The sequence below is a fragment of the Carnobacterium sp. CP1 genome (genome assembly GCF_001483965.1).
In the GTDB taxonomy this organism is placed as follows: Bacteria; Bacillota; Bacilli; order Lactobacillales; family Carnobacteriaceae; genus Carnobacterium_A; species Carnobacterium_A antarcticum.
The window spans coordinates 2,544,216-2,601,886 of sequence record NZ_CP010796.1 but is presented as its reverse complement, the minus strand read 5'-3'; the positions used below and the strand labels follow the sequence as shown (position 1 = coordinate 2,601,886).

At 37.1% G+C, this 57,671-nt stretch carries 51 protein-coding genes and 2 pseudogenes (2 of these 53 cut by a window edge); 10 read left to right on the top strand and 43 right to left on the bottom strand.

The features are described from left to right. The 6 genes and pseudogenes from NY10_RS12860 to yjbM all read right to left on the bottom strand — a co-directional run. Positions 1-82: the 5' portion of a ComEC/Rec2 family competence protein gene (locus tag NY10_RS12860; protein ID WP_231726748.1), read on the bottom strand. The gene continues 125 nt to the left of window position 1, outside the view; only the first 82 of its 207 coding nucleotides appear in the window; its start codon is at positions 80-82; its stop codon lies off the left edge, out of view. Beyond that, positions 82-831, bottom strand: coding sequence for an MBL fold metallo-hydrolase (locus tag NY10_RS12280; protein ID WP_231726747.1), 750 nt, complete (start codon positions 829-831; stop codon positions 82-84). The genes NY10_RS12860 and NY10_RS12280 overlap by 1 nt, the downstream gene beginning before the upstream one ends. Before the next feature lie 162 nt (positions 832-993). Continuing rightward, a pseudogene (mgtE, locus tag NY10_RS12275) lies at positions 994-2,365 on the bottom strand (magnesium transporter). 16 nt (positions 2,366-2,381) lie between these two features. Then, positions 2,382-3,293, bottom strand: a complete 912-nt coding sequence (locus NY10_RS12270) for an RluA family pseudouridine synthase (RefSeq protein WP_058918090.1) — start codon at positions 3,291-3,293, stop codon at positions 2,382-2,384. Continuing rightward, positions 3,283-4,094 (bottom strand): annotated as a pseudogene (locus tag NY10_RS12265) (NAD kinase). Before NY10_RS12265 ends, NY10_RS12270 begins: the two are co-directional and overlap by 11 nt. A 35-nt stretch (positions 4,095-4,129) precedes the next feature. Next, entirely contained in the window at positions 4,130-4,792 is a 663-nt protein-coding gene (yjbM, locus tag NY10_RS12260) for a GTP diphosphokinase (protein ID WP_058918088.1), read from the bottom strand. Positions 4,793-4,992: 200 nt separating this feature from the next. Here yjbM and NY10_RS12255 point away from each other — a divergent pair, with 200 nt between their 5' ends. Together NY10_RS12255 and NY10_RS12250 are read left to right on the top strand one after the other, a co-directional pair. Continuing rightward, positions 4,993-5,589: a CYTH domain-containing protein gene (locus NY10_RS12255; protein ID WP_058918087.1), complete on the top strand. Its 597-nt coding sequence runs from the start codon at positions 4,993-4,995 to the stop codon at positions 5,587-5,589. A gap of 155 nt (positions 5,590-5,744) precedes the next feature. Beyond that, positions 5,745-6,431 (top strand): DsbA family protein, encoded by a 687-nt coding sequence (locus NY10_RS12250; RefSeq protein ID WP_058918086.1) that lies wholly within the window; start codon positions 5,745-5,747, stop codon positions 6,429-6,431. A 118-nt stretch (positions 6,432-6,549) separates the two neighbouring features. On the opposite strand, the gene pepF is transcribed toward NY10_RS12250, so the two are convergent. From pepF to opp3b, 8 genes are all read right to left on the bottom strand, one after another. Further along, the gene (pepF, locus tag NY10_RS12245; RefSeq protein ID WP_058918085.1) at positions 6,550-8,370 is read right to left on the bottom strand and encodes an oligoendopeptidase F; all 1,821 of its coding nucleotides are present in this window, start codon (positions 8,368-8,370) and stop codon (positions 6,550-6,552) included. A 254-nt stretch (positions 8,371-8,624) separates the two neighbouring features. Then, the gene (locus tag NY10_RS12240) at positions 8,625-9,824 is read right to left on the bottom strand and encodes a competence protein CoiA (RefSeq protein WP_201089529.1); all 1,200 of its coding nucleotides are present in this window, start codon (positions 9,822-9,824) and stop codon (positions 8,625-8,627) included. Between the two features lie 122 nt (positions 9,825-9,946). After that, positions 9,947-10,612, bottom strand: coding sequence for an adaptor protein MecA (locus NY10_RS12235; protein WP_058918082.1), 666 nt, complete (start codon positions 10,610-10,612; stop codon positions 9,947-9,949). A 315-nt stretch (positions 10,613-10,927) separates the two neighbouring features. Beyond that, positions 10,928-11,326: a transcriptional regulator SpxA gene (spxA, locus tag NY10_RS12230; RefSeq protein ID WP_058918081.1), complete on the bottom strand. Its 399-nt coding sequence runs from the start codon at positions 11,324-11,326 to the stop codon at positions 10,928-10,930. Between the two features lie 355 nt (positions 11,327-11,681). Next, complete coding sequence (locus NY10_RS12225; protein WP_058918080.1) at positions 11,682-12,623, bottom strand: ABC transporter ATP-binding protein; 942 nt, start codon at positions 12,621-12,623, stop codon at positions 11,682-11,684. A 2-nt stretch (positions 12,624-12,625) separates the two neighbouring features. Further along, on the bottom strand, positions 12,626-13,720 hold the full coding sequence (locus tag NY10_RS12220; RefSeq protein WP_058918079.1) for an ABC transporter ATP-binding protein: 1,095 nt from the start codon (positions 13,718-13,720) through the stop codon (positions 12,626-12,628). Positions 13,721-13,734: 14 nt separating this feature from the next. Beyond that, the gene (opp3C, locus tag NY10_RS12215) at positions 13,735-14,727 is read right to left on the bottom strand and encodes an oligopeptide ABC transporter permease (protein ID WP_156413299.1); all 993 of its coding nucleotides are present in this window, start codon (positions 14,725-14,727) and stop codon (positions 13,735-13,737) included. Between the two features lie 56 nt (positions 14,728-14,783). Further along, entirely contained in the window at positions 14,784-15,731 is a 948-nt protein-coding gene (gene opp3b, locus NY10_RS12210; protein WP_058918077.1) for an oligopeptide ABC transporter permease, read from the bottom strand. A 258-nt stretch (positions 15,732-15,989) separates the two neighbouring features. Between opp3b and NY10_RS12205 the strand changes: the two genes are divergently transcribed. The 3 genes from NY10_RS12205 (at position 15,990) to NY10_RS12195 (ending at position 18,926) form a co-directional block, all read left to right on the top strand. Further along, a complete protein-coding gene (locus NY10_RS12205) occupies positions 15,990-16,358 on the top strand; it encodes a DUF3899 domain-containing protein (RefSeq protein WP_058918076.1) in 369 nt (122 codons plus the stop codon). A gap of 91 nt (positions 16,359-16,449) precedes the next feature. Beyond that, the gene (gene trpS, locus NY10_RS12200; RefSeq protein WP_058918075.1) at positions 16,450-17,454 is read left to right on the top strand and encodes a tryptophan--tRNA ligase; all 1,005 of its coding nucleotides are present in this window, start codon (positions 16,450-16,452) and stop codon (positions 17,452-17,454) included. Positions 17,455-17,594: 140 nt separating this feature from the next. Further along, on the top strand, positions 17,595-18,926 hold the full coding sequence (locus tag NY10_RS12195; protein WP_156413298.1) for an ISL3 family transposase: 1,332 nt from the start codon (positions 17,595-17,597) through the stop codon (positions 18,924-18,926). 137 nt (positions 18,927-19,063) lie between these two features. On the opposite strand, the gene lplA is transcribed toward NY10_RS12195, so the two are convergent. The 6 genes from lplA to NY10_RS12165 form a co-directional block, all read right to left on the bottom strand. Beyond that, the gene (gene lplA, locus NY10_RS12190) at positions 19,064-20,083 is read right to left on the bottom strand and encodes a lipoate--protein ligase (protein WP_058920172.1); all 1,020 of its coding nucleotides are present in this window, start codon (positions 20,081-20,083) and stop codon (positions 19,064-19,066) included. A gap of 69 nt (positions 20,084-20,152) precedes the next feature. Continuing rightward, the gene (locus NY10_RS12185; protein ID WP_058920337.1) at positions 20,153-20,899 is read right to left on the bottom strand and encodes an MBL fold metallo-hydrolase; all 747 of its coding nucleotides are present in this window, start codon (positions 20,897-20,899) and stop codon (positions 20,153-20,155) included. A gap of 121 nt (positions 20,900-21,020) precedes the next feature. Next, positions 21,021-22,424, bottom strand: coding sequence for a protoporphyrinogen oxidase (gene hemG, locus NY10_RS12180; RefSeq protein ID WP_058920171.1), 1,404 nt, complete (start codon positions 22,422-22,424; stop codon positions 21,021-21,023). 97 nt (positions 22,425-22,521) lie between these two features. Beyond that, positions 22,522-23,604: a M42 family metallopeptidase gene (locus tag NY10_RS12175; RefSeq protein WP_058920336.1), complete on the bottom strand. Its 1,083-nt coding sequence runs from the start codon at positions 23,602-23,604 to the stop codon at positions 22,522-22,524. Positions 23,605-23,763: 159 nt separating this feature from the next. Then, positions 23,764-25,428 (bottom strand): peptide ABC transporter substrate-binding protein, encoded by a 1,665-nt coding sequence (locus NY10_RS12170; RefSeq protein WP_376821411.1) that lies wholly within the window; start codon positions 25,426-25,428, stop codon positions 23,764-23,766. A 192-nt stretch (positions 25,429-25,620) separates the two neighbouring features. Beyond that, on the bottom strand, positions 25,621-27,306 hold the full coding sequence (locus NY10_RS12165; protein WP_058920170.1) for a peptide ABC transporter substrate-binding protein: 1,686 nt from the start codon (positions 27,304-27,306) through the stop codon (positions 25,621-25,623). Between the two features lie 352 nt (positions 27,307-27,658). Between NY10_RS12165 and NY10_RS12160 the strand changes: the two genes are divergently transcribed. Further along, a complete protein-coding gene (locus NY10_RS12160; protein WP_156413272.1) occupies positions 27,659-28,978 on the top strand; it encodes an ISL3 family transposase in 1,320 nt (439 codons plus the stop codon). 188 nt (positions 28,979-29,166) lie between these two features. Here NY10_RS12160 and rplT read toward each other — a convergent pair whose 3' ends face one another. From rplT to pepA, 16 genes are all read right to left on the bottom strand, one after another. Continuing rightward, complete coding sequence (rplT, locus tag NY10_RS12155) at positions 29,167-29,526, bottom strand: 50S ribosomal protein L20 (RefSeq protein ID WP_058918074.1); 360 nt, start codon at positions 29,524-29,526, stop codon at positions 29,167-29,169. Positions 29,527-29,627: 101 nt separating this feature from the next. Continuing rightward, positions 29,628-29,828: a 50S ribosomal protein L35 gene (gene rpmI / locus NY10_RS12150; RefSeq protein ID WP_058918073.1), complete on the bottom strand. Its 201-nt coding sequence runs from the start codon at positions 29,826-29,828 to the stop codon at positions 29,628-29,630. A gap of 25 nt (positions 29,829-29,853) precedes the next feature. Then, positions 29,854-30,375, bottom strand: a complete 522-nt coding sequence (gene infC, locus NY10_RS12145; RefSeq protein ID WP_058918072.1) for a translation initiation factor IF-3 — start codon at positions 30,373-30,375, stop codon at positions 29,854-29,856. A gap of 216 nt (positions 30,376-30,591) precedes the next feature. Then, the gene (gene thrS / locus NY10_RS12140; RefSeq protein ID WP_058918071.1) at positions 30,592-32,529 is read right to left on the bottom strand and encodes a threonine--tRNA ligase; all 1,938 of its coding nucleotides are present in this window, start codon (positions 32,527-32,529) and stop codon (positions 30,592-30,594) included. A gap of 428 nt (positions 32,530-32,957) precedes the next feature. After that, positions 32,958-33,884 (bottom strand): primosomal protein DnaI, encoded by a 927-nt coding sequence (gene dnaI / locus NY10_RS12135; protein WP_058920169.1) that lies wholly within the window; start codon positions 33,882-33,884, stop codon positions 32,958-32,960. A 2-nt stretch (positions 33,885-33,886) separates the two neighbouring features. Beyond that, positions 33,887-35,323: a replication initiation and membrane attachment family protein gene (locus tag NY10_RS12130; protein ID WP_058918070.1), complete on the bottom strand. Its 1,437-nt coding sequence runs from the start codon at positions 35,321-35,323 to the stop codon at positions 33,887-33,889. A 25-nt stretch (positions 35,324-35,348) separates the two neighbouring features. Next, a complete protein-coding gene (gene nrdR, locus NY10_RS12125; RefSeq protein WP_058918069.1) occupies positions 35,349-35,816 on the bottom strand; it encodes a transcriptional regulator NrdR in 468 nt (155 codons plus the stop codon). A 187-nt stretch (positions 35,817-36,003) separates the two neighbouring features. After that, on the bottom strand, positions 36,004-36,618 hold the full coding sequence (gene coaE / locus NY10_RS12120) for a dephospho-CoA kinase (RefSeq protein WP_058920176.1): 615 nt from the start codon (positions 36,616-36,618) through the stop codon (positions 36,004-36,006). Positions 36,619-36,662: 44 nt separating this feature from the next. Continuing rightward, complete coding sequence (gene mutM / locus NY10_RS12115; RefSeq protein ID WP_058918068.1) at positions 36,663-37,487, bottom strand: DNA-formamidopyrimidine glycosylase; 825 nt, start codon at positions 37,485-37,487, stop codon at positions 36,663-36,665. A 33-nt stretch (positions 37,488-37,520) separates the two neighbouring features. After that, on the bottom strand, positions 37,521-40,181 hold the full coding sequence (gene polA / locus NY10_RS12110; protein WP_058920168.1) for a DNA polymerase I: 2,661 nt from the start codon (positions 40,179-40,181) through the stop codon (positions 37,521-37,523). Positions 40,182-40,386: 205 nt separating this feature from the next. Further along, positions 40,387-41,715, bottom strand: a complete 1,329-nt coding sequence (murC, locus tag NY10_RS12105) for a UDP-N-acetylmuramate--L-alanine ligase (protein WP_058920167.1) — start codon at positions 41,713-41,715, stop codon at positions 40,387-40,389. Between the two features lie 520 nt (positions 41,716-42,235). Beyond that, positions 42,236-45,211, bottom strand: a complete 2,976-nt coding sequence (locus tag NY10_RS12100; RefSeq protein ID WP_058920166.1) for a DNA translocase FtsK — start codon at positions 45,209-45,211, stop codon at positions 42,236-42,238. A 157-nt stretch (positions 45,212-45,368) separates the two neighbouring features. Then, a complete protein-coding gene (gene ytpR, locus NY10_RS12095) occupies positions 45,369-45,980 on the bottom strand; it encodes a YtpR family tRNA-binding protein (protein WP_058920334.1) in 612 nt (203 codons plus the stop codon). Between the two features lie 12 nt (positions 45,981-45,992). Next, a complete protein-coding gene (locus NY10_RS12090) occupies positions 45,993-46,454 on the bottom strand; it encodes a universal stress protein (RefSeq protein ID WP_058918062.1) in 462 nt (153 codons plus the stop codon). 47 nt (positions 46,455-46,501) lie between these two features. After that, positions 46,502-46,813, bottom strand: coding sequence for a thioredoxin family protein (locus NY10_RS12085; protein ID WP_058920165.1), 312 nt, complete (start codon positions 46,811-46,813; stop codon positions 46,502-46,504). A gap of 21 nt (positions 46,814-46,834) precedes the next feature. Next, positions 46,835-47,914, bottom strand: a complete 1,080-nt coding sequence (gene pepA / locus NY10_RS12080; protein WP_058920164.1) for a glutamyl aminopeptidase — start codon at positions 47,912-47,914, stop codon at positions 46,835-46,837. Between the two features lie 174 nt (positions 47,915-48,088). Here pepA and NY10_RS12075 point away from each other — a divergent pair, with 174 nt between their 5' ends. Then, positions 48,089-48,427 (top strand): PepSY domain-containing protein, encoded by a 339-nt coding sequence (locus tag NY10_RS12075; protein ID WP_058920163.1) that lies wholly within the window; start codon positions 48,089-48,091, stop codon positions 48,425-48,427. Between the two features lie 52 nt (positions 48,428-48,479). On the opposite strand, the gene trmB is transcribed toward NY10_RS12075, so the two are convergent. The 6 genes from trmB to NY10_RS12045 form a co-directional block, all read right to left on the bottom strand. Next, positions 48,480-49,127 carry a tRNA (guanosine(46)-N7)-methyltransferase TrmB gene (trmB, locus tag NY10_RS12070; protein WP_058920162.1) on the bottom strand — a complete coding sequence of 216 codons (648 nt, stop codon included), beginning with the start codon at positions 49,125-49,127 and terminating at the stop codon, positions 48,480-48,482. Between the two features lie 80 nt (positions 49,128-49,207). Further along, positions 49,208-50,005 carry a phosphotransferase family protein gene (locus NY10_RS12065; RefSeq protein WP_058920161.1) on the bottom strand — a complete coding sequence of 266 codons (798 nt, stop codon included), beginning with the start codon at positions 50,003-50,005 and terminating at the stop codon, positions 49,208-49,210. Positions 50,006-50,256: 251 nt separating this feature from the next. Continuing rightward, the gene (locus tag NY10_RS12060; protein WP_082664251.1) at positions 50,257-51,705 is read right to left on the bottom strand and encodes an MDR family MFS transporter; all 1,449 of its coding nucleotides are present in this window, start codon (positions 51,703-51,705) and stop codon (positions 50,257-50,259) included. 86 nt (positions 51,706-51,791) lie between these two features. After that, positions 51,792-52,652, bottom strand: a complete 861-nt coding sequence (dat, locus tag NY10_RS12055) for a D-amino-acid transaminase (RefSeq protein WP_058920160.1) — start codon at positions 52,650-52,652, stop codon at positions 51,792-51,794. A gap of 110 nt (positions 52,653-52,762) precedes the next feature. Next, the gene (locus NY10_RS12050; protein ID WP_058920159.1) at positions 52,763-53,992 is read right to left on the bottom strand and encodes an ABC transporter permease; all 1,230 of its coding nucleotides are present in this window, start codon (positions 53,990-53,992) and stop codon (positions 52,763-52,765) included. After that, a complete protein-coding gene (locus NY10_RS12045; RefSeq protein WP_058920158.1) occupies positions 53,989-54,729 on the bottom strand; it encodes an ABC transporter ATP-binding protein in 741 nt (246 codons plus the stop codon). The genes NY10_RS12050 and NY10_RS12045 overlap by 4 nt, the downstream gene beginning before the upstream one ends. A gap of 217 nt (positions 54,730-54,946) precedes the next feature. On the opposite strand from NY10_RS12045, the gene NY10_RS12040 reads away from it, so the two are divergent. The 3 genes from NY10_RS12040 to NY10_RS12030 all read left to right on the top strand — a co-directional run bounded on the left by NY10_RS12040 (position 54,947) and on the right by NY10_RS12030 (position 56,945). Further along, positions 54,947-55,375 carry an HIT family protein gene (locus NY10_RS12040; protein ID WP_058920157.1) on the top strand — a complete coding sequence of 143 codons (429 nt, stop codon included), beginning with the start codon at positions 54,947-54,949 and terminating at the stop codon, positions 55,373-55,375. A gap of 2 nt (positions 55,376-55,377) precedes the next feature. Then, positions 55,378-55,734, top strand: a complete 357-nt coding sequence (locus NY10_RS12035) for a YtxH domain-containing protein (protein ID WP_058920156.1) — start codon at positions 55,378-55,380, stop codon at positions 55,732-55,734. 224 nt (positions 55,735-55,958) lie between these two features. Next, complete coding sequence (locus NY10_RS12030) at positions 55,959-56,945, top strand: peptidylprolyl isomerase (protein ID WP_058920155.1); 987 nt, start codon at positions 55,959-55,961, stop codon at positions 56,943-56,945. Between the two features lie 196 nt (positions 56,946-57,141). Here the strand turns inward: NY10_RS12030 and NY10_RS12025 are convergent, their stop codons facing one another. Then, on the bottom strand, positions 57,142-57,671 hold the 3' portion of the coding sequence (locus NY10_RS12025) for a 3'-5' exoribonuclease YhaM family protein (protein ID WP_058920154.1). It continues 433 nt past the right edge of the window; only the last 530 of its 963 coding nucleotides appear in the window; its start codon lies beyond the right edge, outside the window — the gene reads right to left on this strand; its stop codon occupies positions 57,142-57,144.

Below are 57,671 nucleotides of genomic sequence, written 5' to 3'. Positions count from 1 at the left end.
CTTTATTAGGATGACCGTAACTATTAGTGAGCCCAGCTGAATAAATACTGAATCCTGGCTGAATCGCTTCGAATCCACTCATCACTTGAACTCTCTTTGGATCCATGGTGCCCCATCAAAAGAAGCGTCGATTTCAGCTCTGCGGCCGCTGTCGATAATCGCTTCCTCTACTCTGCTGGAAGCATCTCCACTGAGCATTGCGCTAAAATCACCCATGGTCATTTTTATAACAATGGAATCATCATTGGGATTGCTTCTCGGATCAACTGTTGGATTTAACACTTCAAGTAGAAAGGGCCCTATTTGATGGTTTTCTCCACTTTTAGGTTCAGCATATTGGGCATTGCTCTGAGCTAGAGCATCCAAGATACGTTCATAGATCTTACTCGTCGAGTCGTATCCGTTCATCCACACTTCTTGGACGTTATAGTATTGTAAAATCAAATCGCCATAACCGATATGGTCTGAGTCATTATGCGTAAAAATCAACAAGTCGATTTTGCCGCCGGTACCAATATACTGGTCTAAATACGATAATATTTTTTTGTCTTTGTCTTCATAACGACCTGTGTCAATTAAAATGTTTGTTCCATCTTCAGATTGGATCAACGTTGCGGAACCTTGGCCTACATCTAAAAATCGAAACTGTCCAGCTTGAACTTCTTGTTCTTTAAGTTCTTTCTTTTCATTTGACCAACCCATTTCTTCTTGAAAGAAAGCTGTTACCTCTTCTTTAAACTGAAGAATACGTTCATTAATAGAGTAGTCGGGATTTTCGCTTCTTCCTAAAGTCAAGCCGATGGTAAATGAAAAAAGAATAATCAATCCCATTATCCCAAATTGAGTCCGTTGTTTTTTTTTGTTTTTTTGTTAATTTTTTTGGTTTCTTTCGATACGCCACTTTTTTTCAATCCTTTACTGTTAAAAGACAACTTTCTAAAAATAGAAAGTTTGTCTTTTGGTTCTGTATTTTCAAACTATTGGACACCATTATTATCCTGTTTGGACAAAAAACGACATAAAGTAAGCCGCGATGTTAAAATAAATCAAAACACTGGTTAAATCGCTCAGTGTTGAGATAAAAGGACCACTGGCAACAGCAGGGTCAAACCCTATCCGATCCATTAAAATAGGAATAAAGCTTCCAGCTAAATTAGCTACTATGATAGCAAAAAACATGGCTATTCCGACAACAAATCCTAAAATAAAATTTTGTTTCCAAATACCAATCACAATAAAATAGTTACTCCTGTCGTTAAACCCGTCACGATTCCGGTTAAAACCTCGCTCAGAATCAAACTTCCAAACCCTTTACTTTTATCATCGTTATCTGCTAGTTTTCTTACAGCAACAGCTAAAGACTGTGTCCCAGCGTTACCGGCGGTTCCTGTAATCAAAGAGATGAAGACTGCTAAAATACTCGCTTCGCTTACCAACACTTCATAACGGCTAATCAAAGTCGCTGTTCCCATCCCTAAAAATAATAGCGTAATCAACCAAGGCAATCGTTTAGACGCGGCAACAAAAGGATTTTCCGATTGTTCTCCAACATCTACCCCAGCTAAACCAGAGTAATCACTTTCAGCTTCTTCATCAATGACATCAATAATATCATCAACCGTAATGATCCCTAAAAGATACTCATCATTATCGATGACCGGAACTGCTAAAAAGTTATAATCCGAATAGTCTTAGCGACATCATTTTGGTCGTCGGTCACATTTACTGAGACTGGACGATCCCCCATGACTTCTGAAACCAATTCATCGTCGTCATGTGTAATCAATTCTCTAAGCGAAATAACACCCACTAACCTTTCAGCCGGGTCGACAACGTAAATATAATAAATCGTTTCTGCTTCCGCTGCTTTGCTTTTTAAAATAGCCATGGCTGAACGAATGGTCTGGTGAGCTTCAACGGAGACATACTCAGTTGTCATGATCGCTCCAGCTGTTTCATCTTCATAATGAAGCAATTCTTTAATCTCATTTGCACTGTCTTCGGTCATCAAATTCAAATAATTACGCAAATCCGGTTTGTCTAGTTGCTTTAAAACATCCACAGCATTATCGGTATACATTTCACTCAACATATCGGCTGCATATTGTGGATCCATTTCTTTTAAATAAACTTCTACGGATTGCTCGTCTTCTTCAATAACTTCAAACATATCAGCCATTTCTTTTGGCGAAAGAAAATAATACATTCTTTGGCGATCTTGTTCAGATAAAGAAAGGTAGTATTGCCCTTGTTCGTAGACATGCAGCGATAAAAACTCTTGGCGGAATCCTTTAATATTTTCTTCGCTTAAGTACAATTGTGCTAATGCTAATTTTTCTTCTATTTCTACTGGCGCTTCATTCAAAAAAAGCTCCCCCTTTCTACCGGTGATTTTCTATTGCTCGTTGGCGTTCAAGCCACTCAGCAATATCGACCGGATAGTCCGCCTCTAAAACAATCTTTTCTTGTGTAAAAGGATCAATGAAATCTAGTTCACGACAATGTAAAGCTTGTCTTTTGACCCATTGATTCCACTCTCCGCCATAAAGGTCATCTCCCATAAGCGGGTTTCCGATATGAGTAAAATGCACTCGAATTTGATGAGTTCTGCCAGTATGCAACTGAATATCTACTAATGTCGCTTCTTCAAATTCTTCTCTTACCCAATATTCTGTCAAGGCCATCTTTCCATCTGGATGGACGATTCTCTTGATAATGGAGTCTTTTGGTCTAGCAATCGGCGCTTCAATTATCCCATGCTGGTTTTCTTTTAATTTTCCTGTTAATAAAGCAATGTATTTTTTGTGCAATTGTTTTTTTCTCAGCTCTTTATCCAATAAAGCGTGCGCGTAACCATGCTTAGCAAAAAGCATCAACCCTGTCGTATCTCGATCCAAACGCGTCACAATATGGATGACTTGATTTTTATATCCTTGTTTAACGTAGTATCCTTTCACACGATTGGCCATTGTTCCTGCTGGATGAACCTTAGATGGAATAGAAGCCACACCAAAAGGTTTGTTTACTACTAAAAAATTAGCATCCTCATAAACAATGTCAATAGGGATATCGATGGGAATGGTTGTATCATGCCCTTTTTCATCTGGAATGGTTATTTCTACCACATCACTTTTTTGTAAATGATAGAGCACATTTTCAATTTGATTGTTAACCGTAATTTTACCGCCTTGAAACTTCACCTTCGCCAGCAAACTGCGTGAAATCCCTTTTGTTCCTAAAAATGTTTTTACTTGCTGTTTTTCTGATGATTGATAAGTCCAGCTAAATTTCATATTTATTTTTCGCTCCAATAAATGCGTCTTCTACTCGGCTCCAAAAATGCGTATGGCGGTAACGAGCAAAATGAATGCGTTCTTTTGCTATCCGATATTGTAAATCGATAATATTTTTCTCAGATGACGATAGTTGATCGATAGTCAAAACAAACCCATCAGTCGTTATAGGTTTAATTCGGATCCATTCATCTGGTGCAACGATCATCGGCGAACTTAAGGTCCGAAAGACACGGTTGTTGATCGAAGCTATTTCAGCTAGCTGCATCGCTTCCAACCTCGGGTGAATAATTGCTCCTCCAACCGATTTATTATACCCCGTTGACCCAGTAGGCGTAGAGATACAGATGCCGTCTCCTCTAAAACGCTCAACAGTTCATCTTTAATAAATACATCGCATACCATCGTACCATCGACTCGCTTCATTGTCGATTCATTTAATGCTAAAAAATGGGACGGTTCTTTGCGCCCTTGATAAGTGGCCCGCACATCCAATAAAGGGTAACTGATGCTTTCTCCTTTATCATGAATTAAACTTGTCACTAGTTCTGACAATTCATAGTCTCTCCAGTCCGTATAGAAGCCCAAGTGTCCTGTGTGTACTCCCACAAAACGCACACGGTCTAGCATATGTGCGTAACGGTGAAATGCAGACAACAATGTACCATCCCCGCCGATCGTGATGACTAAATCAGGATGACGTTCATCTATTTTGAGCGCTGCTTTTTTAAGGAGCAAACGCAGCTCTCCTGCTAAAGTAATGGAGCTTTCATTATTATTATGGACAATTGCAATTTTCACAGTTACCCTCCTTTCTCCTACAGTGTTTCAAAAAACTATGGTTGCTTTTTGTTTTCCGTTTCTTCTGTACTGCTTCTTTTACTATATGAAAACATATGTTGCGCTTCTTGAATCTCTTCACGAATTTGAGACATTTCTTCATCTAATTGAAATACTGCTTCAGCTGCTCTCTTCAATCGAAGTTTGATATCTTCAGGAAATTCGCCATTGTATTTGTAATTTAATGAATGCTCTATCGTCGCCCAAAAGTTCATCGAAAGCGTTCTGATCTGCACTTCTGCTAAAATAATTTTTTCTCCTTCGATTACTTGTACCGGATATTCAAAAACAACATGATACGAACGGTAACCACTTTCTTTTTTATTGGTGATATAATCTCGTTCTTCAATGATCTTTATATCGTTTCGGTTTCTTAATAACCGCACTACTTCATGAATATCTTCTACGAATTGACACATGATTCGCAAACCGGCAATATCTTGCATATCCGTTTCTAAATGTTTCAAAGGGATATTGCGCAATTCAGCTTTTGCTAGAATACTGTCGACAGGTTTGACCCTTCCTGTAACGAATTCAATTGGCGTGTGCAAATTTTCTTTTCTAAATTGTTTTCGGATTCCTTTTAATTTGATTTTTAATTCTTCCACTGCTTGTTGATAAGGTACTAAAAACTCATCCCAACTCTGGTTTTCTTCCATCAATCATACCTTCTTTACCTGTCATTTCAATACGGTTTCATTTATTTAATACATACAAGTATATTTTAACATATATGTATTAAAAGAAGAAATATCCCCTGATGAAAATAAAAAATGGTATCATAGATAGATGCCTTTTACTATTAAGTTCTTAATCCATACCCTAATAACCGAAAATGAATAAGGAGACGAATATAAGCATGAGCGAACAACTAGAAATTGAATTCAAAAATATGTTAACGGCTAGCGAATACCAAAAGCTGCTGCTTTATTTTCAAGCGAAAGAAAAGAGCTTTTTCTTTCAAGAAAATCATTACTATGATACAATTCATGAAGATTTAAAACACCTGAGATGCGGGTTAAGAATCCGTATCATGCCAAATTCTGCTGAATTAACACTTAAAACTCCTTTAGGCGACCATTTACTAGAAACAACAGACCCGCTGTCTTTAAAAACTGCTAAAGAATTGATTTCGAAAAACAGCATTTTACAAACTGGGGCAGTAGCCAAAAAACTCCAAAGCTTAAAAGTAGATCCTGATAGTGTTCAATTGATTGGTTCACTTAAAACCAAACGTTTTGAAAAAGAAACTAAAGATGGATTATTTGTCTTAGACCATAGTTTTTATGGAGAACAAACGGATTTTGAATTAGAGTTTGAAACTCATGATGCAGATAGCGGAGAACAAATCTTTAATCGTTTTTTAGAAGTGCATCATTTAATGAAACGACCTTCTAAAAATAAAATAGTAAGAATGCTAGAAGCCTTCTCATTAAATTCTCCAATAACGGATTGAATTTTAATTTGTGGCAGATTTGTTACAAATTTGTTTTGTACCCATTTAGAAATAAGTTCTTTTGTTACTTTTTTTCAAAGATATTTGTTAAGGTATATATGTTGCTGGTAGGAGCAACACGCGTAAAAAAATATATGAAGCTAAGGTGAATTGTTATGCTCTCAACCACGCATTCCGAAAAAGGGAATCATTTTAAACAAGTTATTGAGATTTATTTATTTATTAATCCCATCGGTTCTGTTTGTTATCAAGCAGAAAAAGGGGTAATGGACTTTATACAATCTTGTGAAGAAAAAGTTCATTTTCATTTTATTCCTGTCCACAATTTCAAGACATTCTCTGATTACATGAAGGCATTAGAATTGCCAGCAAAAGATCTAAACTTAAGAAACGAGCTTTTTTCTCAAACTTATGAAGCTTGTTTGGCTTACTCGGCTGCTTGTATGCAAGGCAAGAAAAAAGGCCGCGTATTTTTAATGGCTATGCAGCAAGCTTTAACTATTGACAATCTCCCTTTCTCTCAAAAATTATTGCAACAAATCGCTTATGAATCAAATTTAGATATCCCGATGTTTTTAGAAGATAAGAAATCAGAATTTGCTAAAGCAGCTTTTGAAGCTGACCAAAAAATTGCTCGTGAAATGAACATTCTTACAACTCCTTCTTGTGTAGTCTTTAGTGACCAGCACAAAGATCATGGACTTTTGATTGAAGAATACATTACGGTAGATTTACTGGAAAAATTATGTGCCCAAGGCTCAGAAGTTTATGAAAGCAATCCGATTGCAATTGCTTCCAATCAATTGCCTGTCGTGAAGAAAAATCATCTGCACGTTCTTTAAGCAAAAATAATAGTTATTCAAAAAAAAAGAACCTATCCATATGCTATTCCCGAAACTGACAGTTTTAGGAGCAGTACATGGATATAGGTTCTTTTTTATGCTTTCTTATTCGCTAGCTTTAAGCCTTCAACGTTTCAATCAACGTCTCCAACTCATTTAACCTAGTTTCAAAAACAGTCATCGCTTCTTGAATATAGTTTTTTTCTGTCATATCTACTCCTGCTTTTTTCATGACTTCAATCGGATAATCACTACTGCCTGATTTCAAATAAGTCAGGTAGTTCTCTAATGATGTACCTTCTTCATCTTTTAAGATTTTGGCTGCTAACGCTGTTGCTGCTGAAAACCCTGTTGCATATTGGTAAACATAATAATTGTAATAAAAATGAGGAATACGCGACCATTCAAATGCAATTTCAGAATCTTCTTCAACTGCTGGACCATAGTAGCGTGCATTCAATTTTCCATAAGCTTGATTTAAAAAATCACTGGTTAAAGGTGTGCCTTTTGCTGTTTCTTCATGAATAAAATGCTCAAATTCAGCAAATTGTGTTTGCCGGAAAATAGTTCCTTTAAAACCATCTAAATAATGATTTAAGATATAAGCACGCACTTGAGGGTCTTTTTGAGTTTCTAATAAATATTCGGTCAAGATATTTTCGTTAGTTGTCGAAGCAATTTCAGCTAAGAAAATAGAATAATCTCCGTAGACATATGGTTGGTTTGCTCTAGTAAAATAGCTATGCGCGCTATGTCCCAGTTCATGAACTAACGTATATAAATGATTTAATGAATCGTGCCAGTTTAGTAAAATATAGGGATTGGTTTCATAAGCTCCTGAAGAGTATGCACCGCTACGCTTGCCTGCATTCTCTACAACATCGATCCAACGCTCTTGAAAAGCTTTCTCTAACACAGCTAGGTATTCTTCTCCTAGTGGTTTTAAGGCTTCCATTGTTGTTTCTTTAGCGTCTTCATAAGTGAACTTGATGCCTGCTTCTCCAGTAATAGGCGTATACATATCGTACATATGCAATTCGTCAACGTTTAATAGTTCTTTTCTTAAAGCTACATAACGATGAAGCAGCGGCAGATTATCATCGACAACCTCTAATAACGTATCGTATACTGTTTCAGGAATATGGTTTGCTGCCAATGCTTTCTCACGTGCAGATTGGTAATGATGCACTTTTGCATTGTAATTATGGTATTTAACATGCGAAGACAAGGTACTAGCGAAGGTATTGTTCAACCCCTGATAGACTTGGTATAAATTTTTAAAAGCAGCTTCACGTACAGAACGATTCATACTTTCCATCAGTTGTCCATAGACTCCGTGCGATAATTGGATATCGTCGCCGTTCTCATCTTTGATTACTGGAAACTGTAAGTCAGCATTATTCAAAACATTAAAGGTCCGGCTTGAAGCTCCAAAAATTTCTCCTGCTCCTGCCAAGAGAGCTTCCTCATTAGCTGACAGAATGTGTTTTCTAGAAGCTGTCAATTGATCAATGTAATGTTGATACATAACTAAATCTTTGTTTTCTTTTAAATAACCAGACAATTTTTCTTCTGGGATTTCTAATACTTCAGGTTCAAACCAAGAAATTGCTTCTCCTGCTTTAGTTGCTAGTGAAGAAGCGCGGTCGTACATTCCTTGATATACGGCGTTGGCTGTATCTTGATCATTTTTTAAGTGAGCGTAAACATACAACGTTTCCAGCTCGTTGGAAATTTCAAGAATATATTGAATACAATGCAAGAACGTTTCAGCACTTTCTGTTAATCTCCCTTTAAATGCAGCTATTCCAGCTATCTTTTGTTCCAATTCTTGATAGGCTGCATGAAACGCTTCATCAGACTCAAAAATAACATTTAAATCCCAAGTCAATGCTACGGGGACTTCTTCACGTTTTGGTAATTTTTTTGATTCTTCCATACTAATCCCTCCTAATTTTCATCACTTTTTAATTTTAACATACCTTTCACATAAATAAAGGTTCTTTTATGTGAGTGCCCCTTATGGAGTCGCTTTTTAGGATGTATTAGTGAAATATAAAGAATCTTCACTATTTTTATTTGGCTGGAGAAGAGTTAGTACAGTTATTTTCATCATGTTTTCATGATTACACGGTAGGTATTAAAGCAATAACCACACATTAAAGTTTCCAAAAGAGATGTTTTTTTCCCTCTTCAGTTCTCCATAGCCGTTTTAGTCCCAGAAAAGTCTTTTATTTTTTCTTGTTCATTTAGATAATAATAAGGTTTAGCTTTTATCCGCCACTCTTTTTTGGTTATTTTTTCTAAAATTCCTTGAGTAGTTAAGGATTCAATGAATGGTAAAAGGGAATCGATTTGCTCATTTAAAGTGACTAATGGCATTGTAAAAAACACTAGCTGCTGCTTATCTATCATTCTTTTTATTTGATTGTCAATTTCTTGCTTAGTTAGAATAGTTTTCAATTCTTTTTGAACGAGCCATTCGAGTAAGATATATTTCCAAAAATGAGGCATTGTTTTAATGGCAACTTTGTTTTCAACTGGTAGATACACCTCCTTGGGCAACGAAACAAGCGAATGCCCATGGCGGTAAATATATTTTTGAAAAGCTACCATTTCAGGCTCTTGGTATCTTCTCCTACGATTCAAGAGCAGATGGCTCTGCAGCAGTTCTTTCTTCAGTGTCTCTTGTGGGCGACAATAAAAAGGTGATTCCATTTTTATTTCTATAGCTTGCTTCATAAAAAGATCAGAAAAATGTCCTGCTGATTTAAATGTTGTCTTTTCACATGCTACTTGCTGTGACACTTTTTTTTGATGGATATTAGAAATTAAATGCAACTGTCGTTGGTAAACATCTAAACTATAAAGGTAATAACCATATGTTTTATTTTTTTTCATAAATAAACGCTGAAACGAAGTAAGTTTTTGTGTAAATTTAAATTTTGATCCCAAAATCCAATAAACTTCATACTGGTTGTTCTGATAGCCTTCTGTTCGTTCGATCATTCTGTCCGATGATAATGAGCTGCATTGAAACTCAATGACTATTGGAGTCTTTGAATTTAACCAAACAAGTAAATCTGGCCGTTGTTTTAAGCCCGGCAAATAGGCTTCTAACTGACAAGGAACTCCTTGTTTGACAAACCACTCAAACAGCAATTTTTTCCCTAATAGATGTTCTTCTGTCTCACCTTCAGAAAATACTTGGCAAGTCGTCTGATGATAATGGGCAAAATGAGCTTGTTTTAATTTTCCTTGTTTTAAAAAAACCGGTGCTTGGCAGCAAGGGCAGATATATTCTTCTTTTTTAGTGTTTGTTCTCCTTTCTGTTTTCAGCTTATCTGCATAAACGTGTTGATTTTTTTGATTTAACGCTACTAACATATACATCACTTCCATTCCTCAGGTTTATTGAACTATCCGCAGAATGGCCTAATTTCTGTTTCTAAAAAAGAACAAACAAAAAAAGGAACTAAGAGGCTTTCCGTCTCTTAGTTCCTTCACCTATATACTTATTTGAAATAGTAACGTGTTAACTCTAGTGCGCTGTTTTCCATGATCAATTGTCCATGCTCAGTCAACACACCATGAGTAATGGGAGTCTTTTCAGCAAATTCAAGTGCTAAAGAAACCTCTTCATCAACGCTTCGTTCAATCATCTCTTCAACAAAGAAAACTAAATGCAAGAAATAATCGCCTTTATATAAATAAAGATTCGATGCTGCATTGTCTAGATACAATCTTTTTGATAGTGAAACCATGTCTTCGAATTGATTGAAACGCAAGACAACTTCTTCAATTTCTTTATTTGGATTGCCTAAATAATTTTCTACGTTATCTGTTTGTCCATCTTGAACTAATTGTTTTTTTATCAACTGTGAAAAATCTCCTGAACCAAAATTATCAGATGCTGAAGAAAAGTCAATATCTTCGCTTAATGGACCACCTTTACTAATGAACAATTCTAAACCACTGCCATTAGGTAAAACCTGAAATGTAATTGCATCAGATTCATGGAACTGTTCATCCACGTCGACTTCTTCCAAAATACTGTAAAAGAATTCTTCAATCTGTTTATGATTCCCTAAAAGATCTAAAAAGGTTATGCCTCTTTCTTCCAAATCAGCATTTCCAATGAGTACACGGATTGTATTTTCATTTATGTGTTCCATTTCCATAGTCCTACACCTCATTTCTTCATTTCTGCGGTTATCTTCAAATAATCGCAAGAACTATTTATACTAACTATTTTAAAGCAAATATATTAAATGTAAAGATAAAAGTGTCCGAAAAAAATAGCTGCTTCGAGAGATCCTCTTCTTACGAGCTCTCATTAATTAAAGCAGGCCCAATCCCACTTTTAAACAAGCAAAAAAATACTTTGCATTTATTAACTCTGTTTAGTTTATTAGTTTAATAAATACGGAAAAGCCTGGAATAGAATTACTTAAAAGCAATTCTGTTCCAGACTCTATTAAATCATTCTCTCAAATTTAATACCCAACGATTTTTTGTGCATGCTGTAATTCAAGCGCACGAACTTCTCTAGGTAAAAAGCGTCGAATTTCATCTTCATTGTATCCTACTTGCAATCTTTTATCATCTAACATGATTGGTCGACGTAAAAGCCCAGGATTTACTTGAATTAAATCAAACAAGTTTTGAAGAGGTAAATCATCTAAATCAACATCTAATTCTTGAAAGACCTTTGATCTAGTAGAAATGATTTCTTCTGTTCCATCTTCCGTCATCCGCAAAATTGATTTAATCTCAGGAATAGATAAAGGTTCAGAAAAAATATTTCTTTCTGTATAAGTAATGTTGTTTTCTTCTAACCACGCACGAGCTTTGCGGCATGAAGTACAACTAGGTGATGTATATAAAGTAACCATATGTTATGTCTCTCCTTTTTTAGTCGGATAGATAGCCAATAAAATAATTTTAATGACACCCTTAACTGGCTTACAAGACCTATTATACACTACCTAAAAAAATAATACTACCCTTTTTGTCAAAGTTCCGTCACTTTTAAGACATTTTTCGTTGTTATCTCTGTACTCCACGATTTTCCGTTCACATTTAACTCAACAAAATCCTTTATGCATCAACGTTCATAGTCAATAATTGTATATTGATAATCATTACAATTAAGTCTTTATTGTAAATAAGTTTTTTTGCATTAAAAAATAGAAGACATAAAAACAGACATTTCTAATATATTAGAAATGTCTGTTTTTCGACTTGAATTTATTTCGCGTAGTTCGCTTTTTTTTCTTTCAAAGCTGCTACATCTGATTCACGACAGTAAACAAAATGTCCTGGTGTAATTTCTCTTAATTCTTCTGCTTCTTCATTTGCTTCTCTACGAATATAAGGCGTCCGGACACGATTGCGCTCATACTCAGGATCCGGCAATGGAACAGCAGACAATAAACTTTCCGTATAAGGATGCAAAGGTCTATTGTAAACTTCGTCAGCAGCTGCTAATTCAAGTAATTTACCATTGTTCATTACTCCAATACGGTCACTGATATATTTCACCATTGATAAGTCATGGGCAATAAACAAGAACGTCAAATCTTGCGTTTTTTGTAATTCCATTAACAAATTTACTACTTGGGCTTGTATAGAAACATCTAAAGCCGAGATAGGTTCATCCGCAATAATAAATTTTGGTTTAACTGCAAGAGCTCTTGCGATTCCGATACGCTGACGTTGGCCACCTGAAAATTCATGCGGATAACGTGAAGCATGGTCAGGATTTAGTCCGACCGTTTTCAGCAACTCATCTACTTGACGATTACGGTCTTCAGTTGAAGTAGCTAAATTATGAATATCAATTCCTTCGGCAATAATGTCGCGTACTTTCATTTTCGGATTTAATGAAGCATAAGGATCTTGAAAAATCATTTGCATATCTCTTCTGAATGACAACATTTCCTTTTTACCTTTAATACTGTGGACTTTAGTTCCTTGAAAATCTATTTCGCCAGCTGTTGGGTTGTAAAGACGAATAATTGAACGACCAGTTGTCGATTTACCTGAACCGGACTCTCCAACTAAACCGAAAGTCTCCCCTTTATAAATGTCAAAAGTCACATCATCTACTGCACGAACTTCATTTTTAGTCCCACTGTTAAAGTATTGCTTTAATCCTTTAACTTCTAATATTTTTTCTCTGTTCTCCATTTTTAGACGCCTCCTTTTACTTCATGGTTAGCATCAAAAACGGCTGAATCTTCATTGTGTTGATGTTTTGAAAATTTTTGCTTATAGATTTCTTGACGTGCTTTAATTTCAGCAGGTGGTTCAACTGCTGGTGCATTAGGGTGCAATAACCAAGTTGCTGCATAATGAGTCTCAGAAACTTTAAACAAAGGCGGTTCTAATTCAGTATCGATTTTCATCGCAAACTCGTTACGAGGAGCAAAAGCATCTCCTACAGGTGGATCCAGTAAGTCCGGAGGCGTTCCTGGGATTGCATAAAGCGTCTCTTTGATCTCTAATGTAGGCATTGAACTAATCAATCCCCAAGTATATGGGTGTTGTGGATTATAAAAAATCTCATCAACAGTTCCTACTTCTACGATTTTTCCAGCATACATAACCGCTACGCGGTCAGCTACGTTAGCTACTACGCCTAAATCATGTGTAATAAAAATAATCGAAGTTGAAATTTTCTTTTGCAGTTCTTTCATCAAATCAAGAATTTGCGCTTGAATTGTTACGTCTAAAGCTGTTGTCGGTTCATCAGCTATCAAAATTTCCGGATTACAAGCTAAGGCAATCGCAATAACGATTCGTTGTCTTTGTCCACCTGAAAATTGATGCGGGTATTGTTTCATACGTTTTTCAGCATGAGGCAACCCTACCAAATTTAACAATTCTAGAGCACGCTTAGATGCTTCATCTTTATTTAATTTTTGATGAAGGCGAATCGGTTCAGATACTTGTTTTCCAATCGTCATTGTCGGATTAAGCGACGTCATCGGATCTTGGAAAATCATAGCGATATCCTTTCCTCGGATGCCTTGCATTTCTTTTTCGGTTTTTTTAATTAGGTCGCTGCCATTGAACAAAATCTCGCCTTGCTCAACATTAGCGTTTTGAGAAAGCAAACGCATAATACTGCGAGTCGTCACGGATTTACCAGAACCAGACTCACCGACGATAGCTAATGTCTCCCCTTTTTTTAAATTGAAACTGACACCACGAATGGCTTTTACTTTACCAGCATAGGTGTCGAATGTGATATTCAAATTCTTAACTTCTAATACATTATTCATTCGGATTCACCTCGCTAATCTTTCATTTTTGGATCAAATGCATCACGTAAACCATCAGCTAGCAAGTTAAATGAAATCATCAAAATACAAATAACAGCTGCCGGATACCACATCAAATGTGGTAAGAAACGGAATGTTTTGTAACCATCGTTAATCAATGTTCCTAAAGAAGCCGTTGGTGCTGGAATACCAATACCAATGAAACTTAAGAAGGCTTCAAAGAAAATAGCCGCTGGAATTGAAAACATTGTTTGAATGATAATAATCCCTGATAAATTTGGAATCAAATGTTTAATAGCAATTTTAAAGGGAGACTCTCCCAATGTTTTTGCTGCTAAAATATATTCTTGGTTTTTCAACTTCAATGTTTGTGCTCGAATAACCCGAGCCATTGAAATCCAACCTGTAATCGCTAAAGCGATAATAATTGATTTAATACCTGGGTCTAAGACTAATAACATTAAGATAACCACAACTAAGTTTGGCACACCGGATAAAATCTCCAATAACCGTTGCATAGCGTTATCAACTTTTCCGCCAGCCCAACCTGATACTAATCCATAAAGAACACCTATGGTTAAGTCAAATAACGCTGCGACAAAGGCAATCAAGAGCGACACGCGGGTTCCGTGTAAGATACGCGAAAGCAAATCACGGCCTAAGCCATCTGTTCCTAAAATATAATAAGCATCTGTTGGCACACCTTGCTGTTCGTATTTGTCCACACGTGTATTCCCCATAACTTGCGTTCCGTTTAAACCATCAATGTTTAATCCTGGAATTTTAGGCGGCAAGTTAGCATGTGAAACCGTTTGGTGGTTCGGATCATGTGGCGAAATGACCGGAGCTGCAATACTTAAGATAACAAAAATAATCAGTACAAACAAACTAACTACCGCAGCTTTATTTTTCTTTAATCGTCTCCAAGAATCCTGTAGAAAACTTAAAGAAGGCGCTGCTATTTTTTCATTATCTGCTGCATTTAAACTACCAGCTGGAACAAACATTTCAGGAGGCAAGGTAGTTGTCTCATCAACAACAGCTTTTTGTTTTGAATCACTCATTAATTGTCCCCTCCTTCAGTTGCAACACGAATACGTGGATCTATTACTCCGTAAAGAATATCCACTACTAAGATAATGCCTACAAGCATTGCAGAGTATAAAACTGTTACACCCATGATCGTAGGATAGTCATTAGTCATAATTGATTTAACGAATTGTTCACCAATCCCTGGAATAGCAAAAATATTTTCAACAACCATTGAACCGGTCATTAAACCGACAGCCATAGGCCCCAAAATGGTTACCAAAGGAATCAAGGCATTCCGAACACCGTGTTTAAAAGCTACGATCCATCGGCTCAAACCTTTAGCTCGTGCCAATTCGACATAATCACTGCCAAGAACCTCTACCATCTCAGTTCGAATAAAACGAGCCGAATCTGCAAGAGGCGAAATGGCGAGTGCTAAGGTCGGTAAGACAGATGACTGAAATCCATCATTCCACAAAGCGATCGGGAACCACTTTAAGTAAACTCCAAAAATCAGCTGTAACAGTACTGCAATAACAAAGTTTGGTATCGACCGCCCTAAGATTGCTGTAAAGGTAGCTGTTGTATCGATCCAAGTATTCTGATTCATAGCGGCTATAACCCCTAAGATAATCCCTAAGACCGTTCCTAAGACTACCGCCTGAATCCCCAGCTGCATGGATGGCCCTACCCGCGTAGACAGCAATTCTGTTACAGGAGTGTTATTGAATTGAAAAGAAACACCTAAATCTCCTTTCAATAAGCCGGTTATATAAACTAAGTATTGAACCGGAACAGGTTCATTTAGTCCATATTTTTCATTCATGATAAAGATTTGTTCCTCTGATAATTTATCCTGGTTACTGTATGGAGTACCGGGTAAGAGCTTCATCAGGAAGAATGTGATCGATGCAATTAAGAATAATGTCAAAAACATATACAAGATACGTTTCCCAAGAAATTTAGCATAACTTTTCATCGATTTAAGCACCTCCAACGATTAATTTTAATTCTATTCAAAAAGAGAATATACTATATAGAATAGCTTGTCAAAAGCATAATTGCAAAAGAATTTTTGTTTCACCCATATTATAATGCCGAAAAATTAAAAACAAATGGCATAAACACAGCTGATGCTACCCGTTTGTTCATCAAATTGTTATTTTATTTTTCCGTTGTATTTATATTTGTTTTCATGTAAATTTAAATAGAGTACGAATCTTCTGGAGGTTAAAAAATGAGATTTAAACTTACTGCTACTAATCTTATTATCATCATTCTTATTTTATGCTTAATTTCTGAATTGATTCTCTATCAAAAAATCAGTTTTTTACAGACAACTAATCTTACTTTTATGATTGCTGGCGCTTTTTTGATCATCGGATTATTTTGGGCTACTCTTCATTCAGGCGTTTTTGACTTCTTTCATTACAGTATGAGAAGAGTTGCTGCTATAGCAAAACGGAAGGAACCTTTGGTGGATGATGAAACTGAACTTATGGCTTTATCAAGAGCTGTTGGAACTGGTTATAAATACCCGTTAAAAGTAGGTTTTGGCTTATTGATCATTTGTCTTATCGCTTTAGCCGGTCATTACTTATTTTAAATAAAGAATAGAGAAGTTAATAGACTCTTTGCCCATTTTTGGTTTTATAACGTATAATGAATGTATTGCAATTTTCAAAAGGAGTGTTTTTATGCAAACCATCTTTTCAGGAATTCAGCCTAGCGGGATTCCTACTATCGGAAATTATATTGGAGCCATGAAGCAATTTGTTGCTTTACAAGAAGACTACAATAGTTATTACTGTATCGTTGACGAACACGCTATTACAATGCCTCAAGATCGGTTAAAATTAAGAGAACAAATCAAAAGTCTCGCTGCTTTATATTTAGCTATTGGATTAGATCCTGAAAAATCGATTATCTTTATTCAATCGGAGGTTTCAGCCCATGCTGAGGCGGCTTGGATCGTTCAATGCAATACATCCCTTGGTGAGTTAGAACGAATGACTCAATTTAAAGACAAATCTTTGAAAAATAAACGTGCAGGAGTGTCTGCTGGATTATTGACTTATCCTCCTTTGATGGTTGCCGATATTATTTTATACCAAACTGACTTAGTTCCTGTCGGAGATGATCAAAAGCAACACTTAGAACTAACACGTGATTTCGTAGAACGTTTCAACAATAAATACAGTTCTGGGCAGCCTATCTTGACTTTACCTGAAGTGAAGATTCCTGAAGAAGGCGGACGTATTATGAGTTTGCAAGAACCAACAAAAAAAATGAGCAAATCTGATAAAAATGCTAAATCATTTATTTCAATGTTAGATGAGCCTTCTATTATTCGTAAAAAATTTAAAAGTGCTGTAACAGATTCAAGCGGAATCATCGAGTATGATCCGATCAATAAACCAGGTATTTCTAATCTCTTGGTTATTTTCTCTGCTTTTTCTGGCCAAAGCATTGACTCATTAGTCACAATGTATACCGGCAAAGGATATGGGGAATTTAAAGATGAATTAGCAACAGCTGTCATCGCTGTCATGGAACCTATTCAACAACGACATGCAGAACTGCTGAAATCCGACGAACTAGACCTCATCTTAGATCAAGGAGCTGAATCAGCTCGAAAAGTTGCGAATAAAACATTGCAAAAAATGAAAAACGCTGTTGGACTTGGAAGAAAATCACGTTAAAATCAAACAAATAATGGTTGTACAATATTTGACGTTGGTGAGTGAAAACTTGCTAACGTCTTTTTTCGTGAAAATAGAAAACAAGTGAGTTCTCCTGTAGAATTAAAGTCACCACAACTCATTCAAAGGAGAGAACTCACTTGCCTACATCAAATGATATGCGAAAAGTACTAGATATACAAGACAAAAACATTGTTTTTGAAGAGAATTGCGTAGAATACGGTCAATTCAAGGGGAAAAAATGTAAATTTATTAAAGGTCGTTTGACCTACATTCCTCAGGAATGTATGAAGTGCCATATACCAAACGAGCAGTATACCGTCTATTGTAACGGGACGCAGGTTTCGCGCATTACTTTGCCTATGAGTGGCGTTCATCCCACCTATTTACTGCTTAAAAAGCAACGATTCAAGTGCAAAGAATGTCAGGCTACATTTACTGCGAAAACGCCTCTATTGAAAGAACAGTGTTTTATTTCAAACCCTGTAAAAGCACAAATTTTAGATAAATCCTCTATGGCTCAATCTGTAAAAGATATCTCTCGTCAAATTGGAGTCTCTGAAGCAACGACACAGCGCGTTATTAACGAGCAAGCCAAGAACTACAAAACCCACTATCTCTGGCTTCCTAAGCATCTTTCGTTTGACGAGTTTAAGTACGCCAATAGCACAATGGCTTTTGAATACATAGATGCCGAAAAAGGAACGATCATTGATATTTTACCTTCTCGAGACAGCCGAACGATAAAAGACCATTTCCTTTCACAGTATGGCCTAAAGGCCAGAAAAAAAGTAGAAACCGTTACAGTCGATATGAATGCTGGTTACGTCAATTTTATTCCCGTTCTTTTTCCAAACGCCAAGATCATCATTGATCGTTTTCATATTGTCCAGCTGATCAATCGTTCATTGAACCTTACAAGGGTAACGGTCATGAATCAATTTAACACCTCAAATGGAGAAGACATGAAAAAATACCGTCGATTAAAACGGTTTTGGAAAAAAATCCTAAAGAAAGAATCTGAACTGTCTTATACAACCTATACTTATTATGCTTTATTTGGTCTACGCTTAGAATCAGCGATCGTCGACGAACTGTTGGGCTACAACACCGTTCTGAAAGAGACTTATGAGGTGTATCAAACGATTCTAATGGCTCTTGAAGAGAATGACTATGATGAGCTAGTAAAGATTTTAGAAAAAGATTATCCACTTATTTCAAAACCAATGAAGACAAGCCTCAAAACATTGAAAAAGCATATGAAGCACATAAAAAATACCGTTGCCTATAAGTATTCAAACGGAAAAATTGAAGGAATCAACAATAAGATCAAAGTTCTTAACCGTGTAGCCTACGGCTACCGAAACTTCGTAAACTATAAAAATCGCATTCTTCTGCATTTTAATATGAAACCAGCGGCTACTAAACAGAAAGAAAAAACACTTTTCATAGCAGCTCAATGGCTACCATGAAAAGTGTTCAAGTTTTTTAATTAAATAAGGGACTAAAATTCTTCACCAACGTTAGTTGACGTAGAACCCAAATAATCAGGAACGGGCTCACAAGATAGTGAGTCCGTTCCTGATTATTTGTTATTAGCTGATTCCTCTTAATAAATCAAGTGCACTAGCTCTTCTTTTGTGATATTGCCAAAATAATGCTTAATGTCAATTGTGTCTAAAACTGCTGCAATTTCTTTAGGTTCGTACTTAATCCCCGTTAATTTTTTTTCAACGTCTGAAATTTCTCCTAAACCAAAGAAGTCTCCATAAATACGGACATTTTGAATGTGGCCTTTATCGATATTCATTTGAAACTCAACTGAACCAATTGGGAAACGATGACGACGAATCAATTCAAATTTCGGTGATTTTCCGTAATTCCAGTCCCAATTTCGGTAATATTCGGCGGAAATTTCTTCGATTTTCTCCCAATCTTCTTCTGTTAATTTATATTCTTTAACATCTTCTCGCGAATCAACCTCAAAAATATTTAATAACAACTTATCACGGAATTCTTTCGTTGTAATGTATTGATAATCATCCGACAGATAAGGACGAATATTGGTAACTCGGCTTCTGATCGACTTGATTCCTTTAGATTCTATTTTATCTTTTCTAACTTTCAACGCTCCCACAACTGCTTCCACATCACTGTCAAACATTAGCGTACCATGAGCTGTCATGCGGCCATTCGTTGAATACATCGCGTTTCCAGAGAACTTCTGTCCGTCGATCACTAAATCATTGCGGCCTTCTAAAGCGGCTCCTTCTACTCCCATTTTATGAAGCGATTGAATAACCGGTTCAGTAAATTTGCCAAAATCGCGGAACGAATTGCCGTCATCTTTTGTAATAAAACAAAAGGATAAATTTCCAAAATCATGGTAAACTGCTCCTCCTCCTGATAATCGGCGAACAATATGGATATTATTTTTTTCAACATAATCCGTGTTGATCTCTTCAATCGTATTTTGATTTCGTCCAATGATAATAGACGGCTCATTTATATAAAAAAGCAAGATGGGTTCATCCAAAGTTAAGTGTTTCAATAAAAAAGTTTCGATGGCTAAGTTGATACGTGGATCCGAAATTTCTTGTCCATTGCGTTCGTTTGCGACAAAATACATGTTGTTATTCCTCTTTTCATTATGATCATTAAAATTAACTATACCTTATTGGTTAGCTAAATGGTTTTTTTATATCTGAATAACCAAATCTTTTTCAGCTAAAATAACAGGTAAATCAGGTGCTTCATTGACCGCTTGTGCTTTTAATAACTCTAAATCGCCTTCTTGCGGCAAGTGAGTTAAAATCAATTTTTTGACATTTGCTTCTTTTGCAATTCGGGCAACTTCAATCGAGGTCATGTGAACACGATGGTTTTCCATCCCCTCAAAAAAATTCGTATCAGCTAAAAGAACATCTGCATCTTGACTGAATGGAATAAATTCTGGCAAGTAACCAGAATCGGCCGTAAATACGAATACTTTCCCTGTACTTTCTTCAGTGATTCTCAAGGCGAAGCAAGGAACAGGATGCAAAGTCTTCATAAATTGTATCCCAAAAGGTCCGACGGTCAATGGTTCTTCTTCTTGATATCCGATACCTTCAGTGACTCTCTCCATCGTTAGCCGCTGAAAGTTTTCTTGATCCTCTTGGTGCCCATATATCGGCAGAATAGGCGCTCTGCGTTCGTCATGGTCCATTCTTTTGAGCTGTCTTGTGTATTGCAGCACACCTACATCAGCAATGTGGTCCTGATGGTAATGAGTTAAAAGAACGGCATCTAAGTTTAAAGGGTCAAGATGATTTTCAAGTGAAATCAATGATGCACTACCTGCATCAATCAATAAGTGAAACCCTTGAGATTCTAAAAGATAAGAACTCGTTCCTTCGTTTTTCGTTGGGTAGCCACCCCAATACCCTAATACTGTCAATTGCATCATTGAACTCTCCTCTTTGTTTTAGTCTTCTATTATTACCATACACCACTAATCGAAAATTGAAAATAAAAAAGCCCTTTTTCGTTTCCAAAAGGGACTCTTTTATTTAACTTCATTTCACTTAGATACAATTTTGTTTTTTCGTGTATTCCACTATTTGTTTCCCGATACGATTTCCTTGTTTAATGCACTGGTTGATGCCAAACCCTTCTAGCCCATTTCCTGCAATATAAATACCGGGAAATTCTGTTCGAAACACTTTAGAAATTTTCTGCATTTCGTCTTCTTGAGAAGCCGTATACTGAGGGATAGCGTTTGGCCAACGTTTTACAATTCGATAGTTAGGCTCTTCAGTAATACCTAATATAATCTTAAGATCTTCTCGAATAAAATCTTCAATCTCCCTATTGCTCAACGAAACTAAGGTATCTTCGCCATTTCTACCAAAGTTGACACCAATCAAAGTTTCGTCTGCCTTTTTTAAAAAAGGCCATTTTTTATCTAAGAAAACAATTGATGTAACAAAAGAATCGTTTCTTCTAGGTGTGACGATTCCGAAGCCTTTTGGTTCGTTTTTGATAGCTTTTTTTGGAAAACTAAAAAGAATGTACCCAATTGAAGCTGTTTGAATTTGACTAAATAACTCATTAACCTCTTGGTGATCAATCAACTTTGCGTATTCAGTGGCCGGTGTGGCGATACAAATAGCTCCAACGCGTACTTGTTCTTTTCCATTGATATCAAGTATATAGGTTCCTTCTTCATTCTTTTTGATTTCTAATACTTTTTTGCTATATTGAATATGACCTTTCAACTCTTCTTCAAGCGCTTCAGTTAAAACGGATAAACCTTTTTCAAACGTTACATAATTACCAGAACCGTCTAATAATTCTGGATGATGTGCTAATCCTTTTGACAAGCTTCCGTATTTTAATTCCAAATCATAGGCTAGTTCTTTTGAAGCTTTGATGCCCATTCGGTCTACATCACTAGCGTAAATTTTAGAAAAGAAAGGTTCAACAATGTGTTCAACCATTTCATCTCCAAAACGTCTTTTCAGGTAAGTGCTTGTTTCAATATCTTTTTTTAATTTCTTCACTGGGAAAAAAGTCGATTTGTAACTCGCCAACTTTCCATGCAAAGTCAGCAGCTTATCTTTCCATATATCGTTTTGCTTAATAGGGATCCCTTTATATGTAGGATAATTCAGTTGGTGTAGCTTATTATAAAAGAAAATATCGGGTTTATTACCTTCGCTATAAATTAACTGATCTTCTAGTCCTAGTTCTTCAATCAACTTTAAAGCTTCAGGATAACGAGTATCAATCGATTCGGCACCTAAATCAATATAATAATCGTCTACTTTCATAGTATAAATTTTTCCACCTATTTTTAACGATCCTTCTAACAGGATCAATTCAAAGGGTAAATTTTCTTTTTCGAGTTTTTGTTTAACTCGGTAAGCTACAGTCAACCCTGTTATCCCACCACCAATAACAACGATTCTTTTTTTAGCTCTCTCCATGCCTGTTTCTACCCCCTTTATAAAAATAGCCACGATTGGTTTACTGGGACCTCGTACATTATAAGCTTTCCCCCAGGCTGTGTATCAGCAAAATACTTTACCCAAATTTAATTTTTTTAACTGTTTCATTGTCTAATCGTTTAACGACTTCTGTAACCAGTTTGACTGTGTTTAAGTAATCATCTTCGTGGATAACCGAAGTATGTGAGTGTAAATACCGAGTCGCTACTGTGATAGCCAAAGCCGGAACTCCATTCCTTGTTACGTGTTGACTGCCTGCATCCGTTCCGCCACCGGCAATTACCGTATATTGAAAAGGAATAGCTAACTCTTCAGCTACATTGACAACAAAGTCTCGCAAGCCTTTATGGGCAACCATTGATGCATCATAAATAATGATCTGAGGACCTTGTCCTAGTTTTGAATCTGCTTCTTTAGGAGTCATTCCAGGTGTATCTCCAGCTGTTCCCGTATCAAGTGCAAAAGCAATATCAGGATCAACCAAATGAGTAGCTGTTTTTGCGCCGCGTAAACCGACTTCTTCTTGTACATTTCCTACAGCAAATGCTTTATTGGGGTGTCCTTCTTTTTGCAGATTTTCTAATACTTTTAAGGTTACAGCAGTACCAATCCGATTATCCCAAGCTTTTGCCAAGAGAAATTTCGAGTGATTCAAACGTTTAAATTCAATATATGGGGTTATCATATCGCCCGGTTTTACGCCCCAAGAATTCGCTTCTTCTTTGCTAGAAGCACCGATATCAATAAACATATCTTTGATATCATAGGCTTTATTACGCACTTCAGCCGTCAATACATGCGGCGGCTTGCAGCCGATCACTCCATGTAAAACAGCATTTTTTGAAGTTGTGATCTCGACTTGTTGAGCTAGCATAACTTGTGCCCACCACCCGCCAAGCGGTTGAAACTTGATAAACCCTTCTTCTGTAATCGTTGTGACCATAAACCCAACTTCATCTAAATGCCCAGCAAACAATATCTTAGGCCCTGATTTATCACCGACATGTTTAGCTATCACACTTCCTAAACCATCAAAAACGATAGAATCAGCTGATTTTCCAGCATATTCAACGAAAATATCGCGTACTTGCTTTTCATTCCCAGGTACGCCTTTTGCATCAGTCAATCTTTTTAGCATTCTTAATTCTTTTTCTTCCATCATGTAAACCCTCCAATATACTATTATCTCCTATACTATAACATTCTATTGCAAAAAAAGGGCGACACTTTTTAGCCTTTTGCACAAAATAAGCAAGAAGGAAAATAGCTTTCCTTCTTGCTTTCTTGAATACAGTTGGTCTGCATAAAATTGTTATATTTAGTGATTTTCAACAGAAGCCCATTTGTAAGAGTATCCAGGTCCTACTAAGTGTGTACCAATATTTTTAACATAAGGTTTTTCTAAAATTGCGTTATAGCGTTGGTAAATTGGTCCGATAGCTGCTTGATCAAGTAAGATTTTTTCAGCTTCGATCATATCTGCCCATCTTTGTTCTGGATCATTGATATGTGTGGAACCGATGCTCTCAATTAACGCGTCATACTCTGGAATAGCAATACTTGCTTTGTTATTTGAGTTCGTACTTTCAAACAATTCTAAAAAGTTGATTGGATCTGCATAGTCTGCTCCCCAGCCAGCCATTTGAATGTCATAGTCTTGACGTTGATTTACATCAATACGGACGTTAAACGGCACTGAACGAATACTGATCTCCAAACCTGGAAGGTTTTGCATCAGTTGTCCTTGCATATATTCAGAAGATTTTTTCGCATTTTCAGAATCATCTGAAAGCAATTCTAATTTCAATGAATCTTCGCCCAGTTCAGCTAAACCTTTTTTCATGTACTCTTGTGCTGCTTTAATATCATAACTTAACAAATCGCCGTTTTCTTCACGGAAATCTTGATCTGTTTCAGGGTTCTTAGCTAGACCAGCTGGTACTAACCCATTTGCTGGCAATGAACCATTTTGCAATACCGTTTTAGCATAGGCTTCTTTATCAAATGCCATTGAAATAGCTTTACGGATATTTTCATTTGCTAATGGTGTTGGTTTGCCATCACGTTCTTGGTTGTATTTAAAATAAAAGACAGATGATGTTGGTTCTGATTTCAAATCAGGATCGCCTTCTTTGGTTTGAACATACTCACCTGACAACTTGATCGTATCAACACTGCCTGCATCGTATAAATTGATTGCAGTTGATGTTTCTTTAACCACATCTACATTGATTTGCTCTAATTCAACTGTGCTAGCGTCCCAATAAGTATCATTTTTCTTGTAAGACCAGCTTAAACCAGTACCATCCCAATCCGTTAAAACAAATGGTCCGTTATACAAGAGGTTGTCGCTATTTGAAGCATATTGGCTTCCTTTTTCAGTCACATATGCTTCGTTTTGAGGCAAGAACATTGATAATGACAACAAATCTTTAAAGTACGGTACTTCTGCAGCCAACTGAACTTCTAACGTTTTTTCATCAATGGCTTGAACGCCTAACTCTTCAGGAGCCATATCCCCTGCACTAATTTCTTCCGCATTTTCGATTACTCCAGACATCATATAAGAGTATTGTGAAGCAGATTCTGGATCTACGAGACGACGCCATGCAAAAACAAAATCGTTAGCAGTAACAGGCTCTCCATTTGACCAATTTGCGTCTTCTTTGATTTTGAATGTATACGTTAAACCATCTTCGCTGATTGTTGGGTCTTCAGACGCCATTGCGAGCTCTGGCTCGTTCTTTAGATTCAAACGATACAATCCTTCTAGCACATTGTTCATGACTGTAGAGCCCACTGTATCTGTATTTAAAACAGAATCCATTGTTGGGATTTCAGCCGTTTCAATCAAATTCAATTCTTGTGTCGTATTAGAATCTTTTCCAGTTTTTGAACCCGCATCATTTGAACCACATGCAGCAAGTACTAGAGTAGACATTAACGTGATTCCTACGAAACTCTTTATTTTTACATTCTTCAATCTTGTTCCTCCTCGTAATAAATCGACTTTCATTTAGAATTGCATATAACTAACATAGTCGATTCTATCATTATGGAAAAACAGTCGCAATCCGCCATCACCCTACTCTAATGGAGCTTTTAAGTCATTCACATAATTAGGCAAAAAAAAGAAGCGAAAACATACTTCGCTTCTTTCTTGATGGAGCATAGATTATTCTTTACCGTCTACATAAGCCCATTTGTATGAGTACTCCGCTCCAACTAAATGAGCAGCAATATCTTTAACATATGGTTTTTCTAAAACTGCGTTGTAACGTTGGTAAATTGGTGCGATTCCTGCTGTATCCATTAGGGTTTTTTCAGCATCTAACATACCAGTCCAGCGTTTTTCTAAGTCATCTACTTCACTTAATGAGCTCTTAATCAAAGCATCATAGTCATCATTAGCATAGCTTGATTTGTTGTTTCCATTGTCTGAAGCAAATAATTCTAAGAAGTTGATTGGATCTGCGTAGTCAGCTCCCCAACCAGACATTTCAATGTCGTAATCTTGATTTGTATCAGCTTCTAGACGTACTTTAAACGGTACATTCCGTAACTTGATGTCTAGATCAGGCAAGTTTTGAGTCAATTGACCCTGCATAAATTCTAGTGATTTTTTAGCATTTTCGCCGTCATCTCCAAGAATCTCAAGCGTTAGACTGTCTTTTCCTAATTCTTTCAAACCAGCTGCAAAGTATTTTTGAGCTTCTTCAACATTAAAAGTCAACAAGTCGCCATTTTGGTCGCGGAAATCTTCACCAGTAGCTGGATCAACGGCTAAACCCTGTGGTACTAAACCATCAGCTGGCAATGAACCATTTTGTAATACTGTCTTAGCATAAGCTTCTTTATCAAAAGCCATAGCAATCCCTTTACGAATATTTTCATTGGCTAGATCCGTTGTTTCGCCATTTCGTTCTTGGTTGAATTTAAAGTAGAATACAGAAGAAGTTGGTTCTGATTTCAAATCAGCATCATCTTGTTTGGTTTGTACATATTCACCAGTTAATCTCATACGATCAATACTGCCTGTTTCATACAAGTTTAATGCTGTCGAAGTTTCTTTCACTACGTCAAAATTGATGGTATCTAACTTAACGGTATCTGCATCCCAATAGTCTTCATTCTTTTGGTATACCCAGCTTAAGCCGGTTCCGTCCCATTCGGTTAATGTGAATGGACCGTTATAAATCAAATTGTCGCTGTTCGAAGCAAATTTATCGCCTAACTCTTCTACATAATCTTGATTTTGCGGGTAATACATCGGCAATGTCAATAAATCTTTAAAGTAAGGAACGGCACGAACCAATTTGATTTCTAGCGTCTTATCATCAATGGCTGTAACACCCAATTCGCTTGGTTCCATTTCACCATTGATGATTTCTGTTGCGTTTTCAACGATGTCTTGAATCATGTAGTTATAAGAAGCTGCCTCATCTGGATCTGCCAAACGCTGCCATGCGTACACAAAGTCATTTGCAGTAACAGGGTCTCCATTAGACCAGTTAGCATCTTCTCTGATTTTGAAAGTATACGTTAACTTATCCTCACTCGTTTCTGGTTCAGCTTCAGCCATACCTAAAACAAGCTTGCCATCTAGTCCTTGACGGTAAAGTCCTTCAAAAACATTGTTCATTACGTTTCCGCCGACAACATCTGTATTTAGAACCGAGTCCATTGTAGGGATTTCGCCGCTTTCTATCAGATTCAATACTTGCTCCTTGTCTAATCCTGCATCCGATGCAGTTGAAGACGCTGAATCGCCACCTGAGTTACCGCTTCCACCACAAGCCGCTAATACCAAAGCTGAAGTAGCTGTGATTCCTAGCAAACTTAAAAATTTATTTTTTTGCATATTGTATTCCCCCTGTTTGTTTATTGCTATATTAATTTTTGTTATGAAATTAACGTTAGCTTACTCAAACTATATTATCATCTTATTATCATATAATCAATCACAAAATTAAAATTTGTTAAGCAAATCATTATTTTATGGCTTTTTCTCACTAATAATCGTACCAAAGTTCATTAAGTATACTGGAAACCAAAATAGGCAGTGTTTTTGGTTCTTCTAATTTAAAGGGTTGTACAATATTTGACGTTGGTGAGTGAAAACTTACTAACGTCTTTTTTCGTGAAAATAGAAAACAAGTGAGTTCTCCTGTAGAATTAAAGTCACCACAACTCATTCAAAGGAGAGAACTCACTTGCCTACATCAAATGATATGCGAAAAGTACTAGATATACAAGACAAAAACATTGTTTTTGAAGAGGATTGCGTAGAATACGGTCAATTCAAAGGAAAAAAATGTAAATTTATTAAAGGACGATTGACTTACATTCCGCAGGAATGTATGAAGTGCCATACACCAAACGAGCAGTATACCATCTACTGTAACGGAACACAGACCTCGCGCATTACTTTACCCATGAGTGGTATTCATCCCACCTATTTACTGCTTAAAAAGCAGCGATTCATGTGCAAAGAATGCGAGGCTACATTTACTGCGAAAACGCCTCTATTGAAAGAAAATTGTTTTATTTCAAATCATGTAAAAGCACAAATTTTAGATAAATCGTCTATGGCTCAATCTATAAAAGATATCTCTAGTCAAACGGGAGTTTCTTCAGCAACGACGCAGCGCGTTATTAACGAGCAAGCTAAGAATTACAAACCGCATTACTTCTGGCTTCCTAAACATCTTTCGTTTGACGAGTTTAAGTACGCCAATAGCACAATGGCTTTTGAATACATTGATGCCGAAAAAGGAACGATCATTGATATCTTGCCTTCTCGAGACAGTCGAACAATAAAAGACCATTTCCTTTCACGGTATAGCCTAAAGGCTAGAAAAAAAGTAGAAACCATTACAGTCGATATGAACGCTGGTTACGTCAATTTTATTCCCATTCTTTTTCCAAACGCCAAGATCATTATTGATCGTTTTCATATTGTCCAGCTGATTAATCGTTCACTGAATCGTACAAGGATAACGGTTATGAATCAATTTCATACCTCAAATGGAGAAGATATGAAAAAGTACCGTCGATTAAAACGGTTTTGGAAAAAAATCTTAAAGAAAGAATCTGAACTGTCTTATACAACCTATACTTATTATGCTTTATTTGGTCTACGCTTAGAATCAGCGATCGTCGACGAACTGTTGGGCTACAACACCGTTCTGAAAGAGACTTATGAGGTGTATCAAACGATTCTAAAGGCTCTTGAAGAGAATGACTATGATGAGCTAGTAAAGATTTTAGAAAAAGATTATCCACTTATTTCAAAACCAATGAAGACGAGCCTCAAAACATTGAAAAAACATACGAAGCACATAAAAAATACCGTTACCTATAAGTATTCAAACGGAAAAATTGAAGGAATCAACAATAAGATCAAAGTTCTTAACCGTGTGGCCTACGGCTACCGAAACTTCGTGAACTATAAAAATCGTATTCTTCTGCATTTTAATATGAAACCAGCGGCTATTAAACAGAACGAAAAAACACTTTTCATAGCAGCATAACGCCTACCATGAAAAGTGTTCAAGTTTTTTTAATTAAATAAGGGACTAAAATTCTTTACCAACGTCAGTTGACGTAGAACCATTTAAAGTACAAAAAAACTCTCAAAAACAGATGATAACATCCATTTTCGAGAGTTTTTTCATTACGCCTTTTATAAGTAAGGGTAAAAAAATCAGCTTTTAGAGCATTATTTTCCTAAAGCAGTTTTAGCTTGTTCGGTTAATGCTGTGAATGCTGCTGCATCTGTAACAGCAATATCAGCTAGCATTTTACGGTTGATATCAATTTCAGCTAATTTAAGACCATGCATAAATGTGCTGTAACTCATGTTGTTCATGCGAGCAGCTGCATTGATACGTGCAATCCATAGTTTACGGAAATCGCGTTTCTTTTGACGACGATCTCTATAAGCGTATTGATATGATTTCATAACAGCTTGTTTAGATACTTTGAATAAAGTATGTTTAGAACCATAATACCCTTTTGCTAATTTTAATATTTTTTTGTGACGTTTACGAGTAACCGTTCCACCTTTTACACGTGGCATATTAATTTCCTCCTCTAAGATGTTTTCTTTCTAAGAAAACTCTTTTCAATAATGTTTTAAGGCTATGTTAAGTTAACGAATGAACTAAACTTTATCAGGAATTATTTCCATTGAGATAACATTTGGCGAATACGTTTGTAATCACCAGTTGATACCATTCCTGCTTTACGTAATTTACGTTTTTGTTTTTGAGATTTGTTAGCGAACATATGGCTTGTTTTAGCATGGTGACGTTTTAATCCGCCGCCGCCTGTTCTTTTAAAACGTTTAGCTGAACCACGGTGTGTTTTTTGTTTTGGCATTTAATTTTTCCTCCTCAAAGTCTTCTTACTTTTCAGTTTTTGGCGCTAAAATCAAGAACATACTACGTCCATCCATTTTAGCAGCTGATTCGATACTAGCGATATCAGCAGTTTCTAATGCTAACCGATCTAAAACTTTCTTACCAATCTCTTTATGAGTAATGGCACGACCTTTAAATCGAATTGATGCTTTAACTTTATCGCCTTTTTCAAGGAACTTACGAGCATTACGTAATTTCGTGTTAAAGTCATTTAAGTCAATTGTAGGACTCAGACGGACTTCTTTCAGTCCGACGACTTTTTGGTTTTTACGAGCTTCACGTTCTTTTTTCTGTTGCTCAAAACGGAATTTGCCGTAATCCATGATTCGTGCTACGGGTGGTTTTGCTGTGGGCGCTACTAAAACTAAGTCTAAGTTTGCTGCTTCTGCAATTGACAAGGCTTCACTTTTGGTTTTAAGACCAAGTTGTTCGCCTTCGCTACCTATAACGCGCAATTCACGTGCACGAATGCCGTCATTTACCATCATATCTTTTGCTATGGTCATACACCTCCATTAGATTTGAGAGAAAGAACAGCAGAAAAAAATAGACGAGTTCACTATGAACCCGCCTATAAATAATTTCCAACTTACGCCGTGCGTAAGTCATCATCGTTTATATCTAGCCCAGAGACTTTTAGTCAACTAAGGCGAGAAGCGAGGGCTCCTGCTTTGTTTTCTCAACTTATATATCATACCATGATTATTTATCTTTGTAAACTGTTAACGGCTAAAATTTTCAATTTCTTTTTTTACGGCTTCTAAAAATTCAGAAACTGGCATTATTTCTGTTTCTTTTTCGCCATACTTCCGGACAGCGACACTTGATTCAGCTACTTCATTATCTCCCAATACCAATTGATACGGTATCTTTTGTGTTTGTGACGCTCTAATTTTATATCCCATTTTTTCATTCCGGTCATCTACTTCCACGCGCATACCGATTGCTGCCATTTTTTCTTTCAGTTCATAAGCATAATCTGCATGCATCTCAAGGTTTACCGGAATAATCGTAGCTTGCACTGGCGCTAACCACGTTGGGAATGCCCCTTTGTACTCTTCAATCAAGTAGGCAACGAAACGTTCCATTGTAGAAACGATTCCGCGATGAATAACGACTGGGCGATGAGTATTTTCACCATCTTCTCCAACATAAGTTAGATCAAAACGCTCTGGCAACAGGAAGTCCAATTGAACGGTAGAGAGAGTTTCTTCAATTCCAATGGCTGTCTTCACTAAAACATCTAGTTTTGGACCATAAAAAGCTGCTTCTCCTTCGGCTTCAAAGTATTCCAGTCCCATCTCATCCATCGCTGCTTTAAGCATCGTTTGAGCTTTTTCCCACATTGCGTCATCATCAAAATATTTATCTGTGTTTTTAGGATCCCGATAACTCAAACGGAAACGATAATCTGTGATATTAAAGTCTGCATAAACAGCTAACAACAATTCCATTGTGCGTTTGAATTCTTCTAAGATTTGATCTGGACGAACAAACGTATGCCCATCATTTAAAGTCATTTCACGAACGCGTTGCAATCCTGAAAGAGCTCCACTTTTTTCATACCGATGCATTTGACCTAATTCAGCAATTCGAATTGGCAATTCACGGTAACTGTGCAGGTCATTTTTATAAACCATCATATGGTGCGGGCAATTCATTGGGCGCAAGACGAGCATTTCGCCATCTCCCATATCCATTGGCGGGAACATGTCTTCATGATAGTGATCCCAGTGTCCAGATGTTTTATAAAATTCAACATCGGCCATGATCGGAGTATAAACGTGTTGGTACCCTAAACTCAATTCACGGTCAACGATATACCGTTCTATTGTCCGGCGAATGGTTGCCCCTTTTGGTAACCAGAATGGTAACCCTTGCCCAACTTCAGGACTGATCATAAATAAGTCTAATTCTTTTCCTAATTTACGATGATCGCGCAGTTTAGCTTCTTCACGCATTTTGATAAACTCTTTCAAGTCTTTTTTATCAAAGAAAGCTGTCCCATAGATCCGTTGCATCATTTTATTGTCTGAATTTCCTCGCCAATAAGCTCCAGCAAGCGAAAGCAATTTAAAGACTTGGATCCGTCCAGTTGACGGAACATGGACGCCGCGGCATAAATCCACAAAATCTCCTTGATCGTAAACTGTGATCGTTTCATCTTCTGGCAGTTCAGTGATCAATTCGACTTTATAAGGATCTTCCTTAAATAACTCAAGAGCTTCCGCACGTGTAACTTCTTTGCGGACAATAGGATTATTTTCTTTCACGATTTCCATCATTTTAGCTTCGATAAGCGGTAAATCTTCTTCCGTAATCGGCATTTCTGTATCTGTATCATAATAAAAGCCGCTTTCAATAGCAGGACCTACACCAAATTTGATTTCAGGATATAAACGACGTAACGCATTTGCCATTAAATGAGCACTTGAATGGCGTAAAATCTGTAACGCATCTTCATGATCCGGTGTGATGATTTCAAGTGAACCATCTGCTTCTAACGGTCGAGTGTAGTCTACCAATTCTCCATTGAACTTCCCTGCTAATGCTTTTTTAGCTAAGCTTTTGCTGATGCTTTCAGCAATATCTTTTGTTGTCGAACCTGCTGCAAATTTTTTTACAGCGCCATCCGGCAAAGTAATATTGATTTCTGACATGTTTCATTCCTCCAATGATTCAAATTTTTTTCTATCAAAAAAGCCTTTCAAGCTGTGACCAAATAAAAAAGCCCCTTCTATGCTAGTTACCTAACATAAAAGGGACGTAAAATTCGTGGTTCCACCCAGATTTAGAATCCCCCATTCACAATCAACAGGAATTCTCTCTAAGCTGGTAACGTTGGCTAAACGACCGGCTGCTAATACTTAACGGTTCACAGCGGCACTCGAAAGGGGTCAACATAAGATCAATTTTAGGAAACTTGCAGCAGTTGTTTCCCTCTCTTAAAAAATTGCTTTCTTATCTCGGTGTCTTTCTCAAAGATTTTATCTATTGATGTAATTAAACCATTCTTTCAGGATAAATTCAAGTAAAGTTTCATTAAATGATCATGCCGCTCTTCATTTCATCGTTTATTGGTATGGAGTTAAGATAATCTGCGGTTTTCACCGATCATTTTGATTTCTTTAGATAAATATCGAACACGTTCCATGATCCGTTGAGCTTTTAATGGTTCATCTTCTCCCCGTTGCGTCATTCGCAAATGCTCTTCACCCAATTGTTTCATATCAAAATTGGAAGAAAAAAACGTTGGCAATTGTTCTTGCATACGGTACTGCAAAATGACACCTAAGACATCGTCTCTAATCCAACTAGACATTGAATCAGCACCTATATCATCCAACATTAAAATAGGAGCTTTTTTTACAGCTTCTAATTTTTCTCCGGTCGTATTCTGGCCAATGGCTTGTTTCATTTCTACTGCGAAAGAAGGAAAATGCATCAGTGTAGAAGGGTATCCTTTTTCAGCCAGCTCATGAGCAATAGCCCCCAACAAAAATGATTTGCCAACACCAAATGCTCCTTGTAAATACAATCCTTGATGAAAAGCTTTCGGATCGTCTAAATAGTCTGCAATAAAATCATATGCAGCGGTGATGGCGACAGCTCGTTCATCGGTTAGATGAAACCGTTCAAATGTCGCTGTTCTGACGTCTTTAGGCATATCCATGGAATGAATCCGACTTTTAATAGCCTGTTCTTTTTGTTTTGCGATCAATTCAGCTGTGGGGACATAAGTGACGTCAATAAAATAATAATTCATCACTAGTTGAGGGTGATATCCAGGAGCCATCATCCCGGTTTTTTCTTGGTACTTTTTCTTTTCATTTACAAATTCATAAAGCTTGGCATAACTTTTCACAATAGCTTCGTTGCTCAATTTTCCTCGGTTCTCTTCGATGAACTGTTGCACATCAGGATCGTCTAGTACATCTTGGATCAGTTTTTCATATTGATCAGATAAATTTCGTTCTTTCAGCATTTTTGTTAGACTCTTGCCAATATCTTCCATTTTTAGTCACCTTCTTTCCCAAAGTTTTGGATTTTTTTCAGCCGTTCCATAAAGGCTTGTTTTTCAGCTTCGCTCATCGGCTGTTCAGCTTTTGCTGTATTTCCTTCTTTTGCCCATTCTGGCAGGGTTTCTGTTCTCGTTTTTACAGGTTTCCCATAATTAGTCTGTCTTTGGTTCCCATATTGTTTTTTGACTGTTTGTTGTTTTTCAGCATTTTCTGAATACATTTTTTTAACTTTTTGAAGAGCCATCTCGGGAGAAAACACTTTATTTTGGGCCCAGTCATTTGAAATTTTATAAGCTAAAGCTTTTTCAAAAATAGGATTGTCTCTAGCTACGAGAATATAATGAATTAAAATATTGACAACAGAAGAAGGCAAATTAGCTTTTCGAAGGATCTCTTCTAATGTCCATTCTTCATTTTTAGTCACATAACCGCCTTTTTGATCTTTGATCGAAGTCATAAAATCATAAGGACTAATTTGTTCGCTCACTTCGATGATTTTAATCTCATCTTCTGATAAACCTTGTTGTTTCAAATCATTTTCACGAACTTTTTGTTGTTTTTGATCAACTTGGATATCTTTTTCAACCACATCTTGCAACTGAACATTCTTTTGATTGTTTTTGTGATAATCATGGTAGACGACATTTTTTAATTTTCGTTCGTCAATATTCCCTGTTTCCATATCGCTAGCTTCTAAGATATACCGCTGCATGGCCAATTCATTAATACCATACATCGTATGCAAAACTAAAATCGTTTTTTCCAAATCTTTTGTAATTGCCGAACGATTGATATAGTGGCTGTTTAGCCCTGTATAAAAAAACTTAAAGTCAAATGTTTGAGCATCAATCGTCGGCCCCTCAGGCTGGGTTGCCCCTACTAATTCAACTGGTTCTTTCAATAACGCTTTTTCTTGTTTAAATAATTCTGCATCAAAACGATAGACATCTAAAAACGACTTTGTAACATCTTGAAATTTTTCTTTATTAAGAGGGGCCACTACAAAACGGCTTCTTAGGTTTCTAAATTTTCGTTCTCCGATCGTTTCAAAGAGAAGCAAACTTAGCAAGTCATCGTTAAAAAACACCGCACTAGATTGAGGTGCCAGTAGTTCATAAACATACAGCTTCTCTGGATCCGTTTGAAGATAACTTTTTAATAATCCGATAGCTTCTAATTTAATTCTTGCTTGATAGAGTTCGGGGATGCCTACATTCAGCAATGTCAACAATTCTGAATGTAAAATCCCTTCGCTCCAATAAGATTCTTCCCCAATTTCGGTCCATAACGTCATATACAAACTATAAGCTGTTGCCCCAATGAGAGGCTGATATAAAAAAGTCAGGATTTTTTGATCCATATCCGAAAGCAAGGCATTTTGTCGGACCATGAATCCGTCTTTTGGACTCATGTTTTTCCAAGGATAACTCAAATGCCGTCACACCTTTCTGATTCCATTAATTCTTTTCTGATTTCTTTTTTTCAAATTCTTGCAGTTCTTTTAAGAAAACGCTCATATCTTTGAATTGTCGGTACACACTTGCAAAACGAATATAAGCAACATCATCAACTTCTGCTAGTTTTTCCATGATGTATTCTCCAATAATAGCGGATGAAATTTCATTTTCTCCTAAACTGCGGATTTTATTTTCAACGTCGTCAACTATTTTCTCAACTTGTTCCACTGCAACGGGTCTTTTTTCACAAGAGCGAATGATGCCCCGCAAAATCTTTTCACGGTTAAATTCTTCGCGTGTGCCATTTTTCTTTATCACCAGTAATGGTGCTTGCTCTACTCGTTCAAACGTTGTAAATCGGAAACTACATGCTTCACATTCTCTTCTTCTGCGAATAGCACGTCCATCATCTGCAGGACGGCTATCGACAACTCTAGAACCATTATTTTGACAACGAGGACATTGCACTATTCATCATCCTTTTTTTTATGATTTCTCGCATTTTTTTATTACACTCGCCACGATTATACCCTATTATACCACAGGTAGTACCGAGGTGAAACACCAGAAAAGCCCCGCTAATACGGATGGTTCTTGATACGATAAAAAGAATGAGTCTACTTTACACTCATTCTTTCATCTAAAAATCTTTTAGTTAATTTAGAGCAGCGGTTTCTTCAAAAAAATGATCCAACCATTCCATTACTTGTTTTTTAGTTTCTTGACGTGTGCCATTATTATCGATCACTACATCCGCTCTTTTTATTTTTTCAGCAATAGGCAATTGGGCAGCGATCCTCTGTTCAGCTGTTTCACGCGTCAAAGTATCCCGCTCCATCAGTCTGGTAAGTTGTGTCTTTTCTGATAAGGCAACTACCATAACTTGATCCACTTCTGTTGAATAATTGCTTTCAAACAATAAAGGAATATCTAAGATGATCAGCGGCGGATTTGTTAATAAATAATGCGTTTTTTGTTCTCTGATCCATCTACGGATGTGTTTTCCTAAAAGCAAGTTTAGCGTTTCTCGTTGTTGGCTGTCTGCAAAAACAATCGTTCCTAATGCTTTACGGTCTAAAGAACCATCCGGTCGAAGCACTTCCTCACCAAAATGCTCTTGAATATCTTTTAAACCATCTGTTCCTGGCTCAACCACTACTCGTGCTCCAATATCTGCATCTACAACTGGTATACCTTTTTCTTTAAAAATTTCGCTAACAGTTGTTTTCCCCGTGGCAATGCCTCCTGTTAATCCTAAAACAAATGTCATCTGCTTCACCTCTTTTTTCATCCTGTAATCCGCTTTGTCTCCTGTTACTTTTGACAGCTCGGGCAAATGTGGGTGCCTCTTTGAGCCACTTTCAACTTTTGAATAGGTGTTCCACAGTAAATGCAGGGTTCATTTGTCTTTCCGTAAACATGCAGCTTCACTTGGAAACTACCGGCTTCTCCTAGAGCATTTTTATAAGTTCTAATAGTAGTCCCGCCAGCTTCCACAGCTTCCCCTAGCACTTGTATGATTGCTTCGTGGAGGCGTTTGGTTTCTGATAGTTTTAAGGTATTAGCCGGTCTTAGCGGGTGGATTTTAGCTTTAAAAAGGGCTTCGTCTACGTAGATATTTCCTAACCCTGCTACAACTTTTTGGTCTAACAACAAAGGCTTGATTGCCCGCGTTTTTTGTTTGAGTGTTTTTTGAAAAGAAGCAAGCTTAAACGTTTCTGGTACAGGCTCAGGACCTAATGTTTTCAAACCAGCAACACTTTCTTGTTCTCCTAATGGAACAAGAGTCATTCGGCCAAATTTCCGAACATCCAGGTAACGCAGGTCCCAGCCATCATCTAAATGAAAGACCACATGAGTGTGTTTCTTTAGCGGAGTTTCTTTCGCTTCTACTTCGTATTTCCCTTCCATCCGTAAATGGGATACCATCGCCCAGTGAGTGAAGAGAAAAATCAAGTATTTCCCTCTTCGTTCGAAACCAACCAACTTTTCTCCAATCAGCTGGTTTGCAAATTCTTCACTGTGAATGGGTCCAGAAATAATCCGGTCCCAATATACATCAACCCCTACAATGGTCCTGCCTTCGACAAGTTGGGCCAAACCTTTTCTGACCGTTTCCACTTCTGGTAATTCTGGCAATCTTTTAGCAACTCCTTTTCATCCTAGCTTGTTTTATTTCGCTTCGTACCAATTGTCGCCGCTGTCGCTTTCTACCTTTAACGGTACATTCAAATCTACTGCATTTTCCATCACTTCAGCAACCAATTTCTCAAGGATTGGAATTTCAGCTTCAGGCGCTTCAAAAATCAGCTCATCGTGTACTTGCAATAACATTGTTGCTTCTAATTTTTCTTCTTTCAACCGCTTATCCATTTCAATCATTGCCACTTTAATGATATCTGCAGCACTGCCTTGAATTGGAGTGTTCATTGCTGTGCGTTCAGCAAATGAACGTAAATTAAAATTACGTGAATTGATATCTGGTAAATAACGACGTCGATGGAAAAGTGTTTCAACGTACTCTTTATCTTTGGCTTCACGAACGATTTCTTCCATATAGGTTTTAACCCCTGGGTATTTAATAAAATACGTATCTATAAAGTTCTGAGCTTCTTTACGGCTGATTTCTAAATTTTTTGATAAACCATAATCACTAATGCCGTATACAATGCCAAAGTTAACTGCTTTAGCACGACGGCGCATCTCAGAAGACACATCTTCTTGCTTTTCAATTCCAAAAACACGCATGGCTGTACTGGCATGGATATCTTGACCTTCAATAAAGGCAGCTTTTAAATGTTCGTCATCAGAAATATGCGCCAGAACGCGTAATTCAATTTGCGAATAGTCAGAAGCAAATATTTTCCACCCTTTATGGCTGGGAACAAAAGCTTGTCTGATCTTTCGTCCTTCTTCTAAACGAATAGGTATATTTTGCAGATTTGGATCAATAGAACTTAAACGCCCTGTTTGTGCAATAGTTTGCATGTACCGTGTATGGATCTTACCATTGTGTCCATGGATGACTTTTAATAAACCTTCAATATACGTTGACTGAAGTTTAGCGATTTGACGGTATTCTAAAATATCTGCCACGATGGGTGCTTGGTCTCGTAGTTGTTCAAGAACGTCTACAGCTGTTGAATACCCTGTTTTAGTTTTTTTGATAACTGGATAACCCATTTTTTCAAACAAGATGACGCCTAGCTGCTTAGGCGAATTCAAATTAAATTCTTCTCCCGCTTGCTCGTAAACTCGCTTTTCAATAGCTAACAAACGCTCTGCAAACTCAACTTTCATTTCTCGCAATCGTTGAGCATCCACCTTTATTCCTGTGATTTCCATCTCTGCTAAAACCATCGCCAACGGTAATTCCATATCGTAAAACAATTCGCTTTGGTTGTTTTCAGCTAAATGCTGTTCAAGTTGAGCACTTAAAACTAAAATTGCTTTGACTTTCCGCGCTAAATGATCTTGCATCACCGCCGGATCTTCCGGCAGATGAATTTTAGCCCCTTTACCATAGACACTTTCGTCCGAAGCTACTTCAAAGTAATGATGTTCTGTTGCTACTTCTGATAAATCTTTGCTATTGTCTTTAGTATTCAATATATAAGAAGCCAGCAAAATATCGAATTGTATATTTTCAACATCGATACCATACCGTTTCAATACCACAAAAGTACGTTTAGCATCGAAAACTTGTTTGCTAAACTTCGGATTTTTAGCCCAATCTTGAAAATCTTTTGAATTTAAGACCAATTCCGGTTCCCCAACATAGATATGATCAACATTTCCCCAACTGATACTAACGATATCCGCTGTATGGTAATTGTCGGTCAGCATTTCAACATAGAGAGCCATTTTATCGCTGAACATCTCTGGTGAAATTTCCGTTACAGTTTCATAGACGATTGCTTCGCGGTTAGCTTCGTTTTCAGCATCATGTTCTGTTGTATCTAATCGGCTTAAATGTGTTTTGAAATCCATTTCTTTATAAAAATCAATCAATTTTTCCGTATTTGGTCCGGTATAAGCTAGATCTTCTATCTTAATGGTGATAGGCGAATCTTGATCAATGGTGGCTAAGCGTTTGCTTAAGAACGCCGTTTCTTTTTCATTGATCAAATTTTCTTTCATTTTGCTTTTCTTCATCTCGTTAACGTGATTGTAAATATTTTCAACTGAGCCGTATTCTTTTAATAATTTTAACGCTGTTTTTTCACCGATTTTAGTTACCCCTGGTATATTATCCGAAGCGTCCCCAGCGAGACCCTTCATGTCAATAATTTGCATCGGGGAAATTCCCATCTCTGCTTGAATAGACTCAACGGTGTATTCTTTCAGTTCGCTAACGCCTTTGACAGTGATATCCACCCGTACATTTTCTTTAGCTAGTTGTGTGAGATCTCGGTCGCCCGAAACGACGACCACATCAAATTCAGCAGGATTTGCTTGTGCTGACAAGGTTCCTATAATATCGTCCGCTTCATAATTGTCTAATTCATAATGCTTGATACCGAAGCCATTTAACAACTCGCGCAAATAAGGCATTTGTTCCGAAAATTCACTCGGTGTTTTTGATCTTCCGCCTTTATACTCTTCAAAAAAAGCATTTCTAAACGTCGTTTTTCCGGCATCGAAAGCAACTAAAACATGAGTAGGCTTTTCTTTAGTCAAGACATTTTCGATCATACTATGAAACCCATAAAGAGCATTCGTGTGTAAACCACTTTTATTTTTAAACCGTTCAAGCTGCTGGTGCAAAGCAAAAAAAGCTCGGAATGCAACACTATTCCCATCGATTAATAATAATTTATTTTTTTGAGTCATAAAAAAGCTCCTTTGTTTTCAGTTCTATAAGGATTATTTCTCCCGTTCATCTTATGAAATGAACCGATCGATATGCCCCTTTTCTTCATTAATATTTTACCAAAAAAACCTTTAGATAGCGAATCTGGTAAAAGACGACTAGACTCACAAAGACTGGGGGAAAAAGTGTCTTTGCCACTTTTTCCCCCAGTCTCCATTTTGTTATTTATTTGCTTAATGTGGAACGGCTTAATAAGGTTTCATAAGCCAATTCGAATTTTTGAACATCTCCTGCACCCATAAAAATAGCAACTGCATCGTGGTGTTCCAATAAAGGTGACATGTTCTCTTCTTTCAAGATCAAAGCACCTGTATCGATTTTTTCAGCTAGGTCTTCGATTGTTACATCACCTTGTTGCTCACGTGCTGAACCAAAGATATCACATAGATAAACCGAATCGGCTAAATTAAGAGCTTCTGCAAATTCACTTAACATAGCTACAGTCCGAGTGAACGTATGTGGTTGGAAAATTGCAATGATTTCTTTATCAGGATACTTTTGTCGAGCAGCATCAATAGTTGCCCGTATTTCTGAAGGATGATGAGCATAATCATCAATAATGACCATATCTGCCATCAATTTTTCACTGAAACGGCGTTTAACACCAGCAAATGTTCTAAGATTAGCTGCCACTTTGTCTTTATCAATATTTTCATAATGACAGATGGCAATGACCGCTAAAGCATTTAGAATGTTGTGTTTGCCATATGTTGGAATTACAAAGTGGCCATAAAATTCATTTCTAATGTAAACGTCAAAACTTGAACCGGTGATTGAACGACTCAAGTTTTTAGCTTGGAAATCGTTGTGATCTCCGAAACCATAATACACAACAGGAACATTCGCATGCAATTTCACCAATTGCTCGTCATCTCCACAAGCAATAATGGCTTTTTGAACCTGTTGAGCCATCACACTAAAGGCGTCCACTACATCTTCCAAACTAGTAAAATAATCTGGATGATCGTAATCAATGTTGGTAATAATAGCATAATCAGGATGATACGCTAAGAAATGACGACGGTATTCGCACGCTTCCAGTACAAAGAAATCTGCATCGGGAACACCATGCCCGGTACCATCGCCGATCAAATAACTCGTATCTACAATTGTACTCATGACATGAGCCAGAAGTCCTGTCGTACTCGTTTTTCCATGTGAACCTGTAATCGTGATACTAGTATAGTGTTTCAGTAAATCACCAAGGAAATCCTGGTAACGTATTACTGATAATCCCAGTTCTTTAGCAGCAACAATTTCTTCATGTGAATCCGGAAAAGCATTTCCGGCGATAATGGTCAAGCCATTACGAATATTTTTTTTATCAAAAGCCAGAATAGGAATACCGGCTTCTTCAATGTTTTTTTGTGTAAAGAAGTACTTGTCTACATCAGAACCTTGGACCTTAAAACCTTTATCATGAAGGATCAAAGCTAATGCACTCATGCCTGAACCTTTAATCCCAACGAAATGATAGATTGTTTCATTATTCATTTTTATAAAGCCTCCATTATTTAGCTACATTTTGTTTGTTATTAGACTAAGTAACCCTGCTCTAAAGCTTGTTTTGTTTCTTTTTGATGACTGAATGGGTTTCAAAAAAATCTTTTGTCCTATCAGCACCATCTGCTTAAGGCGGGAATCAATTAAATTCATTGCTTTGTTAATTGTTTTTTTCAAAAAATATCCTTTGCAAAATACAACGAATACAGTATACCATGATTTTTTTTTTTAGCCTACCAATAATAAGCTTCTGCTTGAATCTTAATTTAAACCAAATATTGGCAGCGAATACATGTAATAAATGAAACCAATTTCTCATCTAAATAGACTAATGGATACTTAATACTAATAAAGTTAGCGGTATAAAAAAAGATTCATAGACAAATCGTGTTGGGAATTCTTAGGGGAAATGAAATTTCTGCCGGAATTTCAAAATCGTAGAAGATAAATACCTTTATTTGGCTTACCAATACCAAAAAAGCTGAGACCAAATGTCTCAGCTTAGTATGTTTTATAGGTATTTTTCTTCATAGTCGGCTTTAGTGATAAAAACATCACGTGGTTTTGAGCCTTTATTAGCAGAAATCAAGTTCTCACTTTCAAGCGATTCAATTAAATTAGATGCTCGATTAAACCCAATTTTAAACTTGCGTTGTAAAGAAGACGCTGAGACTTGACCTTCATCAATAATAAACGGCAAAATTTCACCAAATAATTCATCTTTATTTTCAACAGCTTCCACTCTAGCCAAAAGGGTTTCAGGTTCAAAAAGATAATTGGTTTTCCGTTGATCTTTTACATGTTTTACAATAGAATCAATTTCCTTTTCTACATAAGTCCCTTGAATTCGGATCGGCTGACTGGCTCCATTCTCCAAGAATAGCATATCGCCTCGTCCTAATAATTTTTCTGCCCCTCCACTGTCCATAATAGTACGGGAATCCACTTGACTAGAAACCATGAAAGCAACTCGTGTAGGAATATTATTTTTAATCGTTCCAGTAATAACATCAACACTCGGCCGTTGTGTCGCTACTAAAAGATGAATGCCTGCAGCTCGTGCTTTTTGTGTAATACGCACAATAGAATCTTGAACATCGCTGCTTGCAACCATCATCAAATCGGCTAATTCATCAATAACAATCACAATGTAAGGCAACCTCAAGCCATAATCTCCATGCTCTTCAGCTTTTTCATTAAAGCGCTGAATGTTTCTTACCCCAGCAGCTGCTAATTTTTGATACCGCTCTTCCATTTCATTAACAGCCCATTTCAATGCTTCACTCGCTGCTTTAGGTTCTGAAATAACCGGTGACAAAAGATGTGGTATCGCATTATAAGGTGCTAACTCAACAGCTTTCGGATCAATTAAAATCAGTTTAACTTCGCTTGGCTTAGCCTTATACAACAAGCTGACTAAGATAGAGTTGATAAATACACTTTTCCCTGATCCTGTTGCGCCGGCAATTAAACCATGCGGCATTTTATCAATCGTTGAAACCACTGCATCACCAGCTAAATTGACACCGATCGCAACTGTTAACGGAGAAGGATTGTTTTTGAATTCCTCACTCGCCATTACTTCTGAAAGCATAACAGGTCTTGAATTTTTATTTGGTATTTCAACCCCTACCGTACTTTTCCCAGGAATAGGAGCTTCGATACGGATATCTTTCGCTGCTAGAGCCAATTTCAGATCATCGGATAAATTAGTGATTTTATTTACTTTTACACCTCGACCCAGTTGCAATTCGAATTGGGTAACGGCAGGACCAACTGTCCACCCTACTACTTGAGCGTTGATATTAAATGCATCTAACGTCTCATTTAGTAACTCGGCTTGACCTAATACCCAATCATCCACAGCATTGCTTTTAAATTCAACCGGTGGATTTAACAATTCTAATGAAGGAAACTGGTAAGCACTTAACTCTACTTCTTCTTCTAATTCCTCTTCTAATTTTCCTGTGGCAACTAATGGCTGTTTTTCATTTTTTTCAGTTGTTTGAGTGTTGTTCTCATTTGATAATTCATTTCTCGCAGAAACAAAAGTTTTTTCTTGATGAGGCAAATCATTCGTTGGTTTTTCTGCTGTCATGGCTGTTTCCGATACTGAAAGTGTAGCTGGCTCCTCATTTAATGACTCCTTATGAGGCAGCTCAGCTCCGTTCTCTGTTAGGATGATCGGTGCTGCTGACGAGATAGTCTGATCTGCTTTTTCATCCCCATGACGATCCGGCAATTCTTTTTGAAGCTCTCTGTTTAATTGTTCCTCTAGTTTCTTTTGGGGTAGTTCCTTTTCTTCAAGAATGTCCGGTTCTTGTTCTTTAAAGGTTTGTTTATCTAAATAATGCAGACGACTCATTGCTGCTTTAAATTCCAACATTTCAATTTCTTCAGCTGTCAGTTCTTCAGTTGTTGATTCAGCTAAAGAAGCTTCCGTGCTTTCAGACAAGTCTGCATCCATTGCTGCACTGGTTTCGTCTTCTTTTGGTTGCGAAGCATCTGCATCAATAACAGTTGATTGAATCTCATTGTCTGGCACCGCAGCTTTATTCTCTTGGCTCTCTTCGATTGATTCATTCGCTTCTTCTATCGCTGACTCTTTTTCTAAGGTCGGCAATGGTTCTAAATTAACGGCAAGGTCCGTTTCTTTAGGTTCTTCAGATACTCTTAAGGTTTCATTTGGAACAAGTATTTCGGGTTCTTCAGGCATAACAATTTCATTGTCGGTACCTTTTTCATTAAAATACCCTGATACATTTTTTCCATTATTTAGACGGGTATCTTGATCCTCTTCGATCATTCCTGCTAATGAACGCCTTAACGTTCTTTTGCGCTGATTAAAAGAACTAGATTGTTTTTCTTCTTCCGGATTCTCTAAAACAACAGGCTCCTCTGGTGTCGTTGCGCTAAAAGGTACAGCATGTTCTTCTTTAAATAAACTTTCCATTTTTGCAGACAAATGATCAACCAATAAAATAAATTCATTGGCTTCTTTTTTTAATTCTTGTGCTATCTTTTTATAATCAATCTTTTTTTTCTCTTTTTTATCATTCTCTTGAAATCCATAATAAGGCGAAGGTATTTTTTGAACTTTAAAAGGAGTCGAACTCCGTCCAGTTTGAAACGGCATATCGTCATTTTTCAAAGCTTCTTTGGCTTTTTCATGGTTTCTTATTCGATTTCCCATAGCTTCTTTTTCTTTTTTTAATTGGGATTTTTGAGTAGCGATAACTTTAGATTTTTCCGTTCGCTGTTTTCGTTCTAGATTGTTTTGACTAATCAACTCAGAAAAAAGCATTTCCGACCCTTTCGTAGGCAGTTCGCGGGTTAATTTTATGGGTTGTTCAAGTTGGCTATTTTTTGTACGAGTAAAAAGGCTCTCTTTCTTCGCTACGTGTTCAGAGTCACGATAGAAAGGAAACTTGGTTTTATGTGACCGTTTCTGGCCCTTTTGATAACTTGGTCCATCATATTTTGGCATGATGACGCTCCTTTCCTCTCTGTAGTTTCGTGTCTTAGTTTAACACAAATATCAAAGGCATTGTAGGGCTAATCTTACTCATTTGTTTAGAATAAATATGAAAACGAAATAAGACAGTAGTCATTATTGCACTACTGTCTTATCTTATTTCATTTATTTAGTTCATTTGAAATGCTTCTCCTGTTACAGCTGATCCAGGTAAAACTAAAATACCTTTTGTCGCTTCCGGGTTTTCTATGCCTAGTTCTTTAGCTGAACAAACCATACCGTGACTTGGTTCTCCCCTTAACTCGCCATCCCAAATAATCAAACCATTTGGCATCATAGCACCTACTTTAGCCACAACGACCTTTTGCCCTTTAGCAATATTCGCTGCGCCGCAAACAATTTGAATCACTTGTTCTTGATCTACTTCTATTTGTGTAATAGAAAGGTGATCAGAATCTGGATGAGGCACACATTCTTTTACTTCACCAACCACAAACTTAGGAGTTGTGTCCGCTACTAGCTGTTCATTAAAACCGGCTTTTGATAAGCAGTTATTTAATTGATCCACTTGTTCCGTTGTTAATGTCACAGGCCCTTTCCCTTCAAGTTGAAGCACATCTGACACTTGGAAGAAGTTAAAGCCAATCGTTTCGCCTGTTTCTGATTTAAAGATGCGTGTAATATTTTCTTTTGTTTCAAATCCTTGTTCTGCAAACACACTTTTTCCTGTCATTAAGATTAATGTGTCCCCTATGCCATCCCTATTGTAACTGCTTATTATCATGTAATTTTCTCATCCTTTTTCTGTATTTCTTATTACTAAGACATCGCATGGAGCTTGTCGAATAATGTATTCACTAACGCTTCCAATCATCCAGCGCTCAACCATATTCAACCCTGTTTTTCCAACAACGATCAAATCACTACGGTGTCGTTCAGGGATATCTTTTGCTAACTCTATTTTCGGAGACCCTTTTACAAGTTCCGTCGTTACTTTATCTAAACCTGCTGCTTTAGCTTTATCGCCATATTCTTTCAACAGCTTTTCCATTTCAGTTAGATCAAATTCAAGAACGTCAAAACTGGCGCTTTCAATCCCCATATTATAAGAACGCGTATCAATGACATGTGCAATAACTAACTCACTATGATTTCGTTTAGCGATTTCAACAGCTTGTTCAAAAGCTTCTTTAGCAGAATCGCTTCCATCAACAGCAACTAAAATATGAGCGTATTGTTGAGTATCTTGTAACATATCCTCATCTCCTTATAATTTATATGGTGCTAGATAAGCTTAGTATATTACAATGTTTCGATAAAAGCTTCAATTTCCTCTTTTGTTTTACGATCTTTGCTGACAAAGCGTCCAACTTCTTGCCCTTTTTCAAAAGCTACAAAACTGGGAATACCAAAAATAGCTAATTCTCCACACAAATCAATAAAACGGTCTCGATCCACTTCAATAAACTGAACCTCAGGATAGCTTTCAACAATTTCTGGCATGACTGGTTTTATAAATGTACAATCGCCACACCAGTCTGCCGTGAAAAAGAATACCACTTTATCGGCTTGTGTAAGCAAATCAAATTCTTCAACGGTTGCTAATTTTTTCATTTTCGCACTCCTTTTATTGATTTAATTGTTTTTCATAATGGTTTCAAATGTACTGCGATCCAACGTACGGGCAATTTGAAGAACCATTTCTTTAGCTGCAGCATAGTCATCAATATGAAAAACCGTTTGATGAGTATGGATATAACGTGCACACACACCAATTACTGCGCTGGGAACTCCATTATTCATAACATGAGCCGCACCAGCATCTGTTCCGCCTTTAGAAACAAAATATTGATAAGGAATATTGTGAGTCTCAGCTGTATCCAATAAAAATTCACGCATACCTTTCAACGTGATCATACCTGGATCTTGGATTCTCAGTAAAAATCCTTCGCCTAAATGTCCAAAATTCGCTTTATCACCCGTCAAGTCATCGGCAGCAGAACAATCAACAGCAAAAAATAAATCAGGTTTGAATTGATGAACCGCTCCTTTAGTTCCTCGTAAGCCGACTTCCTCTTGAACGTTTGCTCCAGCAATCAAAGTATTTGGCAATTCTTCACCCATCAACTCTTTGAGCGCTTCTATCACGACAGTCGTTCCATAACGATTATCCCAAGCTTTCCCAAGTATTTTTTTGCCGTTGGCCATCTTAACCGTTTCAACATCGGGCACGATAGTATCGCCAGGTCGAACACCAAAAGCTTCGGCTTCTTCTTTAGAATCAAAACCTGCATCAAAAAGGATATCGCCTATTTCCGGTTTCCCTGCTTGTCCATCTTTCCCTCTCAAAAGATGCGGCGGCACAGAAGATGAAACACAAGGGTAATCTCCCTTTGCTGTCTGCAATGTGAACCGTTGTGCCGAAACAACATAAGGATTCCATCCGCCTAGAGGAACCACGTTAAAAAGTCCTTGTTCTGTAATCCGCGCTAACATAAAACCGACTTCATCCATGTGAGCAGCAATCATAATTTTAGGAGCATTTTCTGCTTTGCTTTTGCGGATACCAAAAATCCCGCCTAACCCGTCTTGTTTTACTTCATCCACTAAAGGCGTTAATTGTTTTCGCATTTCTTCGCGAACACGGTGTTCGAACCCACTAGTTCCTTGCAGTTCGGTCATTTTTTTGATTAACTCAAATGTTTGTGTATTCATATTATGTATCCATAAAAGCTGGTTTTCATGCTTTTATGTTTTCCCCTCCTTCTGTTAATACTTGTTCAACATCATTATACCCTAATCATCGGCTAATTTTAAGATAGAAGACTTTTTTTTCAATAAGTAGTATACTAATAAAGAAGCAACTAGCTGTTCGAAAGGCGGGATATCATGAAAAATAAATGCGAAGAAACACCAACATACGCTATCGTTGGCGGATTTTTATTTGGCGCTGGAGTAACTTGTGGCTACTTTTTAAGTCACTACCTGCAAAAAAACAAAGCCATTCACGGCGATGACATTCTTACTAATGTTAAAAACTTATTCTTGAAAGAAGGCCCTATTGAGGGTTCCTGGATTGAATTAAAAAAGGTCCCTCTTCAAAAGTTCGCGCTTAAAACAGACGTCTATTATGGAGGCGTTTCACGGATGGAAGAAGACCATTTAGTCCAATATGAGTTTATTGCGGATGCTTATTCAGGCAGTATATTAGATATTTACCGCATTTAATACAATGAAAAAGCTGAGACCTTCTCTTTTTATAAGAAGCGGTCTCAGCTTTTTAATTTCTTTTTGGAAATTTTGCAACTACTCGATAAATTCGATGTCCGCGATTCGAAAACTTTTCTTCGTACTCTGTCATGACATTTCCTTCAAAATCACTTTCATGCAGGTTCAGCCACACTTGCTCTAAAATCATACCGTACTGAGAAAAGCTGGCTAATGAATACTCGAATAACCCCTGATTGTCCGTCTTAAAATGAATTTCGCCTTCCGGAACTAAAACTTCTTCGTAATTTTCCAAAAAGCTGCGGTATGTTAACCGGCGCTTTTCATGGCGTTTTTTTGGCCAAGGATCTGAAAAATTTAAATAAACTTGATCTACTTCTCCTTTAGCAAAATACTGTGTAAGCGAACCGCCGTTGACGTGCAGCAATTGAATGTTAGGCAATTGTTCTTCAATTAACTTATCCAGCGCTGCAACGATGACACTTTCTTGTAATTCAATACCAATGTAATTTATTTCAGGATGTAGTTTTGCCATTTCTATAATGAAGCGGCCTTTTCCAGTCCCTACTTCGATATGGATAGGATGGTTGTTGTTGAACCGTTCATGCCATTTGCCCACCCATTCTTCAGGCATATTTGCAATGTATTGAGGATACTGTGCTATTTTAGCTGGAGCACCTGGTTTTTTTCTTAAACGCATCTTTATTCCCCTATCTCGTTTCATTTTATTATTTTTTATTTTCCAAAACAAAAACCCTCTTCGGAATCACGAAGAGGATTCTAGTCTGTTTCAGTATCTGGCATTTGATAAAGAGTTTGCAACTTTAAAATATCTTTATTCATTTCATAAAATCTTGCTTCATGATGATGGCGTTTTGTTTGGATTAAGTAATTCATTAATGCGTACCAAGTCACTCGTTCAATCAATTCTTCTGTAACAGTAACACCATAATGTTCTAACCATTCTGACCAATCCGCACGATCGACATATTGAAACAGCAACATGCTTAAATCCATTGCTGGGTCTGCTAACATCGCTGAATCCCAATCTACTAAGTACAACCGATTTTCATCGGATAGCAACCAATTTTTTTGATAAATGTCGCCATGACACACTCTAGGAACCACGGTCTTCATATCGGTTACTTCTTTTTTCAGTTTTTTTAAAATACTATCTAGTAATGGATGAATTTTTAAATCATGTGGCAATTCATGTTCATAAGTTTGCAGCAGCTGCTGCGGAGTCACTTCTTCGCCGCCGACACGCGCAAGCATTCTTCTTAACGGTTCAGAATTATGAATACGACTTAATAATTGTGCAACACTAGGAGATGACATCTCAGTGCTTTTAAGAGTTCTTCCATTTAACCATTCTTGCGCTGTTAAAACATCTCCGTTACCTATACGTTTGGTCCAGACTAAACGTGGGGTTATGCCCTCGACAGAAAGTGCAGCTAAAAAAGGCGAAGAATTTCGCTTCAAAAAAAGCTTTTCTTCCGCTCTAGTTCCCATGTATGCTTGTCCTGTGTCACCACCAACTGGATGCAACTTCCATCCAGAATCTATTTCAAAATCCATACCCTATCATTCCCTGTTTTATATTCAAGTACTTTTTCCAGTAGACAAAAAAATGACAGATATCACAAAAGACATCTATCATTCTGTTCACTCCTATTTTAGATAGAATTTCTGAATCCGTCAAGCGCATATACGTTCTTTTTTTAAGTACGCATTTGCAGCGTTGCCTTTTAAATAGAAAAACCATGAAATCATCGAATAATTTCATGGTTTTCTATTTGGTGCAGTTCAATCAAATAAATTTGCCATTATTATTCAGATTTAGTAATAATAGTCGTTTCATCTGGTATGAACGGATTTTCTCTGATAAAAAACGTCATGACCAAGGCGATAAAAGAAAGCAGCCCGACAAGCAAAAAGACTGCTTGAAATCCAGCTAAATCAGCTAACTTATCTGAGGCCAAACCTTGTGCAGCGCTGCTGTTTGAAGCTAGCGTCATGACTACAATGAATAAAGCCGTTCCCATGGAGCCAGCCAATTGACGTTGCGTATTAAACATAGCAGACGCATGGGAAGCCATTGTAAGCGGGACAGCATTAAAAGCTGCTGTTTGTAACGGCATCAAAGTTAATGAGAAGCCTAAAGAACGGATCATTTGCAAACCAACAATGGTTTTGATCGATGTTTCTAAGTCGATAAAACCAATCAATAAAGTGGTCGTCGTAATCAAGAATAGACCCACAACAGCTAACTTTTTCCCGCCATGTTTATCAAAAAGCCGACCTGTTATCGGGCTCATTACAGCCAAAACGATCGCACCTGGCAATAAGATCATGCCTGATTGCATGGGGGTCAAACCACGTATCGTTTGGAAATAAATTGGAAGCAGAATAATAGCACCATACAGTCCCGCAGTGATAATGAAAGAGATCATCAAATTCAAGCGGTAGCCGCGGTAACTAAATACTTTAAAATTCAACAGCGGTGTTTCAGATTTATTGCTCCGTTTGACCAATAAAATGATTGCCAAAATCCCTATAACTAACGGCAATGCTACAATGGCGCTGAAAAACGGGTTAGAAGAAGCATTGCTGAATCCAAATAACAAGCCCCCAAAACCAAGAGTGGAGTAAATAACACTGACCCAGTCCAATTTAGGACGTCCGACTTCCCCAACATTTTTTAAGACAAAGAAAGCGACAATGACATCTACAATTGCAAAAGGCAGGATGAAATAAAACAACATATTCCAATGGTAATTTTGAACTACCCAGCCAGAAAAAGTCGGTCCAATAGCGGGAGCAAAGTTCATTGCTAACCCGATCAATCCCATTGCTGCTCCTCGTTTTTCAATTGGAAACATATAAAGCACTACAATCATTTGCAAAGGCAATACGATCCCGGCTCCAATTGCTTGAATCATCCGTCCCATAATCAACATACTATAAACATGAGAAGTTGCAGCTACTAAAGTTCCGATTGAAAAAACAGACATGGCAAAAATATACAACTGTCTTGTGGTAAAACGATCAACCAAGTAGGCTGTGATAGGGACCATGATTCCATTGATCAACATATAAGCTGTCGTTAACCATTGTCCTTGTGTAGCTGTAATCGAAAATTCACTCATAATACGAGGTAAAGCAGTACTCATTAGAGTTTGATTTAAAATCGTGACGAATGTTCCCATAATGATCACGCCTAAAATAGGAATGACCTGCTCCATCTGTGTCGGTTCTTTATTTAATTGGTTTTCCATCAAAACGCTCCTTTTTTAACTATCTAAAAAACGCTAACCCCGAATAACCAGGGCTGCGTTTCATACTTTTTTGAGTGTTGTTCATTCTATTGGATCTTACCACATTGGGCTTCAACTGCATCTAAATAAAGCTGTTGCAGTTGCTTTACTATCGGACCTGGTTTTCCTGTACCAACAGCTGTTCCGTCAATTTCAATAACCGGCATAGCTTCAGCCGTGGTGCTAGAGGAAAAGACTTCGTCAGCTGATTTTAGCTGTTCAAGAGTAAAGGCTTCTTCTTTTACTAGTATGCCAGCTTTTCTAGCAACTTCCAATAATACCATTTTAGTTATTCCTGGTAAAACAAGGTTTCCATCAGGATGAGTATAGACGGTGCCGGCTTTTATCATCCAAACATTAGAAGACGAACACTCTGTTACTTTTCCATCACGATAAAGAATAGCTTCTTCTTTTCCTTGCTTATAAGCTTCATTTTTTGCCATGATGTTTCCTAATAAGCTGATCGACTTAATGTCACAATGCAGCCAACGAGTATCGGGAAGAGTGATAGCTGTAATTCCTGAATTCATTTTTTCTTGATTTCTTGGAACAATCGTTGTAGAGGCTGTAAAGACTGGGGAAACATTTGCGACATCAGGGTAAACATGGTTCCTAGGAATTGCAATTCCTCTAGTAACTTGCAAGTAAACATTTCCTGTGTCTATTTGATTGATTTGAATTAAATCAGACAACATTTTTTGCAACTCTGTTTTTGTAAACGGCAATGTCAAATCAATTTTTTTTGCACCGGTGAACAAACGGTCAATATGTTTATCCATAGTGAAAAAGGATCCGTTGTATACACGGATAACTTCATAAATCCCATCTGCAAATTGATAACCTCGATCTTCCATATCAATGACTACCGCACTTCGTTCCACAAGTTGATTATTCCAAATAACTTTCATGATTTTCCCTCTTTCAAATAATTCACCATTTTAATATACAATAAGCGATTATCCTCTCGCTACTATGCTGTGTTCTTAACGAACGGCTTTCTTTACTTCATTAACTATTATCAGTACCGTCTTGTTTTTTCCATTTTTTTAATCCGATCTGGTAAGTAAAAGTGACTAAAGAGAACACTAAACAAAACTAAAGAGAAGAATACGCTTAGACTAGCCATTAGTGGCAAGGCATGCAGAGAAGCTAAACCGATACCACAACTTTCTGTTAGCAGTAAAATCAACAGTATTTCTTTCATCGCTTTAATTTTTTGTTTTTGATCCACTGGATATAAAACAGACATGGCCATATTGTCAAAATGAAAATACAGCGGCAATAGCTGAAACCCTGTTAAATACAAAAATAACAATGCCAGCAATAAGCTCAATACAAAAGACTCAACAAATAAAACCAATACTATTGCTAATAAACTAAGCCGAACAAATAACCCACTGTATTCTGTCCCTCTTAAAAAAGCCCGACTGTATAAATACAGGAAGGTTCTCTGATGTTCTATTTTGATTCTCTTTAATAAACCATCTAAATACTGGCGTCTTTTTACAGTAGTTTTTAACACTGGAATGTCGGTAAACAAATTAATAAATTGAAAAATGCGTTGCATCCGTCCCATTTCAGCATTAATCATTGCCTGCCATTGATAAGAATGAGCTGGCAAAAAGCGTTTCTCATACTGATGCCATATAACGTATACGATGACAGCGAAAAAAATACCCGCTAACAGAGAAAAATAAAGCATTACAAAATTCCCAATCAATGCTGACAGCAAAAAGGCAAAGCGAATTTCTTTTCTCTTAGCTGTTGAAGCTAATTTAAATTCAAAGTGTTGCACTTTAAACTCACAGTCTTTCATTATCAGCAAATAGACGACAAAATAAAGCATATCTGTAAAAGCAAATGAAGCCGTTGCTACCAATAATGGCATTAAAACGCCTACTCCTAAAATGATCACACTGGCTGGCAGCAGAAAACTGTGCCATTTGGCCAAGGATAAATAGTCTTTCAAACTTTTTTCTTTAGGAAGTAAAAAGACCGCATCAGCGGGTTGTAAGAGAGTCGCTAATTTACCGATAAACAGCAATCCGGTAAAAAGGATCACAGCGATCATTCGCCCATACATAAAATCTGTCGAGATCGTTTTAAGGAACTCAGAATAAGAATACCCCAATGCACCTAACAAAAAAAGACACACGATCACAAAATGATCGTTTAAAACATATTTTAAATAACGAAGCATCTTTTTTTGATGATGACTCACTCTTTTTTTCCAAATGCTGTTCATCATTTTCGATCAACCTCTTCTTTAGTCAATTGAAGATAGATTTCATCCAATGTAGCATGAGGTAAATTAAAGGTCTTTCTTAAATCTTCTAGTGTTCCGGCTGCACGAATGACCCCTTCGTGAAGCAAAATAAAACTGTCACATTGTCTTTCTGCAGTCGCCAAAATATGGGTAGACATTAGAATAGAAGCTCCTTGGCGTTTCATTCCATTCATCAGTTCTAATAAAGCATTAATACCCAATGGATCTAAACCAACAAAAGGTTCATCAATAATATATAAACTCGGCTCTACTAAAAAAGCACACAGTATCATTACTTTTTGTTTCATTCCTTTTGAGAAATTAGCTGGGAACCAATCTAATTTGTTATCTAAACGGAATGTTCTTAATAACTTTGAGGCTCTTTCTAAAGCCGCTTCAGCAGGTATATCATACGCCATGCCGGTAATTTCAATATGCTCTCGCAAGGTTAGTTCTTCATATAGTACTGGAGTTTCAGGAATGTACCCGATTTTTTTTCGATAAGCCGTTAAGTCATCTGATAATGTTTGTCCATCAATGGTTATTTTTCCTTTAGAAGGATGCATTAGTCCAATAATATGTTTAATCATTGTACTTTTACCAGCTCCATTCAAACCAATCAAGCCTACTAAATTCCCGTCCCCAACTTCAAAAGAGACGTCTTTTAAGACTGGGATTTGGCTGTAGCCGCCTGTAATATGCGATACTTTTAAACTCACTGCTGTTTGCCTCCTTTATTTTACACAATTGTACCATAAGATAAAGCGACATGCCTTCTCAATTTCCGATTTGTTAAGGTTTCACTTTCTTTAGTTTTTGTGATACATTTATTATGAAATAGTAAACATTTTCAAAACAAGCTTTTTTCGCTCCAAACTGTTTTTTAAAACTAAGGGGCGCTAAATAAATTCTTTAAAACGAAAGAAGGTCATATCTGTGACAGACTGTATTTTTTGTAAAATCATCAACAATGAATTGCCTAGCCGAAAAATTTATGAAGATGAGGATATTGTCGCTTTCCTTGATCTGACGCAAGTTACACCTGGACACACATTAGTGGTTCCAAAAAAACATGTCGCGGATATTTTTGATTATGATGAAGAATTGGCTGCAACGGTTTTTTCTCGTATCCCGAAAATTGCACGTGCCATCAAACGATCTAATCCAGAAATCGCAGGTATGAACGTCATGAGCAATAATGGCACTATTGCTTATCAATCTGTTTTTCACAGCCACATTCACTTATTGCCGCGTTATACTGCAAGAGATGATTTCAGTATTCATTTTGGAGATCATTCAGATAAATATACAGCTGAAGAATTAGATGCCATTGTTGCATCAATAAAAAATGAGATGGAGGAATAATCATGGCAAACGGTTTTTTTAAAGGACTTATTTTCGGTTCATTAGTTGGCGGGGCTTATACTCTACTGAATACACCTCGCTCTGGAGAAGAAAACAGGGATGTTCTGCTGAACTATATTGACGATACAACCGTTCTAGTAGATGATGTTTCCAACAGTTTAACCGAATTAAAAGGAGCTATTTCGGAACTTACTAACGAAGGCAAAGCTTTAGCAGAGGAATTTACAGAAGAGGTAACAGAATCTGTTGAAGAGTTTACTTATCAGGCTGAGCCTCGGATGCGACGGATACAAGAACAAACACAAAAATTGACGGATGATATCGAAACATTAAGCCAAAACGTCACTCCAGCACAGTAGCTTCTAAAAAAATAGAACAAAATAATTTTATTATTTTGTTCTATTTTTTATGGTCTTTTTTTAGGAAAGCTGCTTTTACTAAATATGATTATTTTGTGATGATTAAGAGACTTTATTTTTGTTTTCCCGATTTTGTTTTTTTTATTTAAATGAGTGTGGTATATTAATACTTGTGATTGTAAACGTTGCGTTACATCGAAAAAAAAGAATGGATGTGTCTATAAATGAAAAAACTTATTTTAACAGCTGCAACAGTGTTAGCTGGTTTAGCAATTGCTGGTTGTGCAGATAATACAGTTGCCTCAACAACTGCAGGTAAAATTTCACAAGACGAATTATATGAAGCAATGAAAACAAACGTGGGGTCTTCTACTCTACAACAATTGATCATTGAAGATGTTTTGTCAGAGAAATACGGAAAAGTTGTAACAGATAAAAAAGTTAGTAAAGAATACAAAACTCAAGAAGAATCTTACGGTGGCGCAGATGCCTTTAAATACGTATTATCTTCATCCGGTTTTACAGAATCTTCTTATAAAGATACGATTCGATTAAATCTTTTGATTGAAGAAGCTGTAAAAGACAATACAGAATTTACAGATGAAGAAATCCAAACAGCTTACGACGCTTATACACCACCAGTGACTGCTGCTCATATTCTTGTAGAAGATGAAGACCAAGCCAAAGATTTGATCACACAATTAAACGATGGTGCTGATTTTGCTACTCTTGCTAAAGAAAATTCTGCAGATACAGCTAGCGCTGAAAAAGGCGGAGAACTTACTTTTTCTACTGGTGAAATGATTCCAGAATTTGAAGAAGCTGCAATGAAGTTAAAAGAAGGCGAAATGACAACAGAACCCGTCCAAACAACTAATGGTTACCACATCATCAAGATGATCGAAAAACCAGAAAAAGGAACATTGAAAGAAGAACGCAAAAACATCGAAGCTCAATTGCTGCAAGCTAAGTTAGCCGATAGCGCTGCTATCCAAGCTATTCTTTCTTCTATCATGCAAGATGCTAACGTAGTTATCAATGACGAAGATCTTTCTACAGCTATGGACAGCTACTTGCAAACTGCAGATTCAACAACAGAAGACACTTCTGCTGAAGATTCTGCTGCTACTGAATCGGCTCCTGCTGATTCAAGTACTGAAGACTCAAGTACAGCTGATTCAGCTGCCACTTCAGAAAGTTCAGCTGAATAAAACACGTTGATTTATAAAAAGAGGTTGGGACAAAAGTCCCAACCTCTTTTGCATATCCGAATATTTATTCTAGAACGTGTTCCAAAAAGCAGACCCGACGTCCACTTCACGAATAATGCTCGATGGTCTGTGACCATACTGCGCTTATTCGTTCCAGTGATTCGGGTCTAAACGCTTTTTGTCTCACTCCCTTTTTTTATTCTTCATTATTTTCGCTTATTTGCGGTTTATAAAATGTTCGGTTATCTAATCCAAAGATACGTTCAGTGAACGCTCCTGGTTCTGTTCGACTTAAAGATGCACTCAGCATATTGATGGTGGCATCTAAATTATCGATCATAAATAAAATTTCAGCTTCTCTCAACTTCGGTCGAACCGGTGATCCATATTCTAATTTTCCGTGATGAGATAAAATCATATGTTTCAGCAGAATCACATCTTCGCTTTTATCGTCTATTTTCAACACTTGACAAGCTTTGGTGATTGCTTCGTCCACAATCACGATATGTCCAATCAAGTTCCCTTCCAATGTGTATTCTGTTGAAATGGGGCCAGACAATTCCATTACTTTTCCTAAATCATGCAGAATGATTCCTGAAAACAATAATGGCCTATTGATATCTTCATATTGATCAGCAATTGTTTTAGCCATTCTTAGCATTGAAACCGTGTGAAATGCCAATCCTCCTATAAAAGCATGATGGAAACGCTTGGCTGCTGGGTATT

Excerpts from the sequence above, each read along its gene's own strand:
- opp3b (WP_058918077.1), bottom strand. The coding sequence starts at position 15,731 with ATGAAAAGTTATGCTAAATTTCTTGGGAAACGTATCTTGTATATGTTT.
- murC (WP_058920167.1), bottom strand. The coding sequence starts at position 41,715 with ATGAATAATGAAACAATCTATCATTTCGTTGGGATTAAAGGTTCAGGC.
- NY10_RS12280 (WP_231726747.1), bottom strand. The coding sequence starts at position 831 with ATGGGATTGATTATTCTTTTTTCATTTACCATCGGCTTGACTTTAGGA.
- NY10_RS12205 (WP_058918076.1), top strand. The coding sequence starts at position 15,990 with ATGAGATTTAAACTTACTGCTACTAATCTTATTATCATCATTCTTATT.
- NY10_RS12060 (WP_082664251.1), bottom strand. The coding sequence starts at position 51,705 with ATGGAAAACCAATTAAATAAAGAACCGACACAGATGGAGCAGGTCATT.
- NY10_RS12250 (WP_058918086.1), top strand. The coding sequence starts at position 5,745 with ATGCTCTCAACCACGCATTCCGAAAAAGGGAATCATTTTAAACAAGTT.
- NY10_RS12235 (WP_058918082.1), bottom strand. The coding sequence starts at position 10,612 with ATGGAAATGGAACACATAAATGAAAATACAATCCGTGTACTCATTGGA.
- NY10_RS12100 (WP_058920166.1), bottom strand. The coding sequence starts at position 45,211 with ATGCCAAAATATGATGGACCAAGTTATCAAAAGGGCCAGAAACGGTCA.
- NY10_RS12035 (WP_058920156.1), top strand. The coding sequence starts at position 55,378 with ATGGCAAACGGTTTTTTTAAAGGACTTATTTTCGGTTCATTAGTTGGC.
- NY10_RS12075 (WP_058920163.1), top strand. The coding sequence starts at position 48,089 with ATGAAAAATAAATGCGAAGAAACACCAACATACGCTATCGTTGGCGGA.
- trpS (WP_058918075.1), top strand. The coding sequence starts at position 16,450 with ATGCAAACCATCTTTTCAGGAATTCAGCCTAGCGGGATTCCTACTATC.
- NY10_RS12240 (WP_201089529.1), bottom strand. The coding sequence starts at position 9,824 with ATGTATATGTTAGTAGCGTTAAATCAAAAAAATCAACACGTTTATGCA.
- NY10_RS12030 (WP_058920155.1), top strand. The coding sequence starts at position 55,959 with ATGAAAAAACTTATTTTAACAGCTGCAACAGTGTTAGCTGGTTTAGCA.
- pepA (WP_058920164.1), bottom strand. The coding sequence starts at position 47,914 with ATGAATACACAAACATTTGAGTTAATCAAAAAAATGACCGAACTGCAA.
- NY10_RS12165 (WP_058920170.1), bottom strand. The coding sequence starts at position 27,306 with ATGCAAAAAAATAAATTTTTAAGTTTGCTAGGAATCACAGCTACTTCA.
- coaE (WP_058920176.1), bottom strand. The coding sequence starts at position 36,618 with ATGACATTTGTTTTAGGATTAACAGGAGGCATTGCCACGGGGAAAACA.
- pepF (WP_058918085.1), bottom strand. The coding sequence starts at position 8,370 with ATGGAAGAATCAAAAAAATTACCAAAACGTGAAGAAGTCCCCGTAGCA.
- NY10_RS12090 (WP_058918062.1), bottom strand. The coding sequence starts at position 46,454 with ATGTTACAAGATACTCAACAATACGCTCATATTTTAGTTGCTGTTGAT.
- rpmI (WP_058918073.1), bottom strand. The coding sequence starts at position 29,828 with ATGCCAAAACAAAAAACACACCGTGGTTCAGCTAAACGTTTTAAAAGA.
- NY10_RS12225 (WP_058918080.1), bottom strand. The coding sequence starts at position 12,623 with ATGGAGAACAGAGAAAAAATATTAGAAGTTAAAGGATTAAAGCAATAC.
- NY10_RS12085 (WP_058920165.1), bottom strand. The coding sequence starts at position 46,813 with ATGAAAAAATTAGCAACCGTTGAAGAATTTGATTTGCTTACACAAGCC.
- NY10_RS12050 (WP_058920159.1), bottom strand. The coding sequence starts at position 53,992 with ATGATGAACAGCATTTGGAAAAAAAGAGTGAGTCATCATCAAAAAAAG.
- trmB (WP_058920162.1), bottom strand. The coding sequence starts at position 49,127 with ATGCGTTTAAGAAAAAAACCAGGTGCTCCAGCTAAAATAGCACAGTAT.
- NY10_RS12175 (WP_058920336.1), bottom strand. The coding sequence starts at position 23,604 with ATGGAAGAAAAAGAATTAAGAATGCTAAAAAGATTGACTGATGCAAAA.
- opp3C (WP_156413299.1), bottom strand. The coding sequence starts at position 14,727 with ATGTTTGTTCCAGCTGGTAGTTTAAATGCAGCAGATAATGAAAAAATA.
- infC (WP_058918072.1), bottom strand. The coding sequence starts at position 30,375 with ATGACCATAGCAAAAGATATGATGGTAAATGACGGCATTCGTGCACGT.
- polA (WP_058920168.1), bottom strand. The coding sequence starts at position 40,181 with ATGACTCAAAAAAATAAATTATTATTAATCGATGGGAATAGTGTTGCA.
- NY10_RS12185 (WP_058920337.1), bottom strand. The coding sequence starts at position 20,899 with ATGCAATTGACAGTATTAGGGTATTGGGGTGGCTACCCAACGAAAAAC.
- lplA (WP_058920172.1), bottom strand. The coding sequence starts at position 20,083 with ATGTATTTTGTCGCAAACGAACGCAATGGACAAGAAATTTCGGATCCA.
- hemG (WP_058920171.1), bottom strand. The coding sequence starts at position 22,424 with ATGGAGAGAGCTAAAAAAAGAATCGTTGTTATTGGTGGTGGGATAACA.
- NY10_RS12065 (WP_058920161.1), bottom strand. The coding sequence starts at position 50,005 with ATGGATTTTGAAATAGATTCTGGATGGAAGTTGCATCCAGTTGGTGGT.
- yjbM (WP_058918088.1), bottom strand. The coding sequence starts at position 4,792 with ATGGAAGAAAACCAGAGTTGGGATGAGTTTTTAGTACCTTATCAACAA.
- NY10_RS12270 (WP_058918090.1), bottom strand. The coding sequence starts at position 3,293 with ATGAAATTTAGCTGGACTTATCAATCATCAGAAAAACAGCAAGTAAAA.
- thrS (WP_058918071.1), bottom strand. The coding sequence starts at position 32,529 with ATGTCAGAAATCAATATTACTTTGCCGGATGGCGCTGTAAAAAAATTT.
- dnaI (WP_058920169.1), bottom strand. The coding sequence starts at position 33,884 with ATGGAAGATATTGGCAAGAGTCTAACAAAAATGCTGAAAGAACGAAAT.
- spxA (WP_058918081.1), bottom strand. The coding sequence starts at position 11,326 with ATGGTTACTTTATATACATCACCTAGTTGTACTTCATGCCGCAAAGCT.
- NY10_RS12220 (WP_058918079.1), bottom strand. The coding sequence starts at position 13,720 with ATGAATAATGTATTAGAAGTTAAGAATTTGAATATCACATTCGACACC.
- dat (WP_058920160.1), bottom strand. The coding sequence starts at position 52,652 with ATGAAAGTTATTTGGAATAATCAACTTGTGGAACGAAGTGCGGTAGTC.
- NY10_RS12255 (WP_058918087.1), top strand. The coding sequence starts at position 4,993 with ATGAGCGAACAACTAGAAATTGAATTCAAAAATATGTTAACGGCTAGC.
- rplT (WP_058918074.1), bottom strand. The coding sequence starts at position 29,526 with ATGCCACGTGTAAAAGGTGGAACGGTTACTCGTAAACGTCACAAAAAA.